The 57,671-nt window shown below is 43.6% G+C and carries 50 protein-coding genes, 2 tRNA genes and 1 riboswitch (2 of these 53 running past the window's edge); of the genes, 34 read left to right on the top strand and 18 right to left on the bottom strand.

Going from position 1 to position 57,671, the window contains the following annotated elements; all coding sequences use genetic code 11:
* Nucleotides 1-12, bottom strand: a tRNA-Asn gene (locus EXA13_RS10035); it reaches 64 nt to the left of the window's first position.
* Between the two features lie 654 nt (nucleotides 13-666).
* Here EXA13_RS10035 and uvrB point away from each other — a divergent pair.
* The 3 genes from uvrB (at nucleotide 667) to luxU (ending at nucleotide 4,738) form a co-directional block, all read left to right on the top strand.
* Nucleotides 667-2,697, top strand: a complete 2,031-nt coding sequence (uvrB, locus tag EXA13_RS10030) for an excinuclease ABC subunit UvrB (protein WP_238133050.1) — start codon at nucleotides 667-669, stop codon at nucleotides 2,695-2,697.
* A gap of 289 nt (nucleotides 2,698-2,986) precedes the next feature.
* The gene (luxO, locus tag EXA13_RS10025; protein WP_238133049.1) at nucleotides 2,987-4,393 is read left to right on the top strand and encodes a quorum-sensing sigma-54 dependent transcriptional regulator LuxO; all 1,407 of its coding nucleotides are present in this window, start codon (nucleotides 2,987-2,989) and stop codon (nucleotides 4,391-4,393) included.
* 6 nt (nucleotides 4,394-4,399) lie between these two features.
* Nucleotides 4,400-4,738: a quorum-sensing phosphorelay protein LuxU gene (gene luxU, locus EXA13_RS10020; protein WP_238133048.1), complete on the top strand. Its 339-nt coding sequence runs from the start codon at nucleotides 4,400-4,402 to the stop codon at nucleotides 4,736-4,738.
* Here luxU and EXA13_RS10015 read toward each other — a convergent pair.
* Nucleotides 4,727-5,617, bottom strand: a complete 891-nt coding sequence (locus EXA13_RS10015; RefSeq protein ID WP_238133047.1) for a YvcK family protein — start codon at nucleotides 5,615-5,617, stop codon at nucleotides 4,727-4,729. The two genes, luxU and EXA13_RS10015, sit on opposite strands and share 12 nt — an antisense overlap.
* Before the next feature lie 178 nt (nucleotides 5,618-5,795).
* A riboswitch (molybdenum cofactor riboswitch) is annotated at nucleotides 5,796-5,932 on the top strand.
* On the opposite strand from EXA13_RS10015, the gene moaA reads away from it, so the two are divergent.
* The 8 genes from moaA (at nucleotide 5,921) to udp (ending at nucleotide 12,684) form a co-directional block, all read left to right on the top strand.
* Nucleotides 5,921-6,910: a GTP 3',8-cyclase MoaA gene (gene moaA / locus EXA13_RS10010; protein WP_238133046.1), complete on the top strand. Its 990-nt coding sequence runs from the start codon at nucleotides 5,921-5,923 to the stop codon at nucleotides 6,908-6,910. (Overlaps the previous riboswitch by 12 nt.)
* A 53-nt stretch (nucleotides 6,911-6,963) precedes the next feature.
* Nucleotides 6,964-7,476, top strand: coding sequence for a molybdenum cofactor biosynthesis protein B (gene moaB / locus EXA13_RS10005; protein ID WP_238133045.1), 513 nt, complete (start codon nucleotides 6,964-6,966; stop codon nucleotides 7,474-7,476).
* 11 nt (nucleotides 7,477-7,487) lie between these two features.
* Nucleotides 7,488-7,967, top strand: a complete 480-nt coding sequence (gene moaC / locus EXA13_RS10000) for a cyclic pyranopterin monophosphate synthase MoaC (RefSeq protein ID WP_238133070.1) — start codon at nucleotides 7,488-7,490, stop codon at nucleotides 7,965-7,967.
* Nucleotides 7,964-8,209 carry a molybdopterin synthase sulfur carrier subunit gene (moaD, locus tag EXA13_RS09995; protein WP_238133044.1) on the top strand — a complete coding sequence of 82 codons (246 nt, stop codon included), beginning with the start codon at nucleotides 7,964-7,966 and terminating at the stop codon, nucleotides 8,207-8,209. Before moaC ends, moaD begins: the two co-directional genes overlap by 4 nt.
* Nucleotides 8,210-8,214: 5 nt before the next feature.
* Entirely contained in the window at nucleotides 8,215-8,664 is a 450-nt protein-coding gene (gene moaE, locus EXA13_RS09990; protein WP_238133043.1) for a molybdopterin synthase catalytic subunit MoaE, read from the top strand.
* A gap of 163 nt (nucleotides 8,665-8,827) precedes the next feature.
* Nucleotides 8,828-9,244: a CBS domain-containing protein gene (locus EXA13_RS09985; protein ID WP_238133042.1), complete on the top strand. Its 417-nt coding sequence runs from the start codon at nucleotides 8,828-8,830 to the stop codon at nucleotides 9,242-9,244.
* A gap of 153 nt (nucleotides 9,245-9,397) precedes the next feature.
* On the top strand, nucleotides 9,398-11,680 hold the full coding sequence (locus tag EXA13_RS09980) for a zinc/cadmium/mercury/lead-transporting ATPase (RefSeq protein WP_238133041.1): 2,283 nt from the start codon (nucleotides 9,398-9,400) through the stop codon (nucleotides 11,678-11,680).
* Between the two features lie 242 nt (nucleotides 11,681-11,922).
* Complete coding sequence (gene udp, locus EXA13_RS09975; RefSeq protein ID WP_238133040.1) at nucleotides 11,923-12,684, top strand: uridine phosphorylase; 762 nt, start codon at nucleotides 11,923-11,925, stop codon at nucleotides 12,682-12,684.
* Between the two features lie 34 nt (nucleotides 12,685-12,718).
* Here the strand turns inward: udp and EXA13_RS09970 are convergent, their stop codons facing one another.
* Together EXA13_RS09970 and metG are read right to left on the bottom strand one after the other, a co-directional pair.
* Nucleotides 12,719-13,525, bottom strand: a complete 807-nt coding sequence (locus EXA13_RS09970) for a hypothetical protein (protein ID WP_238133039.1) — start codon at nucleotides 13,523-13,525, stop codon at nucleotides 12,719-12,721.
* A gap of 218 nt (nucleotides 13,526-13,743) precedes the next feature.
* On the bottom strand, nucleotides 13,744-15,810 hold the full coding sequence (gene metG / locus EXA13_RS09965; RefSeq protein ID WP_238133038.1) for a methionine--tRNA ligase: 2,067 nt from the start codon (nucleotides 15,808-15,810) through the stop codon (nucleotides 13,744-13,746).
* A gap of 158 nt (nucleotides 15,811-15,968) precedes the next feature.
* Here metG and apbC point away from each other — a divergent pair, with 158 nt between their 5' ends.
* The 3 genes from apbC (at nucleotide 15,969) to EXA13_RS09950 (ending at nucleotide 20,116) form a co-directional block, all read left to right on the top strand.
* Nucleotides 15,969-17,045: an iron-sulfur cluster carrier protein ApbC gene (gene apbC, locus EXA13_RS09960; RefSeq protein WP_238133037.1), complete on the top strand. Its 1,077-nt coding sequence runs from the start codon at nucleotides 15,969-15,971 to the stop codon at nucleotides 17,043-17,045.
* A 218-nt stretch (nucleotides 17,046-17,263) separates the two neighbouring features.
* Nucleotides 17,264-17,905, top strand: a complete 642-nt coding sequence (gene udk / locus EXA13_RS09955) for a uridine kinase (protein ID WP_238133036.1) — start codon at nucleotides 17,264-17,266, stop codon at nucleotides 17,903-17,905.
* A gap of 87 nt (nucleotides 17,906-17,992) precedes the next feature.
* A complete protein-coding gene (locus tag EXA13_RS09950) occupies nucleotides 17,993-20,116 on the top strand; it encodes an AsmA family protein (protein ID WP_238133035.1) in 2,124 nt (707 codons plus the stop codon).
* Between the two features lie 116 nt (nucleotides 20,117-20,232).
* On the opposite strand, the gene cobO is transcribed toward EXA13_RS09950, so the two are convergent.
* The 3 genes from cobO to EXA13_RS09935 all read right to left on the bottom strand — a co-directional run bounded on the left by cobO (nucleotide 20,233) and on the right by EXA13_RS09935 (nucleotide 24,026).
* The gene (gene cobO, locus EXA13_RS09945) at nucleotides 20,233-20,838 is read right to left on the bottom strand and encodes a cob(I)yrinic acid a,c-diamide adenosyltransferase (RefSeq protein ID WP_238133034.1); all 606 of its coding nucleotides are present in this window, start codon (nucleotides 20,836-20,838) and stop codon (nucleotides 20,233-20,235) included.
* A 310-nt stretch (nucleotides 20,839-21,148) separates the two neighbouring features.
* Nucleotides 21,149-22,459 carry an outer membrane protein transport protein gene (locus tag EXA13_RS09940; RefSeq protein ID WP_238133033.1) on the bottom strand — a complete coding sequence of 437 codons (1,311 nt, stop codon included), beginning with the start codon at nucleotides 22,457-22,459 and terminating at the stop codon, nucleotides 21,149-21,151.
* Between the two features lie 298 nt (nucleotides 22,460-22,757).
* Complete coding sequence (locus EXA13_RS09935; RefSeq protein ID WP_238133032.1) at nucleotides 22,758-24,026, bottom strand: outer membrane protein transport protein; 1,269 nt, start codon at nucleotides 24,024-24,026, stop codon at nucleotides 22,758-22,760.
* 679 nt (nucleotides 24,027-24,705) lie between these two features.
* Here EXA13_RS09935 and fadI point away from each other — a divergent pair.
* Nucleotides 24,706-26,013 carry an acetyl-CoA C-acyltransferase FadI gene (fadI, locus tag EXA13_RS09930; protein ID WP_238133031.1) on the top strand — a complete coding sequence of 436 codons (1,308 nt, stop codon included), beginning with the start codon at nucleotides 24,706-24,708 and terminating at the stop codon, nucleotides 26,011-26,013.
* On the top strand, nucleotides 26,013-28,133 hold the full coding sequence (gene fadJ / locus EXA13_RS09925; RefSeq protein ID WP_238133030.1) for a fatty acid oxidation complex subunit alpha FadJ: 2,121 nt from the start codon (nucleotides 26,013-26,015) through the stop codon (nucleotides 28,131-28,133). The genes fadI and fadJ overlap by 1 nt, the downstream gene beginning before the upstream one ends.
* Nucleotides 28,134-28,216: 83 nt before the next feature.
* Here the strand turns inward: fadJ and EXA13_RS09920 are convergent, their stop codons facing one another.
* A complete protein-coding gene (locus EXA13_RS09920; protein WP_238133069.1) occupies nucleotides 28,217-29,092 on the bottom strand; it encodes a LysR family transcriptional regulator in 876 nt (291 codons plus the stop codon).
* 341 nt (nucleotides 29,093-29,433) lie between these two features.
* Between EXA13_RS09920 and EXA13_RS09915 the strand changes: the two genes are divergently transcribed.
* The 7 genes from EXA13_RS09915 (at nucleotide 29,434) to recR (ending at nucleotide 34,986) form a co-directional block, all read left to right on the top strand.
* Complete coding sequence (locus EXA13_RS09915; RefSeq protein WP_238133029.1) at nucleotides 29,434-30,537, top strand: response regulator; 1,104 nt, start codon at nucleotides 29,434-29,436, stop codon at nucleotides 30,535-30,537.
* Nucleotides 30,538-30,711: 174 nt separating this feature from the next.
* Nucleotides 30,712-30,843, top strand: coding sequence for a hypothetical protein (locus EXA13_RS16820; protein ID WP_269136912.1), 132 nt, complete (start codon nucleotides 30,712-30,714; stop codon nucleotides 30,841-30,843).
* A gap of 6 nt (nucleotides 30,844-30,849) precedes the next feature.
* A complete protein-coding gene (locus EXA13_RS09910; protein ID WP_238133028.1) occupies nucleotides 30,850-31,254 on the top strand; it encodes a YbaN family protein in 405 nt (134 codons plus the stop codon).
* Between the two features lie 131 nt (nucleotides 31,255-31,385).
* Nucleotides 31,386-31,931 (top strand): adenine phosphoribosyltransferase, encoded by a 546-nt coding sequence (apt, locus tag EXA13_RS09905; protein ID WP_238133027.1) that lies wholly within the window; start codon nucleotides 31,386-31,388, stop codon nucleotides 31,929-31,931.
* A gap of 21 nt (nucleotides 31,932-31,952) precedes the next feature.
* The gene (dnaX, locus tag EXA13_RS09900; RefSeq protein WP_238133026.1) at nucleotides 31,953-33,956 is read left to right on the top strand and encodes a DNA polymerase III subunit gamma/tau; all 2,004 of its coding nucleotides are present in this window, start codon (nucleotides 31,953-31,955) and stop codon (nucleotides 33,954-33,956) included.
* Nucleotides 33,957-34,029: 73 nt separating this feature from the next.
* Complete coding sequence (locus EXA13_RS09895; RefSeq protein WP_099611362.1) at nucleotides 34,030-34,359, top strand: YbaB/EbfC family nucleoid-associated protein; 330 nt, start codon at nucleotides 34,030-34,032, stop codon at nucleotides 34,357-34,359.
* Between the two features lie 15 nt (nucleotides 34,360-34,374).
* Nucleotides 34,375-34,986, top strand: coding sequence for a recombination mediator RecR (gene recR, locus EXA13_RS09890; RefSeq protein WP_238133025.1), 612 nt, complete (start codon nucleotides 34,375-34,377; stop codon nucleotides 34,984-34,986).
* Nucleotides 34,987-35,048: 62 nt separating this feature from the next.
* Here the strand turns inward: recR and aqpZ are convergent, their stop codons facing one another.
* Both aqpZ and EXA13_RS09880 read right to left on the bottom strand, forming a co-directional pair.
* Complete coding sequence (aqpZ, locus tag EXA13_RS09885) at nucleotides 35,049-35,744, bottom strand: aquaporin Z (protein ID WP_154115446.1); 696 nt, start codon at nucleotides 35,742-35,744, stop codon at nucleotides 35,049-35,051.
* A gap of 120 nt (nucleotides 35,745-35,864) precedes the next feature.
* Nucleotides 35,865-36,125, bottom strand: coding sequence for a YkgJ family cysteine cluster protein (locus EXA13_RS09880; RefSeq protein WP_238133024.1), 261 nt, complete (start codon nucleotides 36,123-36,125; stop codon nucleotides 35,865-35,867).
* A gap of 151 nt (nucleotides 36,126-36,276) precedes the next feature.
* Here EXA13_RS09880 and EXA13_RS09875 point away from each other — a divergent pair, with 151 nt between their 5' ends.
* Nucleotides 36,277-36,717 (top strand): YcgN family cysteine cluster protein, encoded by a 441-nt coding sequence (locus EXA13_RS09875; protein WP_238133023.1) that lies wholly within the window; start codon nucleotides 36,277-36,279, stop codon nucleotides 36,715-36,717.
* A 132-nt stretch (nucleotides 36,718-36,849) separates the two neighbouring features.
* Here EXA13_RS09875 and EXA13_RS09870 read toward each other — a convergent pair.
* The 3 genes from EXA13_RS09870 to EXA13_RS09860 all read right to left on the bottom strand — a co-directional run bounded on the left by EXA13_RS09870 (nucleotide 36,850) and on the right by EXA13_RS09860 (nucleotide 39,038).
* A tRNA-Pro gene (locus tag EXA13_RS09870) sits at nucleotides 36,850-36,926 on the bottom strand.
* A gap of 62 nt (nucleotides 36,927-36,988) precedes the next feature.
* Nucleotides 36,989-38,788 (bottom strand): DUF3413 domain-containing protein, encoded by a 1,800-nt coding sequence (locus EXA13_RS09865; protein WP_238133022.1) that lies wholly within the window; start codon nucleotides 38,786-38,788, stop codon nucleotides 36,989-36,991.
* 34 nt (nucleotides 38,789-38,822) lie between these two features.
* Nucleotides 38,823-39,038, bottom strand: a complete 216-nt coding sequence (locus EXA13_RS09860; protein ID WP_238133021.1) for a YejL family protein — start codon at nucleotides 39,036-39,038, stop codon at nucleotides 38,823-38,825.
* An 84-nt stretch (nucleotides 39,039-39,122) separates the two neighbouring features.
* On the opposite strand from EXA13_RS09860, the gene yejK reads away from it, so the two are divergent.
* Nucleotides 39,123-40,127, top strand: coding sequence for a nucleoid-associated protein YejK (gene yejK, locus EXA13_RS09855; protein WP_238133020.1), 1,005 nt, complete (start codon nucleotides 39,123-39,125; stop codon nucleotides 40,125-40,127).
* Between the two features lie 59 nt (nucleotides 40,128-40,186).
* On the opposite strand, the gene nhaC is transcribed toward yejK, so the two are convergent.
* Nucleotides 40,187-41,629 (bottom strand): Na+/H+ antiporter NhaC, encoded by a 1,443-nt coding sequence (gene nhaC / locus EXA13_RS09850; RefSeq protein WP_238133019.1) that lies wholly within the window; start codon nucleotides 41,627-41,629, stop codon nucleotides 40,187-40,189.
* A gap of 423 nt (nucleotides 41,630-42,052) precedes the next feature.
* On the opposite strand from nhaC, the gene asd reads away from it, so the two are divergent.
* Nucleotides 42,053-43,168 carry an aspartate-semialdehyde dehydrogenase gene (asd, locus tag EXA13_RS09845; protein WP_238133018.1) on the top strand — a complete coding sequence of 372 codons (1,116 nt, stop codon included), beginning with the start codon at nucleotides 42,053-42,055 and terminating at the stop codon, nucleotides 43,166-43,168.
* A gap of 70 nt (nucleotides 43,169-43,238) precedes the next feature.
* Here asd and EXA13_RS09840 read toward each other — a convergent pair whose 3' ends face one another.
* Entirely contained in the window at nucleotides 43,239-43,874 is a 636-nt protein-coding gene (locus EXA13_RS09840; protein ID WP_238133017.1) for a YchE family NAAT transporter, read from the bottom strand.
* Nucleotides 43,875-44,502: 628 nt separating this feature from the next.
* On the opposite strand from EXA13_RS09840, the gene adhE reads away from it, so the two are divergent.
* Together adhE and EXA13_RS09830 are read left to right on the top strand one after the other, a co-directional pair.
* Entirely contained in the window at nucleotides 44,503-47,175 is a 2,673-nt protein-coding gene (gene adhE, locus EXA13_RS09835; RefSeq protein ID WP_238133016.1) for a bifunctional acetaldehyde-CoA/alcohol dehydrogenase, read from the top strand.
* A 189-nt stretch (nucleotides 47,176-47,364) separates the two neighbouring features.
* Complete coding sequence (locus EXA13_RS09830) at nucleotides 47,365-48,120, top strand: DUF481 domain-containing protein (protein ID WP_238133015.1); 756 nt, start codon at nucleotides 47,365-47,367, stop codon at nucleotides 48,118-48,120.
* Nucleotides 48,121-48,203: 83 nt separating this feature from the next.
* Here the strand turns inward: EXA13_RS09830 and EXA13_RS09825 are convergent, their stop codons facing one another.
* Together EXA13_RS09825 and rne are read right to left on the bottom strand one after the other, a co-directional pair.
* The gene (locus EXA13_RS09825; RefSeq protein ID WP_238133014.1) at nucleotides 48,204-49,082 is read right to left on the bottom strand and encodes a DMT family transporter; all 879 of its coding nucleotides are present in this window, start codon (nucleotides 49,080-49,082) and stop codon (nucleotides 48,204-48,206) included.
* Nucleotides 49,083-49,228: 146 nt separating this feature from the next.
* On the bottom strand, nucleotides 49,229-52,279 hold the full coding sequence (rne, locus tag EXA13_RS09820; protein WP_238133013.1) for a ribonuclease E: 3,051 nt from the start codon (nucleotides 52,277-52,279) through the stop codon (nucleotides 49,229-49,231).
* A gap of 614 nt (nucleotides 52,280-52,893) precedes the next feature.
* On the opposite strand from rne, the gene rluC reads away from it, so the two are divergent.
* A complete protein-coding gene (gene rluC / locus EXA13_RS09815) occupies nucleotides 52,894-53,844 on the top strand; it encodes a 23S rRNA pseudouridine(955/2504/2580) synthase RluC (RefSeq protein ID WP_238133012.1) in 951 nt (316 codons plus the stop codon).
* 16 nt (nucleotides 53,845-53,860) lie between these two features.
* On the opposite strand, the gene EXA13_RS09810 is transcribed toward rluC, so the two are convergent.
* Nucleotides 53,861-54,442 (bottom strand): Maf family protein, encoded by a 582-nt coding sequence (locus EXA13_RS09810; protein WP_238133011.1) that lies wholly within the window; start codon nucleotides 54,440-54,442, stop codon nucleotides 53,861-53,863.
* A gap of 216 nt (nucleotides 54,443-54,658) precedes the next feature.
* On the opposite strand from EXA13_RS09810, the gene yceD reads away from it, so the two are divergent.
* The 5 genes from yceD to fabD form a co-directional block, all read left to right on the top strand.
* On the top strand, nucleotides 54,659-55,183 hold the full coding sequence (yceD, locus tag EXA13_RS09805) for a 23S rRNA accumulation protein YceD (protein WP_238133010.1): 525 nt from the start codon (nucleotides 54,659-54,661) through the stop codon (nucleotides 55,181-55,183).
* A gap of 31 nt (nucleotides 55,184-55,214) precedes the next feature.
* Nucleotides 55,215-55,385, top strand: coding sequence for a 50S ribosomal protein L32 (rpmF, locus tag EXA13_RS09800; protein WP_238133009.1), 171 nt, complete (start codon nucleotides 55,215-55,217; stop codon nucleotides 55,383-55,385).
* 9 nt (nucleotides 55,386-55,394) lie between these two features.
* Nucleotides 55,395-56,420: a phosphate acyltransferase PlsX gene (gene plsX, locus EXA13_RS09795; RefSeq protein ID WP_238133008.1), complete on the top strand. Its 1,026-nt coding sequence runs from the start codon at nucleotides 55,395-55,397 to the stop codon at nucleotides 56,418-56,420.
* A 5-nt stretch (nucleotides 56,421-56,425) separates the two neighbouring features.
* The gene (locus EXA13_RS09790) at nucleotides 56,426-57,376 is read left to right on the top strand and encodes a beta-ketoacyl-ACP synthase III (protein WP_238133007.1); all 951 of its coding nucleotides are present in this window, start codon (nucleotides 56,426-56,428) and stop codon (nucleotides 57,374-57,376) included.
* A 77-nt stretch (nucleotides 57,377-57,453) separates the two neighbouring features.
* A protein-coding gene (gene fabD, locus EXA13_RS09785) for an ACP S-malonyltransferase (RefSeq protein WP_238133006.1) crosses the window boundary here: on the top strand, nucleotides 57,454-57,671 show its beginning. 706 nt of this gene lie beyond the right edge of the window; the window shows 218 of its 924 coding nt (coding positions 1-218); it begins with the start codon at nucleotides 57,454-57,456; its stop codon lies off the right edge, out of view.

The following is a 57,671-nucleotide window of genomic DNA, read 5'->3' as shown; positions in this document are numbered from 1 at the left end:
AACTAAGGGGGAATTGGTTTGTGCAGCGGATGGTAGCTACTCGGTCCTAATGTGTCAACTATTGGTATTAAAAAAAGTGGGATTTTTTTTGCTTTGAAGGCTTTACTTTTCTGTATCCCTTGCCGGCTTTGACCTTAAATTAGTTATCCACCAAATTTGTGGATAACCATGTTGATGAGTGTTGAATAATTATTCTCTTGATATTTTTGTCTTTGTTTTTTTACGATGTACATGATGAAATTTGTTGGTAACTAATTGTTTTTGTTTTTATTTATTGGTTTATCAACAGGTTTTTTATGTGAAAGGCGTATGACAAGAATACTGCAGAAATAAGATATCTTTAGGGAAAATGGGGAAAAGCAGTGGATTGTTTTGTTGTAAATATTGGGGTGGGGTATCGCTAGGGCTGAGGATGATAGCAAAGTAAAAAGAGGTTGGCTATTGTTTATTTTGAGGTTTACGCGATCTGCTGCGCAAGATTGTGTTGTAAGTAAAAAGGGTTCTTATAATTGCGGGTCGTTGTTCTATTGGCTTTATTGGAATACTTGCGTATTCATCTGAAAAGTAAGGGGCCTTTTCGATGTATTTTGAAGACTTTTGCTTGCTAGTCACTGACGGGATGCGGAGAATACTTGTGATAAAAATCGCTAAGATGGAAAGACGACAATGAGCAAAGCATTTGAGCTAGTTTCGCACTATCAACCTTCTGGTGATCAACCCGAAGCCATTCAACGCTTGTTAGAAGGCATTGACGCTGGGCTAGCACACCAAACATTGTTGGGTGTGACGGGGTCGGGAAAAACGTTTACTCTCGCTAATGTCATTGCTAGAGCGCAGCGTCCAACGATCTTATTAGCGCCGAATAAAACGTTAGCGGCTCAATTGTATGGGGAAATGAAAAATTTTTTCCCGCATAACGCGGTGGAATATTTTGTCTCTTATTACGATTATTACCAGCCTGAAGCTTATGTTCCTACCACCGACACCTTTATTGAGAAAGATGCTTCCGTTAATGCTCATATAGAGCAGATGCGTTTATCTGCCACGAAAGCTTTACTCGAACGTAAAGATGCCATCATTGTGGCATCGGTTTCTGCAATTTATGGTTTGGGCGATCCTGATTCTTACCTAAAGATGATGTTGCATTTACGCCGTGGAGATGTACTTAATCAGCGAGATATGCTCCGCCGTTTAGCTGAACTGCAGTATACCCGTAATGAAATGGCGTTTGAGCGTGGGCAGTTTCGGGTTCGCGGCGAGGTGATTGATATTTTTCCCGCAGAATCAGAACAAGAAGCGGTGCGGGTGGAGATGTTTGATGATGAGGTGGAGTGTATCAGTTTATTTGACCCATTAACCGGAGCGGTTAAACAGCGTGATCTGGCTCGTTATACCATCTATCCTAAAACCCACTATGTCACCCCTCGAGAGCGAATTCTGGAAGCGATTGAGCAGATCAAACAAGAGCTACAACTCCGACGTCAATACTTACTCGAGAATAATAAGCTACTGGAAGAGCAGCGGATTTCTCAGCGAACTCAGTTTGATATTGAAATGATGAATGAGCTGGGTTTTTGCTCGGGTATCGAAAACTACTCTCGTTATCTTAGTGGTCGTAGTGAAGGGGAGCCACCACCGACTCTTTTTGATTATTTGCCGCATGATGGTTTGTTGGTTATTGATGAATCGCATGTAACTGTTCCGCAAATTGGGGCGATGTACAAAGGGGACCGTTCACGTAAAGAAACTTTAGTTGAATTTGGATTTCGGTTGCCTTCGGCGCTGGATAACCGCCCATTGAAGTTTGATGAATTTGAAGCATTAGCTCCACAAACGATTTTTGTGTCAGCGACACCGAGCCACTATGAATTAGAGAAATCAGCCGGAGAAGTGGTTGAACAAGTAGTTCGGCCAACGGGGTTACTTGACCCTGAACTAGAAGTACGCCCTGTGGCGACTCAAGTGGATGATTTGTTATCTGAAATTCGTTTGCGATCCGTGAAAGATGAGCGCGTTTTGGTTACCACCTTGACAAAGCGGATGGCAGAGGACCTCACTGAATATTTACATGAGCATGGCGTCAAGGTTCGTTACTTACACTCAGATATTGATACAGTTGAGCGTGTTGAGATTATTCGAGACTTAAGATTAGGCGTTTTTGATGTACTGGTGGGTATCAACTTATTGCGTGAAGGGTTAGATATGCCTGAAGTCTCTTTGGTTGCGATTTTAGATGCGGATAAAGAAGGTTTTTTGCGTTCAGAACGATCATTAATCCAAACTATAGGTCGAGCGGCTCGTCATTTAGAAGGAAAGGCCATTCTCTATGCCGATACGGTGACAAAATCCATGCAAAAAGCAATGGATGAAACGCAGAGACGCAGAGAAAAACAGCATGCTTATAATGAAAAAATGGGTATTCAACCGCAGGCTTTAAAACGCAATATCAACGATATTATGGAGCTTGGGGATGCCACCAAAGCTCGCAAGCAGAAAACTAGCCGAGTTGTGCCACTATCTAAAGTTGCCGAAGAGGGAGCGGGATATGGAAGTTTAACCCCTCAGCAACTAGAAAAAGAGATTTTAAAATTAGAGGCGCAAATGTATAAACATGCACAAGAGCTGGAATTTGAACAGGCAGCAGCTAAGCGCGATCAGATAGAAACGCTACGTCAGCAATTTATTGTTAATAGTTGAGTTTTTTCGGCTTTAAAAGATAAAAAAATAGCCAATAGAAAGAACTCTATTGGCTGATATAGTATGAATATAATATTCACTAACAACGTCAGTTGGCTAGGTGACCCGCTAGGGTCATGTTGAGTAATGCATGTATCATGCCGAATATAAAATCGCCTGAATTAGCGGTTTGTCAGTGCTTCCTGATGGATTCGCTGTCCCATTTCTGACAAAATAGTGAAGAGACATTTGCAAAATGCGACTCTCAATGCAATTATTGATCAAAATGCAAAAAATAAATGGCTAGGTTATGCAACTTACTGACAATCAATTTAAATCTAAACATCTACTTATGGTGGAGGATACCGCCTCGGTTGCGGCGTTGTATCGTTCTTATTTAACTCCACTAGAGATTGATATTACTATTGTTGGTACAGGGCGAGCTGCGATTGAAAGCCTTAATCGACGTAAACCTGACTTAATTTTATTGGATTTACGCCTGCCTGATATGACGGGTATGGATGTTTTGCACGCGGTTAAAGAACGTTCTCCTGATGTGCCGATTATTTTTATGACAGCTCATGGTTCTATTGATACCGCTGTGGAAGCCATGCGTTATGGTGCGCAGGATTTTTTAATTAAACCCTGCGAGGCTGATCGTTTGCGAGTTACTGTAAATAACGCGATACGTAAAGCTTCAAAATTAAAAAATAACCCCAGTCATTCAACCAATTCTAATTATCAAGGTTTTATTGGTAGCAGTCAGACCATGCAAGCGGTTTATCGAACGATTGATTCCGCCGCCAGCAGTAAAGCAAGCATTTTTATTACTGGGGAAAGTGGCACCGGAAAAGAAGTCTGTGCAGAGGCGATTCATGCTGCCAGTAAACGAGGTGAAAAACCTTTCATTGCGATCAACTGTGCCGCGATTCCAAAAGATTTGATCGAAAGTGAATTGTTTGGTCATGTGAAAGGAGCGTTTACAGGAGCTGCCGTGGATCGACAAGGGGCTGCCGAGTTAGCTGATGGAGGCACTCTATTTTTAGATGAATTGTGTGAAATGGATTTGGATCTACAAACCAAGCTGTTGCGATTCATTCAAACCGGAACCTTTCAAAAAGTAGGGTCATCAAAAATGCACAGTGTAGATGTTCGCTTTGTCTGTGCGACTAACCGAGATCCATGGAAGGAAGTACAAGAAGGCCGTTTCCGTGAAGACTTGTACTACCGGTTGTATGTGATTCCTCTCCACTTGCCGCCATTAAGAGAGCGGGGAGAAGATGTGATTGAAATTGCTTACTCGCTGCTGGGGCATATGTCGAAAGAAGAAGGAAAAGAATTTGTTCGTCTTTCGCCAGAAGTAATAGAGCGTTTTAAACATTATGAGTGGCCGGGAAATGTGCGCCAACTACAGAATGTTTTACGTAATGTGGTGGTGCTCAATAATGGGCAGGAGATTACTTTGCCCATGCTGCCGCCACCTTTAAACTTGCCTCGAACTCAAGAGCGTTCGGTTGCTTCTCAGCCAGTGGATACCGGACTTTCGGTACAGGATATCTTTCCGTTATGGATGACAGAAAAGCAAGCAATAGAAAAAGCGATCGAAGCGTGTGATGGCAATATTCCACGGGCGGCCAGTTATTTAGATGTTAGCCCTTCAACCATCTATCGCAAGCTACAAGCATGGAATGAGAAAGAGCAAGAGAAGGAACAATAATTGGTCATGGAGTGGATAAACCAAAACAAAATTGATCGCCTATCACAAGAAATTGGTGCAGAAAACATCCCGATGTTGATCGAGATTTTTCTTGGTGAGTTGGAAACGTACCAGAGAAATTTAACCAGTGAATCGGTGGATGGACACCTCGATTACTTGGCTGAAATTAGTCATGCATTAAAGAGTAGTGCTGCCAGTTTTGGCGCAGAGCGGTTACATGCGAAGGCTCAAGTGCTCGATAGCCAGTTTAAGCAAGGGGTGGTTATGGATGAAGCAACGGAAGTGGCCAGTATGATTGATGAACTCAATCATACTGCAAAACACTATTACCGATTAATCAATTAATTGTTCTTCAATGGCTTGACGAAGCTTGACGCGATCATGTCGCCAATCACGGTTAGGAGAAGCTAAATCTCGAGTGACACAGTTCCATTTTTCGGTCAAATCAGGATGAGGCTCAGCACCAATAATGACATCAATTTGACGAGCTTGGCAGGCTCGTTCACACCATTCCAGTTTTTGTTCTAAGCTCATCCGCCCCGCTGGGCCATACTCTGGCGAAAGATTTTCGACAAAAATAAGCTTAGCATGGGTATTGTTGGCAATCGCTAAGCCAATTTCAGGCAACAGCAATGGCGGCATTACACTGGTTAAGAAGCTGCCTGGGCCGAGAATGATCGCATCTGCCTGAGCAATCGCATGCACGCCTTCTCGAGTTGCTGGCACCTCGGGATCGAGATCAAGCCTTAACAAGTCTTGCTGCATCTCATCAACATTGGTTTCCCCAGTAACCCATTTCCCTTCTGTTGACAGCGCGGTTAAATCAGAGGGGTGCTCAGACATCGGAACGATATTGACATCAACTTTTAGCATATTGCGGATAAGGTTGATGGCATCCAGCGGCCTGACAGACAAATGATCAAGCGCGGTGAGCATCAAGTTTCCTAGATTATGTCCATCCAGTTCACCTGCACCTTTAAATCGGTATTCAAACATCATTGAACTAATAGAGGGTTCGGTGATCAACTGATTGATACAGTTACGGGTATCTCCCCATGCTATGCCGCCTTGGCAATGGCGAATTCGCCCTGTTGAGCCGCCATTATCGGTTGTCGTTACAATACCAGTGGCATTAGCGCCAAACACTTTTAACGCCGCTAACATTCGGCCTAATCCGTGGCCGCCACCAATAGCGACCACTTTTTTATGTTCATAGAGACTCATAAATTTCTTCTTATGCTCAGTGATGGCCTACAATTTAGAGTAATGTCCGTACAGATGGTACTCATTTTGAGGTAATTTGAGGAATGAGTAAGTTTTTTTCGTGCTTGTACTGGAATCACACATAAATATTAAGTATTTTAACGACTAGCTGCAATTGAGTGGGCCTGAGTGACCTCTTTAGTTGCCATAACTCCGAGCTTAGTGTCGCTAAGTCCATAACGATAAGCGACATAAGCCAGTGACTGCAAGTCACAAGGGCATGATTGGAAATGGTCATGCCTCCCGTATTTGGAAAGGTGTTCCGTGGCGCAACAATTTGAAGACCGATTTCAACGCAAGTTTTATTATTTGCGTTTGTCTATTACAGATGTCTGTAATTTTAAATGTACCTACTGCTTACCTGATGGCTACCAGCCATCGGGGAGAAAAAATTCCTCATTTTTAACCCTGTCTGAAATTCAACGCATTGTCAGTGCGTTTGCCTATTGTGGAACCTCCAAAGTAAGAATTACAGGAGGAGAACCCAGCCTGCGTAAAGATTTTACCGAGATAATACAAACGGTTGCTGATGAAAATGGCATTGAAAAAATTGCCACCACAACCAACGGTTATCGCATGGCGAAGGGGATAGGTGAGTGGAAACAGGCCGGGCTTACGCATATTAATGTCAGTGTGGATAGCCTTGACCCTCGGATGTTTCAGCAAATTACCGGTGAAAATCGTTTTTATCAGGTGATGCAAGGGATTGATCGTGCATTTGAAGTCGGCTTTGAGCAAGTCAAAGTCAATGTGGTACTCATGAAAGATTTAAATGCGCAAGCAATGCCACAGTTTCTTGCTTGGATTAAACATCGCCCGATACAATTACGTTTTATTGAATTAATGCAAACCGGAGAGATGGACTCACTGTTTACTCAGCACCATGTGTCTGGTATTGCACTACGTAACCAATTGATGGCTGATGGCTGGGTACTCAAGGCGCGAGCTCATAATGATGGGCCAGCCCAAGTTTATGTTCATGCTGACTATCAGGGTGAAATTGGGCTCATTATGCCGTATGAGAAAAACTTTTGTCACAGCTGTAATCGGTTACGTATCTCAGCATTAGGAAAATTGCATCTGTGTCTTTTTGGTGAACACGGGATTCCATTGCGTGATCTACTACAAAAAGATGAGCAACAAGCCGCATTGATTGAACGCATTCAGATGCAATTACAGAATAAATCCGAGAGCCACTTTTTGCATGATGGCAATACGGGAATGACACCACACCTTGCTTCTATTGGTGGATAGTAACAACCTGTGGCTGTTTTATAGTCAGAATTAATTATTAAGGTGAGAAACAAATGGGGCACGCAGAAAGCAAATTTCAACCCGCTAGTATTGCTGTATTAACAGTGTCAGATACTCGTACGGAAGAAAATGACACCTCCGGTCGTTACTTGGTGGATCAGCTAATAGAAGCGGGACACACGCTGGCCGATAAACAGATTGTGATCGACGATAGGTATAAAATTCGAGCCATTGTTTCGCAATGGATTGCTGATGAGCAAGTTCAGGTTGTACTGATCACGGGTGGTACAGGCTTTACTTCTCGCGATAGCACCCCCGAAGCATTAAAGCCTCTTTTTGATAAAGAAGTCGAAGGTTTTGGCGAGCTATTTCGTATGGTGTCATATGAAGAGATTGGTACATCAACCATTCAATCTCGCGCTGTAGCTGGTTTTGCTAACCATACCGTCGTCTTTGCGATGCCGGGCTCAACGGGAGCATGTCGAACCGGGTGGACGAAAATCATTAAACAGCAGCTGGACGCTAGCCATCGCCCTTGTAATTTTATGCCACATCTGAGTGTATAAAAGGGAGCATGATGAACCAATTTAGCCATATTAATGCCAGCGGTGAAGCAAACATGGTTGATGTGTCTGCCAAGCTTGATACGGTACGAGAAGCCCGAGCAGAAGCTTACGTACGTATGGCCCCGGAAACATTGAAATTGATAGTTTCAGGGCAGCATCACAAAGGCGATGTGTTTGCGACGGCGAGAATTGCGGGAATTCAAGCTGCAAAGAAAACGTGGGATCTTATCCCACTTTGTCACCCTTTGTTGTTGTCAAAAGTAGAAGTAAATCTTGAAGCATTAGAACATGAGAGCCGAGTTCGTATCGAATCTGTGTGTAAATTGGCTGGTAAAACTGGAGTAGAAATGGAAGCGTTAACCGCAGCTTCTGTTGCCGCATTAACCATTTATGACATGTGTAAAGCGGTACAAAAAGACATGGTGATTGAACAGGTTCGCTTACTAGAAAAAGTCGGTGGTAAATCTGGACACTTTAAGGTAGACCAATGATTAAAGTACTTTTTTTTGCACAAACCCGAGAGTTAGTGGGCTGTGATCATATTGAGCTTGAAGCATGTTTTGAAACGGTAGAAATGCTCCGTCACCATTTATCTCAACAAGAGGGTAAGTGGTCACTCGCTTTACAGGCTGATAAATTACTTGCTGCCGTTAACCAATCAATTGTCCCGATGGCACATCCATTACAAGCGGGAGATGAAGTGGCTTTCTTTCCGCCGGTCACTGGAGGGTAATCACGATGGATTCAAGAATTTCTGTTCAACATAACGATTTTTCTGTGGCTGATGAGTATGCGGCGTTAGCACAAGGCAGTGGTGCTGGTGCGATTGTGACGTTTGTTGGTAAAGTACGAGACATGAACCTAGGTGATGATGTGGTTGGCCTGCATTTAGAGCATTATCCTGGTATGACAGAAAAAGCGCTATTGGCTATTTGTGATGAGGCACAACACCGTTGGCCTTTACACAAAGTACGGGTTATTCATCGAATAGGGGATATGGATGCTGGTGAGCAAATTGTTTTTGTTGGCGTCACCAGCGCGCATCGCAACGCCAGTTTTGCTGCTTGTGAATTTATTATGGACACCCTAAAGACCCAAGCGCCTTTTTGGAAAAAAGAGCGCACAACGGAAAGTACCCGTTGGGTTGAATCTCGTGATTCAGATCATCAAGCCGCCCAGCGCTGGTAACCTTTCTTTTGCCCAGCACAACGCTTGTGCTGGCTGCTTCTCTATTTTTTCCCGTCTTATTCTGCTCTTCTATAGACAAAAAAAAGTGATTTCTATTTAGTAAAATCAAGAAATTAGTCAACACTTACTGTATCGGCGTGCTTAATAACGCAAGGAGACAGTAATGGATTCATTGAAAGTAAGAGATTATATGACCGTTCAAACGGTCACCTTCAGCCCCGACATGCCATTGAGTGCCGCTCTTGAGCGAGTGATGCACTCTCATCATTTGGGGGGGCCTGTCATTGATGAGAATAAGCGAGTGATTGGCTTTCTCTCTGAGCAAGATTTACTCGATAAGCTGATCAAGGTGAGTTATTTTTGCCAAGATACACACATTGTCAGTGATTGTATGCATAAGGAAGTCCTTTCTGTTTCACCGGATATGTCAATTATTGAGCTGGCTGATATGATGAAAGTCGGTAAACCGAAAGTCTATCCGGTTGTTGAACAAGGTCGGTTAGTCGGCATTATTACTCGACGTAATGTATTGTTAGCCATAGCGAAAAATCTCACGGCTTGTTTTAAACACCCAGTATAGTTTCAATGAAGAAATGATGGCACCTATTGGCCCATAGACACTTTCTCAGCTTATGGGCCTTATTCATGCGCTGGGTGGTTTTATTTATTGCTTGACCTTAGAGCTAACTCCAAGGTGTAAGCTTTACACATACCCAATCAAGGAGCGTTCTTTATGTGTGTAAAGCATGACAGTTGTTGTTCTACTCAGTCCTCTCATCATCAACATTCAGCCTCTTGCTGTTCCTCAACCTCTTGTTCTACATCTGCAGACATTTCAGCTACGAAGAGCAGCCATTGCCACAGTGAGTGCTGTAGTGAAGGGACGCCACCTGAAGGGGAAGAGCCCGCCATCACGAATGCTCAGTATCAACAAAGTTGGCAAGTGGCTGGGATGGACTGCCCTTCTTGTGCTAGAAAAATAGAAACGGCTCTGCAGAAAGTCACCGATATCGTAGAGGCTAAAGTTCTATTTGCGACTCAAAAATTAGTCGTGCGATTTAATCAAGCTGAAACCGCAGAAGCTGTGGAGCAAGCGGTGATGGATGCTGGATTTCGTATCCAATCACCGGCAGATGCAGCATCAGATGAAGAGAATCAATCGCCCTCTTGGTCGTTGCAATCGGATAATCTTCGCATTATGGCTATTGGTGCCGCGATGGGAATCGGGGCTATTGTTGATCAGTGGTCAGTTGAGTGGGCGATGTGGATTTTTACCCTAACCTGTTTATTGGGTCTGTTCCCTATTGCACGAAAGGCATGGCAATTGGCCAAATCAGGCACACCTTTTGCGATTGAAACATTGATGACGGTGGCAGCATTAGGAGCTTTATATTTAGGCGAAACGGCTGAAGCCGCCATGGTATTGTTGCTCTTTTTGATTGGTGAGCGGCTCGAAGGGGTTGCCGCTTCTCGTGCGCGTTCAGGGGTAAAAGCTTTGATGGCGTTGGTGCCTGAAATGGCAACCAAAATTGATGAACAAGGTCACCGAATTTCAGTCTCAGCTCAGCAATTACAACCCGGTGATAAAGTCGAAGTAGCCCCGGGCGGCCGCCTGCCTGCTGATGGGGCTTTGCTTGAGCCTGTGGCAAGCTTTGATGAAAGTGCGTTGACTGGTGAATCGATCCCCGTTGAACGGCAGCAAGGTGCGTCTTTATTTGCCGGAACGGTTGTGGTTGACCGTGTGATCCAGATGAGTATTACCTCGAAAGCGGGAGAGAACGCGATTGATCGGATCTTACATCTGATTGAAGAAGCGGAATCACGAAAAGCCCCGCTGGAACGCTTTCTTGATAAATTTAGCCGTTGGTATACCCCGCTGATGATGGGGGTTGCATTGTTGGTGGTGATTCTTCCCCCTTTATTGTTTGCCCAACCTTGGGAAACTTGGACATACCGAGGTTTAGCATTGTTATTGATTGCCTGTCCATGTGCGCTGGTTATCTCAACGCCTGCCGCCATTACTTCAGGGCTAGCGGCAGGAGCAAGGCGAGGGGCTCTAATTAAGGGAGGTGCTGCATTAGAACAACTGGGACGTATTGAAGTGATGGCGTTTGATAAAACGGGGACGCTCACGGAAGGCAAGCCAACAGTGACGGACACGATTGACCTTACCCATTCGAATGTAACCTGGTTAAGTGCCGTGGCGGCGATTGAACAAGGTTCAACACATCCACTCGCCACGTCATTGGTTGAGGATGTGCAACGTCGAGGATACTCGATTGACGTCGCTACCGATAAACAAGCATTAGTTGGACGAGGTATGACCGGTGTGGTTGAAGGGCAGCGTTACTCTTTATTATCACCGAGTAAAATTGAAGGAACATTAGACGCCTCATTGCAAGACAAGATCGACCGCTTAGAGAACGAAGGAAAGACGCTGGCAGTGGCTCTGAAAGGTAGGGAGCCCATCGGCATTATTGCTTGGCAAGATACGTTGCGAGAAGATGCGCAGGGGGCGATTGCACAACTTAAAAAATTGGGCATAGATAGCATTATGCTGACAGGAGACAACGTTCGCAGCGCCGCTGCACTTGCTCAGGCTTTATCCATGAATTATCAAGCTGGGTTGTTACCACAAGATAAAGTGGCCTTTATTGAGCATTTATCTCAGCAACGCGCCGTTGCGATGGTAGGTGATGGTATTAATGATGCGCCTGCAATGAAACAAGCGAGCATTGGTATTGCCATGGGTGGGGGGACGGATGTTGCATTAGAAACGGCAGATGCAGCATTAACTCATAATCGACTGTTGGAATTAGCGGGAATGATCCAGCTTTCACGGGCAACCCTGAATAATATTCGGCAAAATGTGACATTAGCTTTAGGGTTGAAAGGCATTTTTCTTGTGACCAGTTTATTGGGTATCACTGGACTATGGGTCGCAGTATTGGCTGATAGTGGTGCGACTGCACTGGTGACCTTAAATGCTTTACGGTTATTGCGTTTTAAGCCGTAATAGGATGATCTTGCGTGCTTGATACTTTCATCAGCACGCAAGCTAGGTTTGACAGGATGTTGTTTTTGATTGCATCAATACAGCATGAATATGTGATGCAAATCGTTTTCCTTTGTAAATTATTGATTTGTTACTTTCGTTGTTGTGATTCTTGTCACTTATTGGTGCTCAGGGCTGGGCTAGAGTAGTGATGTACCCAATACTAATGATGTGCTGAATAAGCCACGATGAAGGAGTTACTTATGTCTCAAGCTGTATTTCACTTAGGTGTTACTCAGGGCGATTTAAATGGAGCCACTTTAGCGATTATTCCTGGTGATCCGGCTCGTGTGCAAAAAATTGCTGAATTGATGGATAACCCTGTCTTTTTAGCGAGCCACCGTGAATACACACTTTATCGTGCTGAGTTAGATGGCCATTCTGTGGTGGTTTGCTCAACAGGAATCGGTGGCCCTTCAACGTCAATTGCCGTTGAAGAGTTAGCACAGTTAGGGGTTCGTTCATTTTTACGCGTTGGTACAACTGGTGCGATTCAACCCCATATCAATGTTGGGGATATGATTGTGACCACAGGGTCGGTTCGACTTGATGGTGCAAGTTTGCATTTCGCACCAATGGAGTTTCCTGCGGTTCCCGATTTTGACGTGGCTTTGGCAATGAAACAAGCGGTAGAGGAAAGTGGTGCAGTTGTTCATACAGGGGTGACGGCATCAAGCGATACGTTTTATCCAGGCCAAGAGCGTTATGATACTTTTACTGGACGTGTTGTGCGCCGTTTTCAAGGTTCGATGAAAGAGTGGCAAGAAATGGGTGTGCTTAACTTTGAAATGGAATCAGCAACGTTATTGACCATGTGTGCTAGCTCTGGGTTAAAAGCGGGGTGTGTTGCGGGGGTGATTATTAACCGGACACAAAAAGAAATTCCTGATCATGCTACGCTAAAAGAAACCGAAGCACGCTCTATCAAAGTGGTGGTGGAAGCCGCTCGTAAAATGCTCAAATAAGCGCTAAAGCACCGCGAATGCGGTGCTTATTTAGTTAAGCCAGAACCTGTTTCGGTAAGGGTAAATATAGGTTTTCGGTCAGATCTGCCAGCATTTGATCATATACATCAGCAATACTGAGCGAAATTTCTGAAGTGAGCTGATAAAAGGCTTCTGGCTCCATCTCAAAAGTCCGGCTATCGTGGTACTCTGCTAAGCGACGCATCGCTTCACTGCAGGTAGGCGACGCGATAGACAACGGGCTTATTAACGCCAATTGATTGAGTTTACGTCGTACTGCATCACAATAATGTTTTAGTCGTGACCGCCCCTCCTCAGTATGCATCTCTTCAATACAAATCCGAAGTTGAGTTAAAGCATCCATACTATCGAGCACTTGCTGCCAGTTCATGTGGTATTCATCGCTCAAATCTTCTCGGTTGGATTCGACCAGCCAAGCCAACATGACTTCATCGAGTAAAAATAGGCAGTGGCGGATAGCTTTACCATGCAGCATTTGATTACGAGCCACGCTCCACGTTGACCATTCATTCGTTAGCGCCTTTAACTTTAGCTGTAAAATTCGATACATCGGCTTATTGTCAAAGTGGGCAGTAGCAATAAGATGCTCTGATTTTTCTTCTATCTGTTGTTGTAAATGTTGTAGCTCTACTTCGCGTTCTTGGCCAAACATCAGGCTATGATGTGTGGCACTACGATGTTGACGACATAAGTAGAGTAACTGACGCAAATCAACCAATAACGTGTATTTTCTTTGTAAGGTAGACTCCTTTTGTTTTGCAAAGAAGAACATCAAATACAACACGCCTACAGAGATAAGCATTGAGATCAAGACAAACATAAGCCACTCCTTGTTTATGTTGGTTACCACCCAAGGAGTAGCACGCTTGGTGCCAATATTTTATGCCTTATAAATCAATCGGTTAATTTTTGATGATAAAATGGACTGCACTGAGTTGGTGCGAGATGCTCGAAAAGAGTGATCGCTGATACAAAAAAGCCCCTAATGCTGGTGACTCATAGGGGCTAACTAAATAGAGCTGAATGATTCTAAGTGGGTTACATCACACGCATGCCCGGTTGAGCTCCTTCATGTGGTTCTAAAATCCACAGTTCGCTGCCACCTGGGCCAGCAGCAAGAATCATCCCTTCTGACATCCCAAACTTCATCTTACGAGGCTTAAGGTTTGCCACCATTACTGTGTATTTTCCGACCAGATCTTCGGGGTTATAAGCGGCTTTAATTCCAGAGAAAACTTGTCGTGTTTCGCCGCCAATATCTAATTGGAACTTAAGCAACTTATCGGCTTTCGGAACGGCTTCGCAAGAAAGAATTTTTGCAATGCGTAAATCGACTTTAGCAAAATCATCAAATTCAATTTCTGCGGCGATGGGATCTTTGCTTAATTCCGTTTGCTGTGTTTTTGGCGCAGCGGCTTCTGCGGCGGCTTTTTCAGCGGCAGCTTCTTGTTTTGATTCTTCAATCATTGCTTCAATATGTTTAGGATCAATACGATTAAACAAGGCTTTAAATGCAGTGATTGGATGATCCGTCAAAGGTTGAGCAATACCATCCCAAGTTAAGGGTTGGTTTAAGAAAGCTTCAGAGCGTTCAGCGAGTGATGGCATCACAGGTTTTAGATAGGTCATCAGCACACGGAATAGGTTAATACCAACAGTACAGATATCTTGTAGTGCTTGATCCTGACCTTCTTGTTTTGCTACAACCCAAGGTGCCTTTTCATCTACATATTGGTTAGCTTTATCCGCTAATGCAGTAATTTCACGAATGGCACGGCCAAATTCACGGTTTTCATACAATTCGCCAATGCGTTCAGCCGCAGCAATGAACTCACGATAAAGTTCGGGCTCGGCGAAATGGGCGGATAATTTGCCTTCAAAACGTTTGGCGATAAAGCCGGCATTACGAGAGGCCAAGTTAACAATTTTATTCACCACATCGGCATTAACGCGTTGTGTAAAGTCTTCCAGATTCAAATCCAGATCATCAATTCGGTTGTTGAGTTTGGCTGCGTAGTAGTAACGTAGGCATTCCGGCTCAATATGTTTAAGGTAAGTACTTGCTTTAACAAAGGTTCCTTTCGACTTAGACATCTTAGCGCCATTGACCGTAACATAACCGTGTACAAAAACATTGGTTGGTTTACGGAACCCACTGCCATCTAGCATGGCGGGCCAAAATAGGCTGTGGAAGTAAACAATGTCTTTACCGATAAAGTGATACAGTTCCGTTTGGCTCTCTTTATTCCAATACTCGTCAAAATTGAGATCAGAACGTTTGTTACAGAGGTTTTTAAATGACCCCATATAGCCGATAGGGGCATCTAACCAAACATAGAAGAATTTATTCTGCTCACCAGGGATTTCAAAGCCGAAATAAGGTGCATCACGAGAGATGTCCCATTGCTGAAGGCCTGATTCAAACCATTCTTGCATTTTATTCGCGGTTTCTGTTTGCAGGGAACCGGAACGAGTCCACTCTTTGAGCATGTTTTCAAACTGAGGAAGATCGAAGAAAAAGTGCTCCGAATCTTTCATAATGGGTGTGGCACCAGAAACGGCTGAGCGAGGGTTGATCAGCTCGGTTGGGCTGTAGGTTTCGCCACAAGCATCGCAGTTATCGCCGTATTGATCTTCTGACTTACACTTTGGACAAGTACCTTTAACAAATCGATCCGGTAAGAACATTTCTTTTTCGGGATCATAGAGTTGAGAAATGGTACGGCTTGAGATAAAGCCATTTTTTTTCAGTTGCAGATAAATATGAGAAGCAAGCTCACGGTTTTCTTCACTGTGTGTACTGTGATAGTTATCAAAACTGATATCAAATCCAGCGAAATCTTTTTGATGCTCTTCGCTGACCGCGGCGATCATCTCTTCCGGTGTGATACCCATCTGCTGTGCTTTAAGCATAATTGGCGTGCCATGAGCGTCGTCTGCACAGATGAAGTTTACAATATTGCCGCGTAGGCGTTGGTAACGCACCCAAATATCCGCTTGGATATGCTCAAGCATATGACCTAAGTGGATGGAACCGTTAGCGTACGGAAGGGCACAAGTTACCAGCAGTTTCCTTGGAGAAACATTTCTTGGTTCAGTTGCCATACTTAATTATTCGCTATATTTGATAGGTATTGAAAGTAATGGTTAATACTACCTGATGACGCTACCAACGCCAAGGCAAGAGTCGAGATAAGGCCTTAACTTTTTTAGGGTTCAGTGTCATGAAAGAGAGTGGTAGCATGATCAAAAAAGGAGGGCTTATGCTCACATTTACGTCCAAACACGATTTTTGCTCTTGGCTGACTCAGTTTTCTCATCCCAACCTGATTGAAGATTGGGCGCATTCACCGAACATTGTCAAAGTGACCGCGGCTGGAAAGTTTGAAATAGCGCTTCCTTTTGCCGCCAAAACGCTCGTTACCCAGTTACAAGATTGGATTGTTCAGCAGCAAACTGCGCAAGAGGTTGCCTCTTTTGATTATCATATTTCTGTGGTGCCTAAAGCCTTAGTGACCCAAGTGGCCAATCGTGTGAAAGGGGTTAAAAATATTATTGCGGTAACCTCCGCCAAGGGGGGGGTTGGTAAATCCACTACGGCTGCAAACCTAGCACTTGCTATTGCGGGCAGTGGGGCGAAGGTTGGCTTGCTCGATGCAGATATTTATGGGCCTTCTGTTCCTATGATGTTTGGTATGCTAAATGCTAAGCCTGAAGTGAGAGAGAACAAATGGATGCAGCCTGTGAAAGCGCATGGCATTTATACCCATTCTATCGGTTATTTAGTTGATAAAGCCGATGCGGCCATTTGGCGAGGCCCGATGGCGTCGAAAGCGTTATCCCAACTGCTGAATGAAACCGAATGGCCAGAGCTTGATTATCTGGTGATCGATATGCCGCCGGGTACGGGAGACATTCAATTGACGCTCTCTCAGCAAATTCCGGTGACAGGGGCTGTGATTGTGACAACCCCCCAAGATCTAGCCCTAGCTGATGCCCGTAAGGGGGCGGCTATGTTTGAGAAAGTGGCAGTGCCTGTGGTTGGCTTAGTGGAAAATATGAGTTACCACATTTGTAGCCACTGTGGAGAAAAAGAAGCGATTTTTGGTGTGGGTGGAGCACAAACATTAGCGGGAGAATATGGTTTGGCGTTGCTGGCTCAGATCCCTTTGCATATTCATATGCGTGAAGATATTGACGCTGGCACTCCAACCGTCATGGCTCGTCCAGAGAGTGAACACAGCCAGATCTTCTATGCTCTCGCTGAACGAATTTGTGCCAGCTTATATTGGCAAGGTAAAGCAAAACCCGAGATGATTGACTTAGCCTTGGTCGATTAAGTCGCTTATGTTAGCGGTGTTTGAATGCACCGCTTCATTTTATCCCTCACAAAATTTTCAGCTATCACTAGGTAATCGTTTGCGTTGTTGTCATTTTATTCAAGCCAAGAAATTACTGATATTTTACCCCTTTACGAACTGGTATCTATAGAATGAACTCCCTATAATCAGGCGGTTTATCTTCATTCCTCACATACACGTATCGGGTACACTGAACCATGTCTGATAATAATCAATGCGTCATCGTCGGTATTGCTGGCGCTTCTGCTTCTGGGAAAAGCCTCATAGCGAGTACCATTTATAATGAACTTCGCGCTAAAGTAGGCGACCATCAAATCGGTGTGATCACGGAAGATTGCTATTACAAAGACCAAAGCCATCTGAGTATGGACGAGCGTGTCAAAACCAATTACGACCACCCGAATGCTTTAGATCACGATCTGTTATGTGAACATCTACAAGCTTTGGTACGAGGTGAAGCGGTAGAAGTTCCAGAATACAGCTACAGTGAACACACCCGCACCGCGAATACCACTCTTTTGACCCCTAAAAAAGTCATTATTCTTGAAGGCATTTTACTGCTTACCGACCCCCGTTTACGTGATTTAATGCATGCCTCTATTTTTATGGATACCCCTCTAGATATTTGCTTATTGCGTCGCGTAAAACGTGATGTAGAAGAGCGTGGACGGACGATGGAATCGGTATTAAAGCAATATCAAAAAACGGTTCGCCCTATGTTTATGCAGTTTATTGAACCCTCAAAGCAGTATGCCGATATTATTGTTCCTCGCGGAGGAAAAAATCGTATTGCGATTGATGTGTTGAAAGCGCATATAGCGAAGTTGCTAAAATCATAAATTTAACCGATAGTTGACTTTATATTTTGCAGTATCAGTGGCACTTTAAGTGCCACTTTCTTTATCTCGTCAAGCAAGGAAAAGCAGATGAAAAAACTGTCCCTCTTCATTGCTGCGTTGTTGGTTATTGTGGTTGGCGCAATCGCAGCGTTAGTTATTTTTGTTAATCCTAATCAATTTAAACCTTTGATTGTGGAACAAACCAAGAAACAAACGGGTCTTGAGCTAGTCATAGAGGGGGATATCCGTTGGACATTCTTCCCATCGATAGGCTTAGAACTTGGCAAAACGGAGTTAAGAAACCCCGTTGGCTTCAGTCAAACCAATTTGTTTAAAGTCGATCGGGTTGGTATAGAGATCTCGGTCATGCCCTTGCTGGATAGCCAACTGCATATTGGTAATGTTCAGTTAGAAGGTGCTGAAGTTTATCTGGAAACTTTGGAAGATGGCCGTTCAAATATTGACAGCTTAACTCAGGCATCCAATACCGAGGAGATGAAACCAGCATCGGCCAAAGAAATGCAAGTAGAGACAGAGGAGGTAAGCTCAGCGTCTACGACGACAGATAAGGCTTGGGATATTAATTTGGCGGGTGTCACTATCAAAAATGCTCGGTTAGACATTCAAGATAACCAAGCGGCAACTCACCTTAAGCTATACGATGTTCAGTTAACGGTATCTGAATTTGCAGCGAACAAATGGACAAAAGTCGATTTTTCTGCACAAGGTAGCAATAACCAGCAGCAATTTGGCGCCGCAGGTGCAGCAGAAATTAAGTTATCAGAGAATTTTAAGCAATACGCTTTACGAAATATTGCCTTGAGTGCGCATTTTAACGATAGCGCTACTCAGATCGACGCTCTAACGGTTGAACTGGCTACCTTTGAATTTGATAAAGCCAACTCGATGGCTTTCACCATGAAAGGGAAAGCCGCTGATTTACAATTGGATGTGGCAGGGAAAACGGCACTCACAGTGGATTCCACCGTCTCCACTGTATCTGTTGATAAACTCGATCTGATCGCCAATTTGCAAGGTGAAGCTTTACCTCAATCACCGATGAAGGTTGCAATGAATGCTTCTTTCTCTTTCGATATAGCGAAAAGCTCGCTCAATCTGATACTGGATAAACTGGCCGCTAACACACTGGAATTGGCGGGTAAGGCGAGTGTGAAATTGACCGATATTCCACAAGTTCGCTTTACGTTACACAGTCAACATATCGACCTTGATGAGTTTTTGGGGATAGGCCAATCACAAACGGAACCTGCTGAAAATGTTCAACCTACTCAGAATGCGCAAAAAACAGCATCAGTACCGACACAAGAAGTTGAGCCTGATTTATCGGCTTTGAAAGGATTGGATATTGCTGGGCAAGTAACGATTGACCAATTAAAAGCCGCCAATGCCAAACTGCATAAGGTACAGACTCGTTTCTCTGTTAATCGCGGTGTCATTGATCTCAGTTCACTGACGGCTGAACTTTATCAAGGCAAAGTTCAGGCCAGTGCTCAGATTGATGCTCGAAAAACACCGGCCACTTATCACGTAAAAAAAACGATAACCGGGGTAAAAGTGCAGCCCTTATTGGTTGATGTACTGAACAATAAAATGCTAGAAGGGACGGGTAATATTGAGGCTGATATTCAAGGAAAGAGCTTAACGCCGACGGGTATTCAGCAAAACCTTGTTGGTACTGTAGCCATTAAGTTTTCTGATGGCGCTGTTAACGGAATTAATATTGCTCAGTTGATTCGTACTAGCTACGCCAAAATTAAAGGGCAACGCGCAGAGGAATCGGATTCGGTGAAGAAGACGGATTTCAGTGCTATGAGTGCGACGCTGAAACTGAATAAAGGGGAAGTTTCCACCTCAAATCTAACCATGCAATCACCACTCCTACGTGTTCATGGTGAAGGGAAGGCAAATTACATACAGGAAAGCGTTGATTTTCTTGTACGAACCTCGATTGTTGGAACACTAAAAGGCCAAGGCGGGAAAGATATTGATGAGTTACGCGATGTGACGGTGCCTATTCATATTTCCGGTCAATGGGCCGATCCTAAATTCCGCTTGGTGTTTGATGATGTATTGAAACAAAAAGCACAAAAAGAGATTGACCGAGGAATAGAAAAACTGGGCGATAAAATTAAAAATGAAGAGACAAAACAAGCAGTAGATGGGTTGCTCAAAGGGTTACTGAAACGGTAATCGAGACGTTGCTCGGAGTCAAAGCTTTCGTCCGAGATCGAGTCATACTTTGTTACTCATCGATTCCCGATGATGTGTGGTTGCGCATTATCGGGAATTATCATCGGCTTATCTGCTTACCAGTCAACGCCTTGCCGAGCTTTGACTCCGGCATCAAAGGCGTGTTTGATATTTTTGACTTCCGATACGGTATCGGCCATTTCAATGAGGGTTCGATGGGCCCCACGGCCCGTGATTATAACGGACTGCATTGCGGGGCGTTCTGCTAAGGCAGAGACGACTTCCTCTAACTCAATATAGCCGTAATTAACCATGTAAGTCAGCTCATCAAATAATACCACTTCCAGTGAAGGATCGTTCAGCATTCGTCGACATTCATGCCAGACTAGTTGTGCGGCTTGAGTGTCTGCTTGTCTATTTTGTGTATCCCAAGTGAAACCTGTGGCCATGACTTGAAATTCTACTCCGAGTTTTTCTAAGAGATTTCGCTCACCATTCTCCCATGTACCTTTGATAAATTGTGCAACGGCGCATTTTTGTCCGTGCCCAACGGCTCGGGCAATGGTTCCAAAACCTGAGGTGGATTTGCCTTTGCCATTACCGGTAATAATCAACAATAGTCCTTTTTCTTCTTGTGCTTGTGCAATACGAGCATCAACCTGTTCTTTCACTTTTTGCTGACGTGCTTGGTGCCGCTGCTGTTTAATGTCGTCATTGGACATGCTTAATCCCTTTCTTTGCTACGAATGGATTTATAGTAGCCTAACTTAATGTTATGAAACACCAAGTAAACCTAAGGGTTTTCATCCGGGTTAGAAAGTGTTGGGGGAGGGAAATTGAGAGAAGTGTTAATTTCATCAAAATAACGATTGCGTCGCATGATACCACTGTAGCGCTAAAATATTGGCAGTGAACGTAATAACCGACTACGGTTAAATAAACCACTGATTGATACACCTTTGCTTGCACCTAAAGACTGAGGTTTTCCCCTCAGTCTTTTTCTTTGCTTTTGATACAGGCGGATGAACTTAGCTAGAAACGGTAACTGGCTTGAACCCCCACCAGCCAGACATTACCACTGACTTTACCCGTGTATGTGCCTGCAAGTTTTTGTGAGTCATAATCTGTGTCTTCCCTAGGCTCATAGAGAGAGGCTTTTTTCGCAAAGATATAAGTAAAGCCTGCATCAAGCGTGAGCTGTTTTGTTGCCTGATAACCGGCACCGATACTTAACCAAGTCCGATCCGTTTCTGGAATGGTTGCGGTACGAAAACGGGTACTGACCGCCGATAAATCATAAGCAACCCCAGCACGTAGTGTGAGGTCTTGATCCCACGCATAGCTTGTGCCCAGTGCAAAACGATAGCTGTCTTTCCAGTTTTCCGACTTGATTAAATCACTGGAACCATCATTAAACTCAGCTGTTAATTGATCAAAGCTGCTCCAATCTGTCCAGTTAATGCTGCTGTGAATCGCCCACTGTTCGGTAAGCTGATGAAAGCTCGCTAGCTCTGCGGTGGCTGGGAGTGTAACAGATAATTGCCCTGGCTTATGTTGAGTGGGTTGTACAGGATTAACAGCAAATCCTTCCGCATGGCCTTCAAAATCCATCACCACTTCCGATTTATAGCTAAAGGCGATTCGGTGTTGTGGATGAAGCTGCCAAGCGGCTCCGATTTGCCAGCCCCAACTGGTGTCATCGCCTTCCATATATTTTAAGGTTGTACCTTGGGGAAGAGAGATAGGGCTGTCATTGGAATCTATGCCAACAATATTATTTTTAGGCACACTAGCACCAAAATGCCCTTCGCCCATAACATATCGCACTCCACCACCAACACTGACGGTTTCAGTTAATTGATAACCTAAGTTTAGGTTGGCTTCCATGGTTTTGATCATCGCTTCGTCACCAAAATGACTGGCTGCAAAGCCTGATAAATCGGTTTCCATGCCATAGTTGGTCCCTAGTGCTAAGCCTAAGAACACGCGCTCGTTCAACTGATGAGAGAAATAAAAATTTGGGACAACCGCATCATTGGCATAGTCTGAAGCATTGCCGTGAGAGAGGGCGTTGTTAAAATGAACGGTACCCTTTACATCCACATTAGGGTTGACATAAATCGCACCAGCAGAGACTTGTGTGCCTGAAAGATAAGTCAGCATGGCTGGATTACGCCACTGAGCGCCAGCATTATCAGCCATTGCGGCCTCTCCGGCGTACGCTCGGCCAAGCCCGGTTGCTGAATATTCTGCCAATTGAAAACCCGCTGCAAATGAGGTCGAGGAGATCATCATAAAGCTACAAGCCATAGCGGTGGAGAGAAAGGTTCGATTTGTTTTCATTGTCATGTTCGCTGAAATTATCTAATAGGTGGCCGAAAAGTCTAAAGGTTGGATAAGGGTGAGGATAATGAAAAACAGCAAAAAGCCTTTTTTCAGATTTTTATTTTAATAAATTTAATTATTTTAGTTTTTTAATCTGTGTTGATTAAGGCGATTATCAGGTTTCAGCGTACATATGTAGTGTGTAAGCGGGGTAAATCAGTACAAGTGTTCGCTTAAAGTAATGAGGGTAACGGGAAAAAATAACAAAAGGGCTGAAAGTTCAGCCCTTTATCATGGAGTAGATAAGAGTAATTAATTAGAAAGTGCGGCTATATTGTAAGCCCAGCATTAGAGCATCGGCTTTAGTTGTTGCACTTAAGGTACTACCAGCATCCTTCTCGGTAACATCAACATTTTTACCCATTAAGTAGGTTATACCAAAATCGACATTAGACTTTTCGCTTAACTGATATGTGAAACCTGTTGAGAGCCATTGGCGATCTGAATCTGGGACTGAGATTGATGTCTTATTATCTTGTGCGCTGGTGTCATACATATAACCCGCTCGCAGAGTCCAATCACGGTTTAGGTAGTAGGTTCCACCAATCGAGTAATGCCAGCCATCTTGCCATTTATACTCTTTCACAAAGCGACCATTGTCAGCACCAACGGCAGAACGTGAAGCATCTAGGTTTTCAAAGTCGATCTTGTCAAAAGAACTCCAACCAATCCATTGCACACTATAATGCACGGCAAATTGTGTGTCTTGAATCTTATGGAAGCCTGAGAACTCTGCAATATCAGGCAGAGGGAGTATTATTTTCTGTCCATCATCATCTTTAGCATCAAATTCTGGACTGTAGCGATAAGCAAAACCAAAACGGTTGTTTTCATCTAACTCATAGACCGTACCTAGGTTAAACCCAACAGCCCAACCATCGGCTTTATCGACATTTATTAATGATGTACCTCTAGGAGGGAGTGGTGATAGTTGAGGAGGAAATGCTTCACCAGCTTTGCGTTTCATGGTTCCCTGTCCATAAATTATATCAAGACCAGCACCAAAGCTGAGCTGTTTATTAAGACGATAAGAGCCAGCAATACCAAAGTTAAAGCTTTTCACATCCGTTAAGCCGCCATACTCAGCCGCAGGGTAATTATCTGAAAATTCGGTTTTGGTTCCGAAATTAGAGTAGGCATTCACGCCCCAAGCAAATTGCTCATTCACCGGTACAATCAGGTGAATATTAGGTGCGACAGAAGTACCACCAATATCGTCAGTATTTTGTACCGCTACAGAACCACCGTCCCAAAGATTATTATACTGCACATTTTTTACATCGATCATAGTGGTGATGGTCTCAAACCCTAGCGACAAAGCGGTTTTATCAAAGAGAGCCATCGCAGCAGGGTTACGAGACATGACCGCGGCATTGTCAGCGATCACGGCATCACCAGCAAAAGCACGGCCAAGGCCAGTGGCAGATTGTGCGTTGAGCTGGAAGCCCGCGGCAATAGCTTGCTGGGTAGCAAGAGAGATGGTCACTGCTAAGAGTGACTGTTTAAACAGACGCGTCTTGTTCATTAGACTTTTTCCTTTGTTATATCGCCTCTGATGGGCGTTGTGTTGAGCATTTACTCATTTGGTGGCTGATACTAGACGCTAGTATAGAAGATAGAAATCCGACCATTGGATAATGGGATGGTAAAGTTTTAAAAATGCTAGTAAATTGGCATTAAATTGTAACAAAAAGGTTAATTATAGAGTTGGAACTCTATTATATGGAGAGACGAAGGGGAAATGAGACAAGTGTATATTGTCAGCGTGTAGGTTTGATATTTGGCTAGGGTAAGCACTTTCTGTCAGAAAGAAGGAGGGCTAGAAAGGGTCCAGAGATTGTTTTGAATCAATTTTTGGTCCTGCAAGGGAGATAAAACGGGCATAAAATTGATCTAATTCAAAATATCCTGCCCGTAAGCCGTTATAGTAACCCTTGTCATCTCGTTGGTCCTTGTGGCTGACATGTTGAGCAAGATGACACTTCCTTTTGAAGGCTGACTTTACTTTCTCCTAATCAGGAAACTGATTATTTCAATTGGCGTAAGTTAATTGCTTTATATACATTCCGACCACACAGTTCTGTGTGGTTTTTTTTTGCCTGCTTTCGCTGCCGAAATCACGTTTATTTAAACACTTGTTTGATTGGTGTAACAATTTGATTACAATGCTTGTCAGGTCAGACCTCTTATTCTAAGGAGAAATAATGGGCAAGCAGGAAGTGAAAACACGTTCTGGTGAACGTGTCGCCATTGTCGCAGGATTACGAACGCCATTTGCACGCCAAAGTACAGCATTCTCTCAAGTCCCCGCTGTAGATTTAGGCAAAATGGTGGTGAATGAACTGCTCACTCGAACTGATATCGATCCCCGCTTAATAGAACAAGTGGTTTTTGGGCAAGTCGTACAAATGCCTGAAGCTCCGAATATTGCTCGGGAAATAGTATTGGGTACTGGAATGAATATTCACACCGATGCTTACAGCGTGACTCGGGCGTGTGCAACCAGTTTTCAATCGGCTGTTAACGTGGCGGAAAGCATTATGGCAGGGACGATCGATATTGGCCTTGCTGGTGGGGCGGATTCTTCATCGGTTTTGCCCATTGGCGTTTCCAAAAAGCTGGCCGCAAGCTTATTGGCGTTGAGTAAAGCGAAAAGCTTAAGTCAAAAGTTCTCGATATTAACTTCGCTCTCTATCAAAGATCTTATGCCCGTTCCCCCTGCGGTTGCTGAATATTCAACGGGGCTATCAATGGGGCAAACCGCCGAACAGATGGCAAAATCTCATGGAATCTTGCGTGCAGATCAAGATGCGCTTGCCCACCGTTCCCATACCCTTGCAGCAAAAGCATGGCATGAAGGGAAAATCAGCGGTGAAGTGATGACCGCATTTCCAGAACCATACAATACATGGCTCGATAAAGATAATAACGTTCGTTTTGATTCCACGGTTGAAGGATATGCCAAGCTACGCCCTGCTTTTGATCGCCAATATGGCACAGTCACTGCAGCAAACAGTACTCCATTAACCGATGGTGCAGCTGCCATTATTTTAATGCGTGAAGGTCGAGCAAAAGAGCTCGGTCTGGAGGTTATGGGTTACATCCGCTCTTATGCTTTTTCTGCGATAGGCGTAGAGAAAGATATGCTGATGGGGCCATCATTTGCAACACCTCTAGCGTTAGAACGTGCTGGTATTGAGCTAAAAGATTTAACCTTGATTGATATGCATGAAGCGTTTGCGGCACAAACATTAGCGAATTTAAAAATGTTTGCGAGTGATCAATTTGCTCAGCAGCATTTAGGCCGGGCCAAAGCGATTGGGGAAGTTGATATGGATAAGTTTAATGTACTCGGTGGCTCAATTGCTTATGGGCACCCTTTTGCTGCGACAGGAGCTAGGATGATTACCCAAACACTGCGTGAATTACAACGTCGTGGGGGAGGGTTAGCATTGAATACCGCTTGTGCTGCAGGTGGGCTAGGCGCAGCCATGATTTTGGAGGTCGAGTAATGAGCGAAGCAAAAGCATTTCATTTAAATATTGATGATCAACAGGTTGCCTGGCTGGCGATTGATGTGCCTGGAGAAAAAATGAATACCTTGCAAGCGGCTTTTGCTCAAGAAATGCAGGTGGTATTTAAGCAGTTAGATGAACAGAAAAAACAGGTAAAAGGCCTGATCATTCATTCGTTAAAGCCAGATAATTTTATTGCAGGGGCCGATGTTCGCATGCTAGATGCTTGTCGTTCTGCTTCGGAAGCACAAGCATTGGCAACTCAAGGTCAACAGATGTTTCAGCAGTTGGAAGCTTTTCCTTTCCCTGTGGTGGCAGCGATTCACGGCTCTTGCCTCGGTGGAGGGCTTGAATTAGCGCTAGCTTGTGATTATCGAGTGTGTAGTGATGATGATAAAACACGGTTAGGCCTACCAGAAGTGATGCTTGGGTTGCTTCCTGGTTCAGGGGGAACTCAGCGTTTGCCTCGTTTGATTGGCCTGTTGCCCGCATTAGATTTAATTTTAACGGGTAAACAGTTAAGGGCTAAAAAAGCGAAAACATTGGGTGTGGTGGATGCGTGTGTACCTGAAAGTGTTTTGCTGGATATAGCCCAACGTTTTATCCGTGATAAAGGTAAAAAGCGTGGCAAAGTGCCGCGGTCAGTGAAAGAAAAGTTGATGGCAAATACTGGGTTAGGTCGTAAGGTGATTTTTGATCAGGCTCGTAAAAAAACGGATCAAAAAACCCGAGGAAATTACCCAGCTGCCAAGGCGATTTTAGAGGTAATAGAAACGGGATTAGAGAAAGGTTTTAAAGTGGGGTTAGCAATAGAGGCCACACGTTTTGGTGAGTTGGTGATGACGCCAGAATCGAAAGCGCTACGGTCAATCTTTTTCGCTACCACGGAGATGAAAAAAGAGCATGGTAGTGATGCGAAACCTCGTGATATCCAGCGTGTGAGTGTGTTGGGTGGCGGTTTGATGGGAGCAGGTATCAGCCATGTTAGTGTTGCTAAAGCCAAATTACCGGTCAGAATCAAAGACGTTACGAATGATGGTGTACTCAATGCTCTTCGCTATAACTACACATTGTTTGATAAGCAGCGTAAACGAAAAATTATCAGTAAAGCTCAATTACAGAATCAAATGATGAAGCTGTCAGGCGGGACGGATTTTACGGGTTTTCAACACCTAGATATTGTGATCGAAGCGGTGTTTGAAGATCTGCCTCTCAAGCAGCAAATGGTGGCGGAGGTGGAGCAACATGCTCAACGTGAGACCATTTTCGCAACCAATACCTCTTCGTTACCCATCACAAAAATTGCGGCCAAAGCGACACGGCCTGAGAATATCGTCGGGCTGCATTATTTCAGCCCTGCTGAAAAAATGCCTTTGGTAGAAGTGATTCCTCATCCAACAACTTCAGCCGATACCATTGCGACGGTCGTTGCTTTAGCGAAGAAACAAGGAAAAACGCCAATCGTGGTTAAAGATTGTGCGGGGTTTTACGTAAACCGGATTCTTGCTCCGTACATGAATGAAGCTGCAAAAGTATTGTTAGCAGGGGAGCCGGTTGAGAAGATTGATACCGCACTACTCAACTTTGGTTTTCCAGTTGGCCCGATTACCTTATTAGATGAAGTTGGTATCGATGTTGGCTCGAAAATCATGCCAGTATTGGTTAATGAGCTTGGGCCGCGTTTTCAGGGGCCAGAGGTTTTTGAAACGTTACTGAACGATAATCGAAAAGGGCGAAAAACGGGGAAAGGTTTTTACTCTTATAAAGGGAATAAAAAGAAGCAAGTCGATAAGTCGGTCTACAAGCTTTTGAATCTCACACCTGAATCAAAATGGAGTGATAAAGACATCGCGCTTCGTTGTGTGCTGCCTCTGTTAAATGAAGCAGTTCGATGCCTTGATGATGGTATTATTCATTCAGCCAGAGATGGTGATATTGGTGCTATTTTCGGCATAGGTTTCCCGCCATTCCTCGGTGGCCCTTTCCGTTATATGGATCATATCGGATTAAAAAAACTGGTGGAAATGATGAATCAACATGCGCAAAAATATGGTGATCACTTTGCCCCTTGTGATGGTTTAGTCACTCGGGCTGGGCTAGACGAAACGTTTTATTAACGTCTGCTTTCGTTGTAAAAAAGAAAAAGAGAGCCGATCATAAACGCTCGCTCTCTTTTTCTTTCGATTGTTACAAAAGCTGTTTAGTGAATGTGGTAAGCGATCACGAAATCGATAAATAATCGTACTTTCTCTGGTAAATGATCTTTGTGGTTATACAGCATATAAATATCACGGGGGTTTGCACTCCAATCTGGTAGAACGCGCACTAAGCTACCATCGGCAAGAAATTCTTTCAGCATAACATCAGGCATTAACGTTATCCCCAAGCCATCAGAGCAAGCACTGCGAATGACGTTCAGTGCATTAGACTGAAAGCGTCCGGGATCGTTATTAATGACGTGCTCACCTTGGCTGTTAACCAATTGCCATTTGAGTAAGGGTTCACCTTTTAATAAAGAGTGATGGGAGAGATCTTCGGCATGGACGGGTTCTGCTTGTTTCGTGAGGTAGTGAGGGCTAGCGACTAAAATATCTTTGACTTCACCAATTTTTCTGGCAATTAAGCTAGAGTCACGCTGAGGGCCAACTCGAAAAATCACATCCCATTCCGTTGGATCTAGTTGGTCTGCATGGTTACTTGTGGTGAGCTCAAGGTTGATTTCTGGATATTGATGCATGAATTCATTAAACATGGGCATCATCATCCGTTTGGTTAAGTTAGAAGGAGAGGAGAGCCGAATCGTACCTGATGCACCACGACACTCATCGGTGATTTCCTCAGTCATTGCGGCGAGGCGTTCAAGTAACGGAGAGCAATCTCGAAAAAAACGTTCCCCTGCTTCTGTCAAAGATAACTTACGAGCGTGACGGTTTAATAACCGAAGATTTAAAGAGTCTTCTAACGCCTGAATACGTCGAGTGATGGTGGCTACAGGAATCATCGTTTTACGAGATGTGGCGGTGTAGCTACCATGTTCGACAACCAGTCGAAAGAGATTGAGATCATCTAATTTCATTATTCCTGCCACATTATCTTGAGAATCTAAGTAATTTATACGGATATCCTCATCTAAAGGTTGCGTCACATCAACTTGTTGGACGATTCGTGATATTCCATACATATAGTATGCAACGATGATGAAAAGAGGAATATTTGTATAAATCTTATTTCATGACTATTTTGTAAGTAAGGTAAAAGACCTTCTTATATTGCTGACTTGTTATCAATATACAGAATTAAGTACGGCAATATTGGGGAAATGACCATTCACAATCATCAAAAAAATAACATTACGGGTTACAGACTGTCGGAAGTGAGATCGAACAGGGTAAGTAACCACATAGTAGGGTCGGTGCTATGTATAAAAACTATATTAGAGAGAACCAGCGATCAGAAAAACCACCGGAACAGGATACGTTGATTATGCTGGTGGATGATGATCCTATTTTTAGACGGGTTACCAGCGGTTATCTTTCTGCTCAGGGATATAAAGTTGTTGAAGCGGAAGATGGCCTTGATGGGCTGAGAAAATTACGTAGCAATGAACCCGATCTGGTTTTGTGTGATTTATCGATGCCGGTTTTAAACGGTATTGAATTTGTTGAAGAAGTCAGCCTTGAATACCCGTCATTACCGTTGATCGTCGTTTCTGCAACGGATGAAATGGCAGAAATAGCCAAAGCACTTCGCTATGGAATCAAAGATTTTTTACCAAAACCGATTGGTAATCACGAATATTTACGTTGTGCGATCAAAAGCACTCTAGAAGATGCAACCCACCATTTGTGTGACCAACGAGATTTTGCTAGCCAATGGTTTCGAGTGGATGGCGGTGGTGAAATACCAGAAGAACAAGAGCTCCATTGGCATTTAGAATACTTGAGAGAAAACCCAAATACGGCCAAGGAGCTTTTACAAGCATTGTTACCAGAAAACGACACAGCCCAAGGAATTTGGAAATGCAGCTATCGATTGTTACAGTCAACCGATGTGATGCCATTGGTCTTTGATTATGCATGGCTGATGGATGGGCAGTTTATTTTTTATATCATTGACTCATCGAGTGATGAAGAGTTAGGCGTCGCCAGTACCTTATTGATTCGTGCATTATTTAATGATTATTTACGCAATTTGCGCAGCCTCAGTGCCGATTTGAAAGATTTAGCTGGTATTTTTGAACGAGGGATTGAATGCTCTGAAGGGAGCACTTCCATCTCGGCTTTATTTGGCTTAGCCGACTTAACGGACGGTTCAGTGTCACTGCTCCCCGCTGGTTTAGCTTGTCAGTGGTCAAATGGTTACATTATGCACTCTATTCCTTCGGGCACTAAACTTGGGGAAAACTGTTTGAAAAATTTTATCACCAAGGACCTCTCCATTCATAGAGGTTGTCAAATTTCAGTGAATTGCCTCGGGTCGAGTAGTTTTACTTTGGATATTTATCAAAGTATCCAAAGTTAGCGATGGTGATGTGAAAATTTCCCCCAATTTCCGCGGGAATGGTTAACCCTATAGTTTGTCTGTGTTTGTCTTTCTTGATTTCCGGTATAGTGCTGACGAGTAATTTGCCTAACAAATAGGTTACCTAATCGCAACAAAATCTTGTGATAGAGATAAAGAAAGAGACGGATATCGATGGCAGACAAAGTATTTAAAGAACCCTATAATGTATTTTATTTTTTAGGTTTTATCGCCGCTCTCCTGATCCCAACCTTACCTGCGTTATTAACGTGGATTCGTGTTGCTAACGGATATTCAGGATTTTAGGTATAAGTGAGGTCCATCATCAATATTCGACATTGGATTCTTAATATTGTTGGTGGGCTAAGCCTTTGCCTTGGTATTTTGGGTATTGTTTTACCACTTCTTCCAACTACCCCCTTTATCCTTTTAGCCAGTGCTTGTTTTCTTCGTGGGAGCCCTAAGTTTTATCACTGGTTACATCATCATCCCCTGTTTGGTCCAATATTAGCGAACTGGCAGCAACATAGGGCGGTTTCTAAGCAAGTAAAACGACGTGGTAGTGTATTTATTCTTGCCAGCTTTACCTTTTCTATTGTCATTGTGCCCCATTTGTGGTTAAAAATTCTGCTATTTATTGCGCTTGTAGTCCTGATTGCTTGGTTTGTGCGTTTACCCACGTATGAGTTAGTTGCTAATCAATCAGAAAATCACTAGCATTATGGGGAAGTATGCCCACTCTTCGAGTGGGCCTTTGTTTTTTAGTATGCATATCCGTGAATGTGCATAGAACTCTAATTCTTACCAGTAGCCTAAGCTGTGGTGAGCCAATCGAAGTTAATTTAGTTATGACAACCGAAACTCTCTCTTTTATTAAATCAAGCATCAAGAGTATCCAAGACTACCCAAAGCCAGGCATTTTATTTCGTGATGTCACCAGCTTATTGGAAGATGCCAAAGCCTATCAAGCCACCATTCAGCTACTGGTTGAAAAGTATCAGCCGATGGGATTTGATAAAGTCGTCGGAACAGAAGCCCGTGGCTTTTTATTTGGTGCGCCACTGGCATTAGAGCTAGGAGTGGGATTTGTTCCTGTTCGTAAGCCAGGGAAGTTACCGAGAGAGACGCTCGCTCAGTCTTATGAATTAGAATATGGTACTGATACTTTGGAAATTCATGTTGATGCCATTCAACCGGGTGACAAAGTATTGGTCGTGGATGATCTACTTGCGACTGGCGGAACTATTGAAGCCACGACTAAGCTCATTCGCCAGCTTGGTGGTGATGTTGAACATGCTGCTTTTGTGATTAATTTACCCGAAATTGGTGGTGATAAGCGTCTTGAACGTTTAGGTTTACATGTTTTCAGTATTTGTGAATTTGAAGGCCACTAAATAGCCAAAACGGAAGGTTTCATGAGTTATCTAGCCTTAGCGCGAAAATGGCGTCCCACTAAATTTAAAGAAGTTGTCGGCCAAGCGCATGTATTAACTGCTCTAGAAAATGCTTTAACGCAAAATCGACTTCATCACGCTTACTTATTTAGTGGTACGCGAGGGGTCGGTAAAACAACCATTGGGCGTTTGTTTGCTAAAGGGTTGAACTGCGAAACCGGGATCACCTCGGCACCGTGTGGGCAATGTACAACGTGTAAAGAAATTGACCAAGGTCGATTTGTTGATTTATTGGAAATTGACGCTGCTTCCCGAACGAAAGTAGAAGATACCCGTGACTTACTAGATAATGTTCAATACAAACCTGCCCGAGGCCGTTTTAAGGTTTATCTGATTGATGAAGTTCATATGCTGTCTCGTCATAGCTTCAATGCGTTACTCAAAACGCTAGAAGAGCCACCTGAATATGTGAAATTTTTGCTGGCAACGACGGATCCACAGAAGTTGCCAGTCACGATTTTATCCCGTTGTTTACAGTTTCATTTAAAACCGATCACGGTTGAAAATATTCAACAGCAACTTGAGCATATTCTTCAAGCTGAACAGGTTGAGCGAGAGTCTAAAGCTCTGTCACTTATTGCTCATGCAGCTGATGGTAGTATGCGTGATGCATTAAGCTTGACAGATCAAGCCATTGCACTCGGCAATGGCCATGTACATTATGATACGGTGGCCCATATGCTGGGCACACTAGATACTGACCAAGCATTAACCTTATTGCAGGCAATCAGCAGTAAACAACCACAGACGGCCATGAGCTGTATCGAGTCGCTTGCTCATAATGGGGTCGATTGGGACGGGTTGTTGCAACAATGTGCTGCGCAATTACATCGTATTGCTATGTGTCAAGCTTTGCCATCTAGCGTTGATAAGTCACTGCCTGATGCAGAAAAAATCAGTGGGTTGGCACATTCATTGGCCCCTCAGGATGTACAACTCTATTATCAAATTGCGTTAAAAGGGCGAGAAGATCTTCCATTGGCTCCGACTGCGCGAATTGGTATTGAGATGACTGTATTACGAATGATGGCTTTTCGACCTTCACACGTTTCTGGTGTTAATTCACTGGTCTCTCAAAGTTCGATGGATACCCAGGCCTCATCATCAGTACCGAACGTGACGCCTTCGGTTTCTTCAGTGCCTCAAATCGTATCCGAACCTAACGTTCCGTCAACTCAAGCATCACCGTCAGTTGAAGATAATGTGACACAAGAATCGGAGCCAGTCGCTGCGAGCACGATATCGAATTCCACCTCCCCGGTTGTTGGGTTGCGGCATCAACTGCGTTCTCAGCGTAAGGGACTTACTCCGAAAGGGAGTGCGCCAAAAAAGCCTAGTGCGACATCAGCAAAACCACAGTCGGTATTAGAGCGAGTGGCCCAACGTAGCCAATCGACAGCGATGCCGATGTCGCCGAGTATTCAAGCTCCAGAACCAGCACAACCCGATGAACAAATGTATCAATGGCGCCCCTCCGGTGATATAGAGCCAGCTCCCTTGCTGAGCAATGACCTAACGCCAACTCAGATCAAGCAAGCGTTAGAGCATGAGAAAACGCCTGAAATGGTTGGAAAATTGATTACAGAGTCTGTACAACTCAATGAATGGGCTGCATTGATACAGCGGCTAGAAACCGCAAAATTAGTTGAGCAATTGGCTTTAAATTCAACATACAAAAAACAAGGTTCTTCCATAGCATTAACCTTACGACCTTCTCATGCTCATCTCAATACAGATAAAGCACAAAGTGAGCTGCTACAAGCCATTAATGATCAACTGGGAGAAGAGTGTCATTTAACTGTGACAATCGGAGAAGAGGGGGAAACCCCACTAGAGTTAAGAGAGCGTCTGTACCAACAAAAACTTTCTTTTGCGATAGAGAGCCTAACACAAGACCCGAACGTGCAATTTATTGAGCGTCGTTTTAATGCAGAGTTTGATAAACAAAGCGTTCGACCTATTTAACGAGTGGGGTTGAGATTGATTGATTTTACCCCCATTTATTTAAAACGATTGAAGAAAAACCAGAGAGATAATTATGTTTGGTAAAGGCGGTATGGGCAACTTAATGAAGCAAGCCCAACAAATGCAAGAACGTATGCAAAAGCTACAAGAAGAAGTCGCGAATATGGAGATCACCGGTGAATCTGGTGCTGGCTTGGTTAAAATTACCGTAACGGGTAGCCATAGTGTACGTCGTGTCGAAATTGATGAAAGCTTGATGGAAGACGATAAAGAGATGCTGGAAGATCTGATCGCAGCCGCTTTTAATGATGCATCTCGTCGAATTGAAGAGACTCAGAAAGAAAAAATGTCAGCCATTACCGGTGGAATGCAGCTTCCTCCAGGTATGAAAATGCCATTTTAAACTTGAGTATTCATAATGCGTAGCAGTCATATGCTGGAGCATTTGATGGAGGCCTTACGTTGCCTGCCTGGGGTTGGCCCCAAGTCAGCGCAGCGTATGGCCTTTCATTTGTTACAGCGAGATAGAAAAGGTGGTTTACAGCTTGCCGATGCCCTTAGCCAAGCAATGGTTGAAATTGGCCACTGTAGCGAGTGTCGTACCTTTACCGAGGAAGAAGTCTGTCATATTTGCCGTAATGCGAAACGACAAGAAAATGGCCAACTTTGTGTGGTGGAAAGTCCTGCCGATATTGCTGCTTTAGAAGCGACGGGACAATATTCTGGTCGCTATTTTGTGCTCATGGGGCACCTTTCCCCACTCGATGGAATAGGCCCTAGTGATATTGGTTTAGATGTGTTGGATTTTCGTTTGCAGAAGGGGGGGATCAGCGAGGTGATTCTGGCAACAAACCCGACGGTAGAAGGAGAAGCAACGGCACATTACATTGCTGAGTTATGTCATGAACACCAAATATCGGTCAGCCGTATTGCACATGGTGTGCCTGTGGGGGGAGAATTAGAGTTAGTGGATGGCACTACGCTCTCTCATTCACTATTGGGGCGACAAAAACTTCATTCTGGTTTTTAATTCTTTTCTCTCAAGGCCCATCATAATGATGGAGCCTTGAGATAGTCACATCATCAATCGCATTATGCCGACTGGCGACCTAATAATTGTTTGTAGATCAACGCACCCAGAGCGGCACCAACAATCGGTGCGACCCAGAACAGCCACAGCTGTGATGTTGCCCAATCTCCGACAAAAAGTGCAACAGCCGTACTCCGTGCTGGGTTAACGGATGTATTGGTGACAGGAATCGAGATCAAGTGGATTAGCGTTAGGCATAAACCAATGGCAATAGGGGCAAAGCCTTGTGGAGCACGGGAATCTGTAGCCCCCATGATAACGATCAAAAACATCATGGTCATAACCACTTCAGAGACCAGTGCGGCTGTCATTGAGTAACCGCCCGGTGAGTGTTCACCAAAACCGTTGGCGGCAAAACCAGAGGCTGCGACATCGAACCCCATTTGGCCTGTTGCGATTACATAAAGTACTGCGCCCGCAATGACTCCACCAATCACTTGCGAAAGAATGTAAGGGATAACATCTTTTGTTGAGAATCGACCACCCACCCATAGGCCAACTGTCACCGCAGGGTTTAGATGACAGCCAGAGATATGGCCAATAGCAAAAGCCATCGTCAGAACGGTTAAACCAAAAGCCAGAGCAACACCGAGTAGGCCAATTCCAACTTCAGGAAAACCTGCGGCTAAAACCGCACTACCACAACCACCGAGTACCAGCCAAAAGGTACCAAACGCTTCAGCATAATATTTATTCATGATTCCTAACCTTATAAAATTCATGGGTATAACCCAAGCGATGAAAATCTACTGCTTTGCTAGTATTGAAAAGTCAGAGGAATGAAAAATATAGAGCTAGGTAGCATTTTTTTATTGTTGCTACGGTATTTTTTGAGTGCTTTGTTCCAAAAAAGTTAAATTTTGTAATGCTTGGTGTTGGCTTTCTCCGCAAACGCTGGTACATGGCTTAAATTGGTGGCAGACCGCTGGACGTTCTGGTTTTCCAAACAGTTGGCATAAATCTTCGTCATTCAGTTGAATACAGCGCACCCCAGCAGGTTTACCGTGTGGCATTCCCGGAATAGGAGATGAGATACTCGGTGCAATACAGCAAGCACCACAGCCCAGTCGACAATCCATTTTTTCACCTTTATAGACACCGTCATAATCAGGTCGTCGATCCTAACAGATCTCACCATAATACACAGTGAAATTCCCGCTCATCACTTGAAGTTTCCAAAAGGGAGGGGTATAACACCTGACCAAAATACGCTGATAAAAGTAAGGTGCTATGAGTATTCCATTTTGGCAAAGCAAATCGTTAGAACAGATGACAGAAGAAGAGTGGGAGTCGCTGTGTGACGGTTGTGGTAAGTGTTGCTTGCACAAGTTAATGGATGAAGATAGCGATGACGTTTATTACACAAATGTGGCTTGTAGCTGGTTAAATAGTAAAACGTGTGCTTGTAAAGATTATCCTAATCGCTTTGAATCTGGGGAAGAGTGTCTCAAACTGACCAGAGATAAGATCGATGAGTTTAACTGGCTACCAGAGACGTGTGCTTATCGATTACTGGCTGACAGTAAGCCGCTTCCTGAGTGGCATCCGCTAATTACCGGTTCTAAAGCGGCGATGCATGCTGCTGGTGAAAGTGTCCGCAATAAAGTCGTCTACGAAATTGATGTGGTCGATTGGGAGGACCACATAATAAACCATCCCAATAGGGTTTAAGTCTTTCTATCTCTCATATCACCCTATTTGGGTTTATATTGAGGGGGATGAATTATTTGGCGGCTTGAATAGCCGCCATTATTTTTCTGACAAAAGCAAAAAAGAGAGCCGAAGCTCTCTTTTTTAGGTGTATGGTCGGACTGAGAGGATTTGAACCTCCGACCCCCGACACCCCATGACGGTGCGCTACCAAGCTGCGCTACAGTCCGATGGGCGTAATGTACTTATTTTTATCGTGACCGTCAAGCTGAAAAAAGCTTAAAGTCATGATTTAATTGTCTTTTGAATAAAAACGCTGCAATTCCGTCAACCCTTGCATCAAAATAGGCAGTGTTGGGTTTTCATCGGTTAATCGCTGATAGTTTTCATCATACAGCTTGAAGTTGCCAAATTTGTCTATCACTGTGGTTTGTTGCTCTGTAATAAGGGCTAATTCGCGTGAGTCCCCCGCGAGTATCCAGCGTCGTTTATTCTCATTAAATAAATTTTTACCGCTACTGAAATCATTCGGATTAGAAGAGACGCCCAGTAAATCTTGTAATAAAGTGACTGAAAAATCTAAATGGCTGGATCGGTGCGTAAATGTAGTGGGAATTTTACCTGGCCAGTAGATAATCATTGGCACCTGTAACTGGTAACGGCTGTAATTACTGTTTGCGCCCCAGCTATTTGTTTTGGTCTCATTGAATTCGGTACCGTGGTTAGATGTAATGACAACAATGGTATTATCCAACAACTGTAAAGACTCTAGTTGAGCAAAGAGTTGAGCTAACTCGTGATCAGCCTGAGTGACAGATTCATAATAGCTGTTACGGAGCCTGTCGGTAGTCGTTGATTGCTTATCGCTTTTAGCCATGGTGTTAAATTGACTAACCGTAGTGAGTTCTATGAAGCTCAACCAAGGGGAGTTTTGTTCTTGTACCCATTGTGTCCAACGTAGAATGGTTTGCTGATCGTGGCTGGTCTCTGATTCAAAAGGAGCTTGATTTAGAGGCAGGCCTCGAAAGACCGTTTCTTGAAAAAGTGGGTCTGCAAAATTATCACTACTGAATAAACCAAATTGGTATTTCTGATTTTGTAAGGCGTCAATTAAAACGGGTAACGTACCTTGTACTTTAATACTGCTGGCGTAGCTGCTGGGTAGCCCATAGAACAAGCCAAACATGCCATACATATCATTGCTGGAACTAAAATGATTACTAAAAGTAAGCGCGTTGCTGGCAAACTGGTAAGTATTTGGCATGAGTTGCTCGGTGACAACATCTGCACGTAGATTATCGACGCTGGCAACCACAATATTTAAATGATTTGCTCTGCGACCAAATTCGATTTTTTCTAAAGGATAATTAACCAGATCGACACTATTTTGGTTTTCTTCCAACCGTTTTAAGTATTCATCTCTATCCAGTAAGCCATGTTTTTCCATAAAGGATTTAGCTGTCATCGGGTAGGACAGAGGAAAGTTAGATTTCTGGCTGGTAACGGGTGCATAAAAATAGGCATCAGACCAAACATAAATAATATGGCTAGTGATAAAACTAACGAAAAATACCGCAGCTAAAGGACGCCCAACTCGCTTATGAGAAAGCCGACGTTGTTTTCGCCATACCCATTCAGATAAACCCAATTGCAGTAAGAATATCAGAGGGAGAACGACAAATAGGTGCTGTAGATCGGTACTCACGCTACTTTCATCGCTGAACAGCAATTCCCATACGACTGGTGTTAAATGCAAATTGATGGTCTGGTAGGTTTGCGTATCAATTAAGAGAACGGTTAAACCTAACGTGGCAAAACAAACCGCAATAAACCGGAACAACATCCGTGATGGAATAAGAAAGGTGAGTGGAAACAGAATAAGAAGGTAGAGCGCAAACACTAAGAAACCGAAGTGACCAACCCAAGAAAAAGCAAGATAAAATTGCCCTAAAAGTGTGTCTGGCCATGGCGCTTGTGTGATGTAACGTGTACCGATAAGCATGGCTGCAATGATATTAAAGAAAGCAAACCAATGTCCCCAGCTCACTAAACGTGATACTCGCTCGCCGTATGTGTTTCCGCTATCTACCATGGGTTTTTCTATTTATCCGGTGTTGTAAATGAAATTAGTTCTGTAAAGAAGAGGTTAATGCCTGAGCAAACTTCTCTGCAATGACTTTACGCTGTGAGCTGGCCACATTGTGATTTAGAACATTTGTGGCGATGTTGCCTGCGATCATCAGCGTTAATTCTGGAGACGCATTATGTTTATCAAGAACGGCAGCGATTTCGGTCAGGATAGTTTCAACTTTTTCGTCACTGTATTTCGATGTAATTGGCATAAAGACTCTATAGATGATAGTAAAAGCGGCTTATGATAACCTACTATGCCTTACAACTGAAACCAGTACGATGATTATTTCACTATGAGTTTGCACCTTTCCAATGTCATTTTGCATCAACTATGTAAAAACGATAACGATGAGTTAATGGTTAACTACCGAACTCAATCTCTTGATAATGATACTTCTACCGAAAACTTAGTCGCTGAGTTACACCGTGTCTTTAATGCAAAGGCCGGGAAGGGGTTTGGTTCGTTTAAATCCGACAGTGAGGTTCAAAGCTGGTTGCACGCTCTGCGTAAAGGTGAACAAGATTTTTACACCTTTTCTCAGATGAGTGCGCAAAGGTTAAAAAATGAACTGATCAAATACCCATTTGCTGATGAAGGTATTCTTGTGTTAGCAGAGTATCAATCGCTGTCTACGCATTTCTTGTTTATTGGTTTGCTGCCATTAAATCAAAGCTTAAAAGTGACAGAAGGGTTAGATATTAGCGCGACTGATTATTTAGATATCAGCAAGATGGATATTGCCGCAAGGGTTGATCTCTCTAGCTTTGAAACAGATAAAGACTCTAACCGCTACCTCTCCTACATTAAAGGGCGGGTTGGGCGTAAAGTGTCTGATTTTTTCTTGGATTTTTTACAAGCCGATATTGGGTTGGATCCAAAACAGCAGAATCTTGTGTTAATGCAAGCAGTGGAAGATTTTTGTAGTGATGCCAAGTTGGAGAAAGAAGAGGCCATCAGTTACAAAAAACAGGTGTATGACTACTGTAATGATCAAATCAAATCGGGCGATGAAGTTCAGGTAAAAGAACTTTCTGGAGAATTACCTCCTAGCCAAGAGGGAACCAGTTTTTTTGAATTCACGCGAGAACATGGCTACGAGTTGGAAGAAAGTTTTCCGGGGGATCGTTCAACCGTAAGGAAATTGACTAAGTATGTAGGGGCTGGTGGTGGGCTTAACATTAGCTTCGATAGTTTATTAATGGGTGAACGAGTATTTTACGACCCTGAAACGGATACTTTAACGATCAAAGGCACGCCACCCAATTTACGTGAGCAGTTGACGAGAAAACATCAATAAAATCCCCATGAAATGGAAAATGAGCGATAAACGCTCCTTTTTTGATTTAGTGAAGAGGGTTAAACCGATTGACGTTGTAACTCTGTTTCTTCACCTGTATTTTCAGCACTGGCTTCAGCGGTTGGCTCACATTTGTCTACAAACCATCCCATGTATGAAGTGAAAATTGTGACAATGATACAGACAAAGCTGAGCCACATGAAAGGTGCATAAGAAAGGGTTGCAACCCCTAAGATGCTTGCCATGTAAATACCGTTATCACTCCATGGCACCATCCCTGATGTTAGCGTGCCACCAAATTCCGCATTTCGTGACAAGTTCTTACGTTGGTAACCTAAGCGGTCATAGTTTTTGGCACAAATTTTTGGGGTCAGAATCAACGAAACGTACATGGCTGAGCCAAACACGTTACCCATAAATGCAGTTCCGATCGTGCTGGTGGCCAGTGAACCACTATTTGTCACTCGGCGTTCAAACAGTTTGGCGATGGTTTCTAGTACACCAACTTTATCTAACAGTCCACCAAAGCCAAGACCAAAAATAATGACGGCAACCGAACCAAGCATAGAGGACATGCCGCCACGATTGAGGATTGAGTCAATGAAATCAACGCCAGATGAAATACTAAATGGGGCCCATGCGGTGTTGAATGCTGGGAGAAATTCGACATCTTGAATCATGATGGCCCAAATAATACCAAGCAAGGAACCAAAACTAATGACAGGGAAAGAAGGCATACGCATGGCTAGGAGGCCCAAAACTATCAATACCGGAATAAAAGAGTATGGCGTGATATAAAACTGAGTTTCCATCGCATTGATAACCGACTGAACCTGAGACATATCCACATTACCTGCGTAGTGAAAACCAAATAAAGTAAACATTAAACCGGTAATAATGTAGCTAATCAAAGCAATTGGGAGCATACCTTTAATATGTTCCATTACTTCAACATTGGACATGGATGAGGCGAGAATAACAGAGTCTGACAAGGGAGACATTTTGTCACCAAAGTAACACCCAGATAAAACAGCACCAGCCGTCACTGGCGCTGGGACGCCGAGCCCTTGTCCTATCCCCATCATTGCAATCCCCGCCGTTCCGGCGGCTCCCCAAGAGGTTCCTGTCGCTAACGCAGTCAAAGAGCAGATGATCATTGTCGCCAGCAAGAAAATAGAAGGGTGGATCGCTTTTAATCCGTAATAAATGATGGTTGGAACAATTCCTCCTGCGATCCAAGTGCCGACAAGAGCACCAACCGCAAGAAGGATTAATACCGCACCCAATCCATTGGAAATACCATTGAGCGCAGCTTTTTCTAATTCTTTGTATTGGTGACCAAGGCGAATACCAAGCACCATGATAATAAACCAGCCGATATAAAGGGCGAGTTGGATGGGTAAATCAAACTTAGCAGTAAACGAAAAAGCCAATAATAAAAACAGACCCAGTGCAACAATCACTTGTAGCAAACTGGGTAAGCGTAGGGGGGCCTGTGTCATTTTTAGAACCTCGTGTTCGATGATTGTACTAAGGAGATGGGGCATCCTTATCAGTTCGGGGGAACTTTACATGAAAAGGCACAATATATCGAATTCAATGCCAACTGTTGTGATTTATATCGCCAATGTGGTTATTAATTAGCCTTAAATGTTGGTATTTCGCAAACTCAATGAAATAAAAAGGTTTGTAGTGTGGTGTTTCCGTGTAACGAAAACGCATTAATTAAGTAAAGTTTTGATTAACAAACCCTAAAAAAAAGAAAAGATAAGCTTTTTAAGGGGTTGAACTTGAAACAGCGATAAAGCACAGTAGATAGAAAGAAAAGTCTCGAATTAACGTAAGAAAATCCTTGAGATTTTAGATCGAACCACTTATAGATGTTGGCAACGATTTTTTATTTGAACACACGGAGAGTTAGTGCAATGAGAGTAGGTTTAGTAGGTTGGCGTGGCATGGTTGGCTCGGTACTGATGCAGCGTATGGTTGAAGAAAAAGACTTCGACCTCATCGAACCGGTATTCTACAGTACATCACAAATTGGCATTGCCGCGCCTAACTTTGGCAAAGAGGCGGGATTATTACAAGATGCTTTTGATCTTGATAGTTTGAAGCAACTAGATGCAGTGATTACTTGCCAAGGTGGGGGGTATACAGAAAAAGTCTATCCGGCGCTTCGTCAAGCTGGATGGAAAGGGTATTGGATTGATGCTGCATCCACCTTACGGATGGATCCTGAAGCCATCATCACGTTAGATCCAGTCAACTTTACCCAAATTCAACAAGGCATTCATCAAGGTACCAACACTTTTGTTGGTGGAAACTGTACCGTAAGTTTAATGCTGATGGGGCTAGGTGGGTTGTTCGAAAAAGGACTGGTTGAATGGACCAGTGCTATGACTTACCAAGCGGCATCAGGGGCTGGAGCTCAGAATATGCGTGAGCTGATTTCACAAATGGGGGTTATCAATGATTCGGTGAGTTCAGAACTTGCGAACCCCTCGAGTTCTATTTTGGATATCGATCAGAAAGTGGCAGAAACCATGCGTTCAGCATCTTTCCCAACCGATAACTTTGGCGTGCCTCTAGCGGGTTCACTGATCCCGTGGATTGATGTGAAACGTGATAATGGACAAAGTAAAGAAGAGTGGAAAGCAGGCGTTGAAGCGAATAAGATTCTAGGCTTCCAAAATTCTCCGATTCCAATTGATGGAACCTGCGTCCGTATTGGTGCGATGCGTTGTCATTCTCAAGCATTGACCATTAAGCTAAAACAAAACGTCCCTCTCGATGAAATTGAAGACATCATCGCTTCTCACAATGATTGGGTGAAAGTGATTCCAAATGAGCGTGATATTACCGCTCGTGAGCTGAGCCCTGCTAAAGTTACTGGGACCCTCTCTGTTCCAGTCGGACGTTTACGTAAAATGTCGATGGGAGATGATTTCCTCAATGCCTTTACCGTAGGAGACCAGCTTTTGTGGGGGGCGGCAGAGCCACTACGTAGAACATTGCGTATCATCCTTACTGAAAAACACTAAATATTGTAATCCTTCAAATAGAGAAAGCGCCCTAGGGCGCTTTCTCTATTTGAAGAGAGATTGACAAAGGTTAAGCAAGGCCAGGGAATAGGCTGCGTAAGCCATTGGCAATAAATTCAATCCCTAATGCTCCTAAGATTAACCCCATGATACGGGTGATCACGTTGATTCCTGTCTGTCCAAGAATTCGTACAATATAAGGGGCTGAGCGAAATAATAACCAAGAGCTGATGCTAAATAGGGCAATGGTTAATGCAATTCCAAACGTATCCAGCATTCCTGGATAGCGTGCACTGTAAACAATCGTCGAGCTAATCGCTCCAGGGCCAGCCATTAAAGGCATGGCGATAGGCACAATACCAATTTGTTCGCGGCTTATGTGCTCAGACTTTTCTTGTTTATTCTGTTTATCTTCTCCTAGTTTTCCGCTCATCATTGAAAAGGCAATGCTAAGTAGTAGTAATCCGCCCGCAACTCTGAAGGAATCAAGGGAAATGCTAAACATGTCTAAAAGAACCTGCCCACCAAGTAACGCTGTAATTAAGATGACAGCAACAGCAATATTCGCAGTAGCGGCGGTTTTATTTTTTTCTTCTACTGTCATATGGCTGGTCAAAGAAACAAATACCGGCATGATGCCTATCGGGTTTACGGCAGCAACCAGTCCTAAAAAAAACTGAAGAAAAATAGCAAGTTCAAGATGCATGAAATATTCTCGTGGCGATCATTGGGGTGAAATAAAGCCAGCGTAATGTATGTTAATCTGCGCAAAATCACGAATGAAAAAAAACTATCGCATTTATTTGCTCATGATTAAGAAAACTAATGCTTAATGAAAAATGCAAAGAAATTGTTGCAATTTGTGGACGATAAACGGAATGAGGACGATAGTTTGTTAACATCCGCACAGTTTAGTGAAAAATCAGACAGAATAGTGGAGAGTTAAGTGGGAGAACATATACTCGAAGTAGCACATAAAACATTGGTCACAAGTGGGAATGTTGTTTAAAAATGAAACTTTTTTACAGATTGTTGTAGTTTTTTTATTTTTTTGATTTGTGAAGTGTGTTTTTTGAACACTCGATCTTTTGTTTTATTTTTCTTTTAATTCATTGGGTTAAGTGGTGTTTTTTCTAGTAGCTACCCCTTGAGTAGTAATTACTTTTTGATAACTGATCTGAGTCAATTTTTTTCAAACAGTGAAATATTATACTCAGTCGTGAAAGCTATTTACTAAGTCAGACATGAAATCGGTTGTGAAGACGGTGGAAAAACATTCAGCGGTCGATTTAATAAAGAGTTTTTAACATTTTTCTATTTTTAGGAGATTCATTATGCCTGTAACAAATTTGGCTGAACTTGATGCTCTCGTTGCTCGCGTTAAAGCAGCACAAGCAGAATTTGCCACTTTCTCTCAAGAGCAAGTGGATAAAATTTTCCGCGCCGCATCATTAGCCGCTAACCAAGCTCGTATTCCTCTAGCGCAACAAGCGGTAGCAGAATCTGGCATGGGTATCGTTGAGGATAAAGTAATCAAGAACCACTTTGCGTCTGAGTTTATTTATAACAAATACAAAGACGAAAAAACCTGTGGCATTCTTGAAGAAGACAACAACCTAGGAACAATGACTATCGCAGAACCTGTTGGTATTATCTGTGGTATCGTGCCTACCACTAACCCAACCTCTACTGCTATCTTCAAATCTCTTATCTCTTTGAAGACTCGTAACGCTATCATCTTTTCTCCGCACCCACGTGCAAAAAATTCAACAAATGCTGCGGCGAAATTGGTACTTGATGCGGCAGTTGCTGCTGGTGCACCTAAAGACATTATTGGTTGGATTGATGAGCCTTCAGTTGAACTATCTAACGCACTGATGAAACATGATGGTATTGCTTTGATTCTGGCGACCGGTGGTCCTGGTATGGTTAAAGCGGCTTACTCTTCTGGTAAACCTGCGATTGGTGTGGGTGCAGGTAACGTACCTGTTGTTATCGATGAAACCGCAGATATCAAACGTGCAGTAGCTTCTGTTCTTATGTCTAAAACTTTTGATAACGGTGTGGTTTGTGCTTCTGAGCAAGCCGTTATTGTTATGGATGAAGTATATGAAGAAGTTAAAGAACGTTTTGCTACACACAAAGCACACGTTCTAAGCAAAGCTGATGCTGATAAAGTACGTAAAGTTCTGCTTATCGACGGTGCGCTAAATGCAAAAATCGTTGGTCAGCCAGCTACCGCTATCGCTGAAATGGCGGGTGTGAAAGTTCCTGCTGATACTAAGATTCTTGTGGGTGAAGGCATCGGTGAAGTGTCTTATGATGACGAATTCGCTCATGAGAAATTATCTCCAACACTGGGCATGTTCCGCGCGTCTTCTTTTGAAAACGCAGTAGATCAAGCTGTGAAAATGGTAGAAATTGGCGGTATCGGTCACACTTCTGGCTTATATACAGACCAAGACGTGAATGCAGACCGTATCCGTTACTTCGGTGACCGTCTAAAAACAGCACGTATTCTTGTAAATATCCCAACTACTCATGGTGGTATCGGTGACCTTTACAACTTTAACGTTGCACCTTCTTTGACGCTTGGCTGTGGTTCTTGGGGTGGTAACTCTATCTCTGAAAACGTAGGTCCTAAGCACTTAATCAACAAGAAAACAGTGGCTAAGCGAGCTGAAAACATGTTGTGGCATAAACTTCCTAAATCTATCTACTTCCGTCGTGGTAGCCTTCCTATTGCCCTTGGTGATCTAGAAGGTAAAAAACGTGCATTCCTAGTTACTGACCGTTTCCTATTTAATAACGGTTATGCTGATGATGTGGTTAGCTTGCTAAAAGCACAAGGTATGGAAGTACAAACTTTCTTTGATGTAGAAGCGGATCCAACACTTTCTGTTGTTAAGAAAGGCGCTGAAGCCATGATGAGCTTCCAGCCAGACGTTATCCTTGCTCTTGGTGGCGGTTCACCAATGGATGCTGCAAAAATTATGTGGGTAATGTACGAGCACCCAGAAACGCATTTTGAAGAACTCGCTATGCGCTTTATGGATATTCGTAAACGTATTTACAAATTCCCTAAAATGGGTCAAAAAGCAGAATTGGTATGTATCACAACCACTTCAGGTACTGGTTCAGAAGTCACGCCATTTGCTGTTGTTACTGATGATGCAACAGGGGCGAAATACCCACTGGCGGATTATGAATTAACACCTAACATGGCTATCGTTGATGCGAACCTTGTGATGAACATGCCTAAGTCTCTTACTGCGTTTGGTGGCTACGATGCCGTGACTCACGCTCTTGAAGCTTATGTTTCTGTTCTTGCTAACGAATACTCTGATGGTCAAGCACTACAAGCGCTGAAAATGCTAAAAGAGTACTTACCTTCAAGCTACAAAAATGGCGCAGCAGACCCAATTGCTCGTGAAAAAGTACACAATGCTGCGACAATCGCAGGGGTTGCTTTTGCGAATGCTTTCTTGGGTGTATGTCACTCAATGGCTCACAAAATTGGTGCAGAGTTCCACTTACCACACGGCCTTGCTAATGCATTGCTAATCTCTAACGTGGTTCGTTACAATGCGAACGATAACCCAACCAAACAAACTGCATTCTCTCAATACGACCGTCCACAAGCACGTCGTCGTTATGCTGAAGTTGCCGACCATTTAGGCTTGAGCCAAGCGGGTGACCGTACTGCACAGAAAATTGAACGTTTGCTAACTTGGTTGGAAGAGCTGAAGAAAGATCTTGATATTCCACTATCTATCCAAGCTGCAGGTGTGAACGAAGCAGATTTCCTTGCAAAAGTTGATGAACTGTCTGTTGAAGCGTTCGATGACCAATGTACAGGTGCAAACCCTCGTTACCCACTAATTTCTGAGCTAAAAGATGTACTTCTTGCAGCTTACTACGGTAAGCCATTTGTTGAAGGTGAAACGTTCGAAGGAACGACCGTCATTAAGAAAAAAGAAGACCAAAAACCAGCAAAGAAAAAGTAAGCTGAGTTAATGAGAGGTTTTCGCTAGCACGAAATATCTCAATAAACAGATACACAAGCCCTTCTATTTATGGAAGGGCTTTTTTTATGGGCAGATGCTTTATAGAGACTGGATTTTTACGTGACGTTTACTTAGCGTGTAAAGGGGTTTGCTATAGTCGCCCCTTTATCAAAACTATAAAGGATAACAATGAGACGGCGAATTCCATTGACTAAGATTAATCTTTTACTTGTGACTTTATTTACTTCAAGCCTTGCCTTAGCTGATGTTGAAGGGGAAAAAAGCCCATGGAGTGGGGATGCAAAACTTGGCTTTATCTATTCAAAAAATAACACTTCAACCTCGTCGATCAACTCTGGGGCAACCATTAAATATGATCAAGAACAGTGGCGTCAGCAGTTGGCCATGGCAACCTTCTATTCCTATAAATCTGATAGCGATGAAGACGGAACGAACAAATATCGATTAATTTATGATGTGAAGCATGATGTCAGTCAGCATTTATTTGTGTTTGGTAACGGCAAATATGAGCATGATCAGTATGCGACTTATCGTCATCAAGCATTGGGAGTTACAGGTCTGGGGGCGACGCTGGTAAACACAAAGACCACCAAAATAGATATGGGGCTTGGCCCCGGTTTTCGGCACTCTGTTCGTCAACCGTCCACAAGCGTTGACGGCTCTCGAAGCGATAATGAATGGATAGCTAATGCTTTTGTGCAAGCAAAAAGTGAAGTCACTCAAAGTGTTTCAATTGGGGCATCGGCACGAGTCGATTATGGTGACAGCAATACCACGACCAGTTTAAAAGGGACTTTATCGAATAAACTTGCAGAAAAATTAGCGCTAGTTTTTGATACGGAATACATTAATAACACCACGGTGGCGAAAGGAAAAAGCCACGATGAAATATACAGTACGCTGAGTTTAAGTTATGCCTTTTAAGATAAATCTATAGCCACTTTCCCCTTAAATAACAAAATGTAAGCGGATGTCAAATAACGCCAGATTAGCTTCAAGCCTTGGCGTTATTCTGTCCACATCACCATGATAGCGGCAAACGCGACTAGAACTAAACCGACGCCATCTTTAATTCTGATCTTTTGTTTTAGCCAGAAAATTGAGATTAATAAAGTAAAAAAGATTTCCACTTGGCCTAATGTTTTGACATAAGGCACCGCTTGTAAGGACATTGCACTAAACCAACCAATCGAGCCCATACAGCTGCTGGTGCTGGTTAACAGCGTTATTTTAGGCTTGCGAAATAATTGGATGAGGGTGGCATTATCTGTCAGAGCAAGATAACCGATCAATAGAAGAGTTTGTATGCTGATTACAAACAGCAGCACCCAAGCCGCGCTGTAAGGAAAGGGGAGCCCGAGTGATAAACTGGCTTCACGAACCCATAAAGACGTTAATGCAAAGGCACTGCCGCTACTAAGCCCTAAGATTACAGTTGTTAACGATAGCTGGCGTAAGTTGCCGCGTGTACTCATCAGAAAGACTCCGATTCCTCCTAGAAATACACCGAGCCAGCCCAATAAACTCAGGTGAGTGCCAAAAAAAAGCATTCCTAAAATAGCCGCAACCAAAGCTTCACTTTTGGCTAAGCCTGCCCCAACGGCATAATTATTATATTTAAACAGTTTGACCATCAATGCGGTAGCAAGAATCTGCATGATGGCAGCTGAACTCACCAAGCTTAGAAATGTTAGAGAGAATGTTGGGGCTTCCACAGGCGCAATAGCATATAAGCTGAGTAGATAGATTATGGCTAATGGGCCAGCCCAGAGAAAACGAGCTAAAGTGACACCTGCTGTTTTTATCTCTTCAGATAACTGGCTTTGTAACGCATTACGCCAAGATTGCATGAAAGCAGCAAAAAGAGTAAGAAAAATCCATGTCATGGGCAGATGAAATCCAAGTGAAGGTGAAGAGTAAATATTTTACTGAATATGGAGTGCTAAGCCCTTTATTTCTTTTTGTCGACTCATATAAAACGGAAAGAAAAAGGCTGCCCATGTGGGGCAGCCTTGAGCGTGGTTACGTTATCTTAGAAAGCTTGAGGTTTTGCCATCTCAGCGCTTGCTTGATTTTTTGCAGCCTGACTTCCCGCCCCTTTAGGTTGGTATCGTTCATCACGTAATGGCGCAGCGATAACTGAAATCTCTTTGAGATCTTGAGTTCCCGGTGCTTTAGCCATCGGCGCAAATGCATGTCCTGCTTTACGTTTAACGGCTTTAGCTACCTTAGGTTCATTGATGACGATAGGTGCTTCTTCAGGGAGTAAATCACTTTCTGGTGTTTCCTCGACTACTTCAATTGCTGTGACGGGTTGAGCTTCTGCTATAAAGACTGATTCAACACTTTTATCGCTTGATCCTGTCTCGATCTCGATGCTTTCAACTGCTTCGTTGTTTACAACAATAGGCTCTGCTTTTGCCTGAGTATCAGCGACTACTCGTTCCTCTTGGTTTTCAGTAAACTCAGTATCGGCTAGTTCACGACGCAGAATAACTTTACCCATGGCCATTTCTGGGCAAGCGAAGCCACCTAGTGAACCGGTTTGCTCAACCCACTGTTGAGGTGCAGGCTTCACTACAGAGAGTGTCGCTTGATTTTGTTCACGAGCTGGTTTAGCCAGATCATAACGCGGCATCACTTTACCCATAGCCATTTCAGGTGAAGCAACCCCACCTTTACGTAAGCGGAATGGGTTAGGACGGCGATCACGACCACGACGGCGACGTTGACCACTGGCACGGAGGTGACGAGGAGAACGACGATTACGACGTTGTTTCTGCTCTTCTTTCTCTCCATTACCATTGTCTGCTGGTAGTATTTCCGAAGCCAGTGTGTCAATCGCGGGATCTTGCTCAACAGGTTCTGTCACAGGGGTATTGTTCGCTGTTGTAACGACCTCGTTATCGATGGCTGATACGGGTTGATCTTTCACCACTCGAATCGACTTTTCTAGCTTACGGCGTTGACGGCGCTCTTTAATTACAGCTGGTTTTTGCTCTTTTGCTTCAACATTAACAGCGGTTTCTGGCTGAGCAGCAGCATCTTTTAGTGCTTCTTCAGCCAATTGGCGACCTTGCTCTTGTAACTTAGCAGACTGTGCATTATCACGTTTATTGCGACGTGGTTGTTCACTACGCTCTTGCTTGGGTTTACGCTCTTGTTGCGGCTTGCGAGGAGCGTTGTCTTTGTCTACTTTGTTGGTAGTCGTAATCTCTTCGCTATTTGTTTTGCGTCGATTGTTTTTGTCACGAGGATTGTTACGACGACGATCATTACGCTCACGACGAGGTTGTGACGGTTTATTTTGCTCCGGTTTAACGGGTGTCTCTTCTTGTTTAGGTGCTTCGTTATCATGACTAAATAGCCCGGATAATGCACTAAATAAACGACGGATTACCCCAGGTTTTGAGGATTTTTCGACATCAGCCGTCGGCTGCTCCGCTTTAGGTTTTGGCGCTGGGGCCGTTTGTGCTGGAGCGGCAAACCCTTTTAATACGGGCTCTTCAAGACGTTTAGGTTTGACATCCACTTCGGCGAGTTCTTTGCCTTCAGCTTCTTTCAACTGCTCAAGCTTTTTAGGAACCAGATAAGAAAGGATATCTTGTTCTTCACCTTCACGGACGCGAATCACTTCAAAGTGAGGGGTTTCCATATCAGAGTTAGGAACAATTGTAATTTTTACTTCTTGATTACGTTCAATATGGTTAACCGAGCGACGTTTCTCATTCAGTAAGTAAGAAGCAATCGAAACGGGCACAACGGTTAGAACTTGAGAAGTATTATCTTTTAATGCTTCTTCTTCAATTAAACGCAACACAGACAGCGCTAATGATTCATTATCTCGAATGACGCCTGTGCCAGAACAACGAGGACAAATATGATGGCTCGCTTCTGCTAATGATGGGCTTAGGCGCTGACGTGACATTTCCAATAGACCAAAGCGAGAAATTCGGCCAATTTGCACGCGAGCACGATCAAGGCGAACCGCTTCACGCAGTCGATTTTCTACCTCACGTTGATGGCGTACTGGTGTCATGTCAATAAAGTCAATTACCACTAAGCCACCTAGGTCACGCAGGCGTAATTGACGAGCAATTTCATCTGCGGCTTCAAGGTTTGTGTTCAATGCCGTTTCTTCAATATCACCGCCTTTGGTTGCTCGAGCGGAGTTGATATCAATAGAGGTTAATGCTTCTGTTGGGTCAATAACAATAGAACCACCAGAAGGCAAGCGAACTTCACGTTGGAACGCCGACTCGATTTGGCTTTCAATTTGGAAGTGACTAAATAGTGGTACATCCCCTTCGTATTTTTTCACCCGATTGACGAAATCTGGACGAACTAAACGAATATGCTCTAATGCACGTTCATAAATAGTATTGCTATCGATAAGAATTTCACCAATATCACGGCGTAAATAGTCACGAATAGCACGGACAATGACGTTACTTTCTTGGTGAATAAGGAAAGGGGCAGGGTTAGATTCAGAGGCTTGTTTAATCGCACTCCAGTGGTTTAACAGAACGTTTAAATCCCATTCTAACTCTTCGGCACTTTTTCCAACCCCAGCAGTACGGACAATTAAGCCCATACCTTGGGGTAGCACCAGCGTACTAAGAGCGGCTTTTAACTCTGTGCGTTCATCACCTTCAATACGACGAGAAATTCCGCCGGCACGAGGGTTATTAGGCATCAGAACTAAGTAGCTACCAGCAAGGGAAATAAAGGTCGTTAATGCTGCGCCTTTACTGCCTCGCTCTTCTTTTTCCACTTGGACAATCACTTCTTGACCTTCTTTTAGCACTTCTTTAATGCTAGGACGGCCTTGATAGCTATAACCTTCTGGAAAATATTCGCGGGCAATTTCTTTGAGAGGGAGGAATCCGTGTCTTTCCGCGCCGTAATCAACAAATGCGGCTTCTAGACTGGGTTCAATGCGGGTAATACGTCCTTTGTAGATATTTGCTTTTTTTGATTCATGCCCAGGACTTTCGATATCTAGATCGAACAGTCGCTGGCCATCGACCAAGGCGACACGCAACTCTTCTTTTTGAGTTGCGTTAATTAACATTCTTTTCATTTAAAATCTCGTTGTCTTTTCTTCGTTTTGATTATTATTCTTGCTGCTTTTTTTCGTTTTCATGGTGCCAGATCCCATGGCTATTGGTTACAGCCTCCCGGCTGGAGGGGATGCTCTGAGGGCACTTCAGTCATCACAAGCACACGATTGCCTGTGATCCGCATAGTGGCGGAGAGTACTCAACATGAAAAGACGAGGAGTAGGGCAACAAGAAAGCCTTAATCAATGGTGTCTTACGCCGTGTGCTGCACATTGATGTTTAGCGGAACTACTCACAATTTTGCTGCGAACAAAAAGGGAAAACATCAAGCCCAACCTTTATAATTCGTTGCAGCAATGAACTATAGCAGTGACTGGTAAACTCAGCAATCAGCATTATTAGAAAGCGCTTAAATTTTTCATACTCTGTACAAAAATGTCACAGTTTTAGTCAGGGTGGTGAAGAAAACGACGATTAAAATTGTTTTTTGTCAATAAGACAGAGTAGAGATGATCGGGTATAAGCCAGATTTGCTGTTATTTTCGACAAAGTAACTCGAAAGTTACAGCAATAAAGTTATTTTAGTGAGTTAAGAAAAGAGTGATTTTCCACAAATTACCGTTAAAATGCTCATATGAATGAAATCAGAACTGAAGTCCAATTTGTCGATATCGACGATGATATGGCTGGCCAGCGCATTGATAATTTTCTGCGTAACCAATTAAAAAATTTACCTAAAAGTGTGATATATCGAATATTACGCAAAGGTGAGGTGCGCGTTAACAAAAAGCGTATCAAAGCCGAATATAAACTGGCTGCGGGGGATGTGGTTCGTATTCCTCCCGTCACGATGGAGATAAAAGAACAAACGAACGTAGCTCCGAGTACTAAGCTAAATAGGGTTGCTGAATTAGAAGCGTGTATTCTTTATGAAGATGAGCATTTGCTGGTATTAAACAAACCTTCGGGAACCGCGGTGCATGGTGGCAGTGGCTTAAAATTTGGTGCTATTGAAGCATTGAGAGCCTTGCGTCCTCAGGCACGTTTTCTGGAGTTGGTTCACCGTATCGACCGAGATACCTCGGGCATTTTATTGGTTGCCAAAAAACGTTCAGCATTGCGCCAATTACAGAGTCAGTTTCGAGAGAAAACTGTCCAAAAGTATTACTTTGCCTTAGTGATGGGGCAGTGGAAGGCACAATGCAAAGTCGTGAATGCTCCATTATTAAAAAATGAAGTCAACAGCATTGTGCGGGTTAATCCAGCCGGAAAACCTTCAGAAACAAGGTTTCGAGTGATTGAAACATTCCCTCAAGCAACCTTAATTCAGGCCAGCCCTATTACTGGACGAACGCATCAAATTCGTGTCCATACTCAATATACAGGGCACCCTATTGCTTGGGATGATCGATATGGTGATCGCCGCTTTGATGCTTATACCGCTCAATTTGGCATTGATCGATTATTTTTACATGCGGCAAACATTATCTTTCTGCACCCAGCCTCGGGCGAAAAAATGGAGATTAATGCACCATTAGAGAAACGTTTGTTGCAAGCTTTGGATAAAATGCGCCAGTCACACTAGTGGCGCATTTTTGTGACTATAGAACAGACACACCTTCATTATTGAGCAATGTGACTAATTTGATTAAAGGTAGGCCGATTAACGTGTTGGGGTCATCCCCCTCTAGTCGTTCAAATAGTGCAATGCCGAGCCCTTCACTTTTAAAACTTCCGGCGCAGTAAAAAGGTTGCTCTTTATCGACATAACGAGCGGCCAGCTCATACGTTAGTTGACGAAAATGAACGGTATAGGTATCCACGATAGCCTGAGTTTTTTGGGTGAGTGAGTTGTATAGTGCAAGCCCGGTATAAAAAGTGATGGCTCTCCCGCTTTGGTTGAGTAGTTGTTCAATAGCCTGTTCTCGATGGTGGGGCTTGCCAACAATTTCCCCATCAATAACACAAATTTGATCGGAACCTATCACCAAGCTGGGCTTGTCAAGCGGGCAGGAGAGCGCTTTATTGGTGGCTAAGCGAGTGACTAATTGTTCTGGTGCCTCGTTGGTTAATGGCGTTTCATCACAATCCGGCTGTGCGGTGATAAACGGGATAGAGAGTTTTTCCAGCAATTGCTGACGATAGGGTGAGGTTGACGCTAAAACTAGTTGGTAATTCTGCATTTTAATTTACAATTGTCGCGGTTTTATGGGCAGCATATCGGATCTTCTCATATTATCTCAAGCAGAGTAGAGAACCGTTGTTTCTGGCGTGAGAGGGCGAGCCTCGTTCATTCGGTATTGCGTTCTCGTAAAATAACGATAAATAAGAGTGGGGAAAGTAACTTTTTTGCCTTTTCCTTTGACTAAAACTATTTTGGAAGATAATATTCGCGCCCTATGCAAAAGGTAAAAATACCGCGGACGGTTGACCCGGCTAAAGCCGCTCAAAAACGACTTGATTACGATGGCATCATCCAACTGAGTCTTTTGAAGCGTTTAAATGAGTCAGTCTCAGGCGTAAAACGCGACGCTCACGTCTCATTGTCATTTGGGATGGATGAACAGCAACTGGTTGTTATCTCTGGTAAAGCTAACATCGAAGTTGATTTAGAGTGTCAACGCTGTAATGAGTTATTCGCACATGAGTGTGAAGTCGAGTTTACTTATACTCCCTATTATAGTGAGCAAAGTGAACAAGATGCCCCGGACGAATACGATTTGGTAGATCTTAATGAGTACGGTGAAGTAGATCTCATTCAGTTAGTTGAAGACGAGTTCATCTTAAACTTGCCCCAAGTTGCGATGCATGATGAAGCGGACTGTAGCGTTAATTCAGACAATTTGGTGTTTGGTGAACTTCCAGAAGAAGTGTTGGAAGACAAGCCGAATCCATTCGATGTTTTAAAAAGTTTAAAGAAGTAAATCTTTAGACATTAACATAGGAGTAGGGTCCATGGCCGTACAACAAAACCGTAAAACACGTTCTAAGCGTGGTATGCGTCGTTCACATGATGCACTAACTACAGCAGCTCTTTCTGTAGATGTGACTTCAGGTGAAACTCACCTACGTCACAACGTAACTGCTGACGGTTACTACCGTGGCAAAAAGGTTATCAACAAGTAAGGTTGACCTTTGCAAAATTTAACCGTTGCACTTGATGCAATGGGCGGGGATTTCGGTCCTCGCGTTACAGTGCCTGCCGCCGTGCAGGCACTGTCGCATTTCCCAGAGCTAAAAGTGATTCTCGTTGGTGATCGAATAATGATCAACCAACAGTTGTCTTTACTAGGTTACGAACCCGATGCGCGTTTGAGTGTCGAGCATAGTGACCGAATTATCTCTAACTCAGAAAAACCCTCGTTAGCATTGCGTAATAGTCAGGGCAGTTCTATGGGACTGGCTATTGACTTAGTGGCTCAAGGCCGTGCGGATGCTTGTGTCAGTGCTGGCAATACCGGAGCGTTGATGGCGTTGTCTCGCTTTCGTCTTAAGCTTTTGCCAGGCATCGATAGGCCAGCGCTTGTTTCTGCTTTACCCACTGCGTCTGGGGAAAAAACATGGTTATTGGATCTAGGGGCCAATGTCTCTAGTGATGCCGACTCACTCTTTCAATTTGCAGTGATGGGAGCGGCATTGGCTGAACAGCATTTACATCATCCTCCTCGGGTTGCCATTTTAAATATTGGAGCCGAGGAAATTAAAGGCAATGATCTTGTCAAACAATGCGCACAAATGTTAAAGCAGACACAGGCTGTGAATTTTATTGGCTATATTGAAGGGAATCAGTTATTGATGGATGCTGCGGATGTCGTTGTTTGTGACGGATTTGTCGGTAATGTCTGTTTAAAAACTTGTGAAGGAACAGCGCAACTCTTTATTGATAAGCTAAAGGCTCGATTTTTAGCCTCATCCATAAAGGGTTGGATAGCAAGAAAGTTATTTTCTGATCTATTTAATGAATTAAAAACCTTGAACCCCGACCAGTATAACGGCGCAAGTTTGTTAGGATTGCGCGGCATCGTGATTAAAAGTCACGGAAGTGCTGATGTATCCGCAGTCGTCAATGCGATAGGTGAAGCGGTTCATGAGGTAAAGCGACAGGTCCCCAGCCGCATCAGCGATCGTTTGGAAGCGGTTTTACTCGAGAGGCATTATTAGTCTTCATGTATAGCAAAATTTTAGGTACAGGCAGCTACCTGCCAGCTCAGGTGCGTACTAACGCAGATCTAGAGAAAATGGTAGAAACCAGTGATGAGTGGATTGTTACTCGTACAGGTATTCGTGAACGTCGTATTGCCGCTGAGAACGAAACAGTTGCAGATATGGCTTTTTATGCAGCTGAAAATGCCATTGAAATGGCGGGAATTGATAAAAATGAGATTGATCTCATTATTGTTGCGACAACCAGTGGTAGCCATACTTTTCCATCTTCTGCTTGTCAGGTTCAGGCTAAACTAGGTATTAAAGGCTGTCCAGCATTCGATTTGGCTGCCGCATGTTCTGGTTTTATGTATGGTTTATCAGTTGCCGATCAACATATTAAATCGGGCATGTGCAAACATGTGCTTGTGATTGGTGCCGATGCATTATCAAAATCATGTGATCCGACCGATCGTTCCACCATCATTTTATTTGGTGATGCCGCTGGAGCGGTTGTGATTGGGGCAAGTGAAGAACCCGGTATTTTATCAACACATATTAATGCTGATGGCGAATTTGGTGATTTATTGAGCCTTGAAGTGCCAGAACGTGGTGGTAATACAGATAAATGGCTTTATATGGCGGGTAATGAAGTCTTTAAAGTCGCGGTGACGCAATTGTCGAAGCTGGTTAAAGACACGTTAGCGGCTAACAATATGCATAAATCACAGCTTGATTGGCTTGTGCCTCACCAAGCAAATTATCGCATTATTTCAGCAACGGCCAAAAAATTATCGATGTCCCTTGATCAGGTGGTCATCACCTTAGATCGCCACGGTAATACTTCAGCAGCAACCGTTCCAACAGCATTAGATGAAGCGGTTCGTGACGGACGAATTCAGCGAGGCCACCTATTACTGCTTGAAGCTTTTGGTGGTGGCTTTACCTGGGGTTCAGCGTTAGTTCGTTTTTGAGCCCTAATTCAGTGATCGATTTGGTTTTAAGGAGTTTTAACGACTCCTTATTCATTATTAAGGTTAAGGAATAAAATATGAGCAAGTTTGCTATCGTATTTCCCGGTCAAGGTTCACAAGCCGTTGGTATGCTTGCTGAACTTGGACAACAGTATGATGTCGTTACACAAACCTTTGCCCAAGCTTCTGAGGTACTCGGATACGATTTGTGGGCTTTGATCCAAAATGGCCCAGTGGAAGATCTCAATCAAACCTTTCGTACTCAACCGGCACTATTGGCAGCTTCTGTGGCCAT

This window comes from Vibrio cincinnatiensis (genome assembly GCF_022113815.1).
GTDB lineage: Bacteria > Pseudomonadota > Gammaproteobacteria > Enterobacterales > Vibrionaceae > Vibrio > Vibrio cincinnatiensis_A.
Note: the sequence above shows the minus strand (reverse complement) of the source record. Positions and strands in the feature narration are given on the sequence as shown.

Coding starts and splice junctions, on each gene's coding strand:
- fadI (WP_238133031.1), top strand. CDS start 24,706: ATGGGCAAGCAGGAAGTGAAAACACGTTCTGGTGAACGTGTCGCCATT.
- yejK (WP_238133020.1), top strand. CDS start 39,123: ATGAGTTTGCACCTTTCCAATGTCATTTTGCATCAACTATGTAAAAAC.
- yceD (WP_238133010.1), top strand. CDS start 54,659: ATGCAAAAGGTAAAAATACCGCGGACGGTTGACCCGGCTAAAGCCGCT.
- EXA13_RS16820 (WP_269136912.1), top strand. CDS start 30,712: ATGGCAGACAAAGTATTTAAAGAACCCTATAATGTATTTTATTTTTTA.
- apt (WP_238133027.1), top strand. CDS start 31,386: ATGACAACCGAAACTCTCTCTTTTATTAAATCAAGCATCAAGAGTATC.
- metG (WP_238133038.1), bottom strand. CDS start 15,810: ATGGCAACTGAACCAAGAAATGTTTCTCCAAGGAAACTGCTGGTAACT.
- EXA13_RS09950 (WP_238133035.1), top strand. CDS start 17,993: ATGAAAAAACTGTCCCTCTTCATTGCTGCGTTGTTGGTTATTGTGGTT.
- EXA13_RS09840 (WP_238133017.1), bottom strand. CDS start 43,874: ATGCATCTTGAACTTGCTATTTTTCTTCAGTTTTTTTTAGGACTGGTT.
- EXA13_RS09860 (WP_238133021.1), bottom strand. CDS start 39,038: ATGCCAATTACATCGAAATACAGTGACGAAAAAGTTGAAACTATCCTG.
- EXA13_RS09830 (WP_238133015.1), top strand. CDS start 47,365: ATGAGACGGCGAATTCCATTGACTAAGATTAATCTTTTACTTGTGACT.
- EXA13_RS09980 (WP_238133041.1), top strand. CDS start 9,398: ATGTGTGTAAAGCATGACAGTTGTTGTTCTACTCAGTCCTCTCATCAT.
- moaC (WP_238133070.1), top strand. CDS start 7,488: ATGAACCAATTTAGCCATATTAATGCCAGCGGTGAAGCAAACATGGTT.
- dnaX (WP_238133026.1), top strand. CDS start 31,953: ATGAGTTATCTAGCCTTAGCGCGAAAATGGCGTCCCACTAAATTTAAA.
- nhaC (WP_238133019.1), bottom strand. CDS start 41,629: ATGACACAGGCCCCCCTACGCTTACCCAGTTTGCTACAAGTGATTGTT.
- uvrB (WP_238133050.1), top strand. CDS start 667: ATGAGCAAAGCATTTGAGCTAGTTTCGCACTATCAACCTTCTGGTGAT.
- EXA13_RS09915 (WP_238133029.1), top strand. CDS start 29,434: ATGTATAAAAACTATATTAGAGAGAACCAGCGATCAGAAAAACCACCG.
- EXA13_RS09935 (WP_238133032.1), bottom strand. CDS start 24,026: ATGAACAAGACGCGTCTGTTTAAACAGTCACTCTTAGCAGTGACCATC.
- asd (WP_238133018.1), top strand. CDS start 42,053: ATGAGAGTAGGTTTAGTAGGTTGGCGTGGCATGGTTGGCTCGGTACTG.
- apbC (WP_238133037.1), top strand. CDS start 15,969: ATGCTCACATTTACGTCCAAACACGATTTTTGCTCTTGGCTGACTCAG.
- EXA13_RS09970 (WP_238133039.1), bottom strand. CDS start 13,525: ATGTTTGTCTTGATCTCAATGCTTATCTCTGTAGGCGTGTTGTATTTG.
- recR (WP_238133025.1), top strand. CDS start 34,375: ATGCGTAGCAGTCATATGCTGGAGCATTTGATGGAGGCCTTACGTTGC.
- aqpZ (WP_154115446.1), bottom strand. CDS start 35,744: ATGAATAAATATTATGCTGAAGCGTTTGGTACCTTTTGGCTGGTACTC.
- EXA13_RS09880 (WP_238133024.1), bottom strand. CDS start 36,125: ATGGATTGTCGACTGGGCTGTGGTGCTTGCTGTATTGCACCGAGTATC.
- luxU (WP_238133048.1), top strand. CDS start 4,400: ATGGAGTGGATAAACCAAAACAAAATTGATCGCCTATCACAAGAAATT.
- rne (WP_238133013.1), bottom strand. CDS start 52,279: ATGAAAAGAATGTTAATTAACGCAACTCAAAAAGAAGAGTTGCGTGTC.
- luxO (WP_238133049.1), top strand. CDS start 2,987: ATGCAACTTACTGACAATCAATTTAAATCTAAACATCTACTTATGGTG.
- moaD (WP_238133044.1), top strand. CDS start 7,964: ATGATTAAAGTACTTTTTTTTGCACAAACCCGAGAGTTAGTGGGCTGT.
- cobO (WP_238133034.1), bottom strand. CDS start 20,838: ATGTCCAATGACGACATTAAACAGCAGCGGCACCAAGCACGTCAGCAA.
- EXA13_RS09790 (WP_238133007.1), top strand. CDS start 56,426: ATGTATAGCAAAATTTTAGGTACAGGCAGCTACCTGCCAGCTCAGGTG.
- EXA13_RS10015 (WP_238133047.1), bottom strand. CDS start 5,617: ATGAGTCTCTATGAACATAAAAAAGTGGTCGCTATTGGTGGCGGCCAC.
- EXA13_RS09875 (WP_238133023.1), top strand. CDS start 36,277: ATGAGTATTCCATTTTGGCAAAGCAAATCGTTAGAACAGATGACAGAA.
- rpmF (WP_238133009.1), top strand. CDS start 55,215: ATGGCCGTACAACAAAACCGTAAAACACGTTCTAAGCGTGGTATGCGT.
- EXA13_RS09810 (WP_238133011.1), bottom strand. CDS start 54,442: ATGCAGAATTACCAACTAGTTTTAGCGTCAACCTCACCCTATCGTCAG.
- EXA13_RS09825 (WP_238133014.1), bottom strand. CDS start 49,082: ATGACATGGATTTTTCTTACTCTTTTTGCTGCTTTCATGCAATCTTGG.
- EXA13_RS09985 (WP_238133042.1), top strand. CDS start 8,828: ATGGATTCATTGAAAGTAAGAGATTATATGACCGTTCAAACGGTCACC.
- moaB (WP_238133045.1), top strand. CDS start 6,964: ATGGGGCACGCAGAAAGCAAATTTCAACCCGCTAGTATTGCTGTATTA.
- udk (WP_238133036.1), top strand. CDS start 17,264: ATGTCTGATAATAATCAATGCGTCATCGTCGGTATTGCTGGCGCTTCT.
- rluC (WP_238133012.1), top strand. CDS start 52,894: ATGAATGAAATCAGAACTGAAGTCCAATTTGTCGATATCGACGATGAT.
- adhE (WP_238133016.1), top strand. CDS start 44,503: ATGCCTGTAACAAATTTGGCTGAACTTGATGCTCTCGTTGCTCGCGTT.
- EXA13_RS09895 (WP_099611362.1), top strand. CDS start 34,030: ATGTTTGGTAAAGGCGGTATGGGCAACTTAATGAAGCAAGCCCAACAA.
- EXA13_RS09920 (WP_238133069.1), bottom strand. CDS start 29,092: ATGAAATTAGATGATCTCAATCTCTTTCGACTGGTTGTCGAACATGGT.
- fadJ (WP_238133030.1), top strand. CDS start 26,013: ATGAGCGAAGCAAAAGCATTTCATTTAAATATTGATGATCAACAGGTT.
- EXA13_RS09865 (WP_238133022.1), bottom strand. CDS start 38,788: ATGGTAGATAGCGGAAACACATACGGCGAGCGAGTATCACGTTTAGTG.
- EXA13_RS09940 (WP_238133033.1), bottom strand. CDS start 22,459: ATGAAAACAAATCGAACCTTTCTCTCCACCGCTATGGCTTGTAGCTTT.
- moaE (WP_238133043.1), top strand. CDS start 8,215: ATGGATTCAAGAATTTCTGTTCAACATAACGATTTTTCTGTGGCTGAT.
- udp (WP_238133040.1), top strand. CDS start 11,923: ATGTCTCAAGCTGTATTTCACTTAGGTGTTACTCAGGGCGATTTAAAT.